Source organism: Sporomusaceae bacterium, from assembly GCA_031460455.1.
Taxonomy (GTDB): domain Bacteria; phylum Bacillota; class Negativicutes; order Sporomusales; family UBA7701; genus Anaeroselena.
In genome coordinates this window covers 1-56,833 of sequence record JAVKTQ010000016.1, presented here as the reverse complement: position 1 = coordinate 56,833, position 56,833 = coordinate 1, and the positions used below count along the sequence as shown (strand labels likewise).

Genomic DNA, 56,833 nt, shown 5'->3' with positions numbered 1-56,833 from the left:
TGTGCGCCCTGCTCCTCGAGCCTTATAACCCTAACGCCCATGGCGGCAAAATCGGTATGGTGCTCGAAAAATTCAACGACTGGTTCGACAGGATGGTCGAGCGCTACGGCGGCTTCCTCGCCAAGCTCTTCCCCAGGGCGCGGCTCGCCATCGTGCTCCTTGTCGTGCTGCTCATTCTCACCGGCGCCCTCTTCCGGGTGCTGCCCTCGTCCTTCGTCCCCGACGAGGACCAGGGATTCGTCATCACCAGCGTCTCCCTGCCGGAAGCGTCCAATATGAACCGCACCCGCGAAATCCTCAACAAAGTCGCCGCCAACATCGACGGCCAGCCCGGCGTCGATACAACCATGGCCGTCACCGGCTTCGACCTCCTCAGCGGCGGTCGCAAGCCCAATGTCGGCGTCATCTTCACCAAGCTCGACAACTGGGACGAGCGGCCCTCCAAGCAGCTATCGGTTAGCAGCCAGATCCAGCAGATCTTCATGAACAACGCCGCCATACCCGAGGCGACCATCCTCGCCTTCGCCCCGCCGGCCCTGCCCGGCATCGGCACCACCGGCGGTTTCACGATGATGATCGAGGACCGCGCCGGCACGACACTCGACGAGATGGATAAAGTCTCGAAGGAATTCGTCGCCGCCGCCCGCAAGCGTCCCGAGATCGGCATGATCTACTCCTCGTTCAGCAGCAACACACCCGGCTTCGAATTCGAGGTCGACCGCGAGAAGGCCCTGAAGCTCGGCGTCCCGGTCAGCGATGTGTTCAGCGCCCTCCAGGCGTACTTTGGCGGCTCGCAGGTCAACGACTTCAACCGCTTCGGCCGCTCCTACAAGGTCGTCATGCAGGCGGAGCCGCAGTTCAGGAGCGACGTCGACGCCTTGCGCTTCTTCTATGTCCGCAGCAGCAATGGCACGATGGTGCCGCTCAACAACCTGCTGAAGCCCAAACCGGTCAACGCCCCGTCGCTCATCAAACGCTTCAACAGCTACCGCGCCATCCAGATCGGCGGCAACCCCGCCCCCGGCTACAGCTCGGGGCAAGCGCTCGTAGCCCTAGAGCAGGTCGCTAAAGAGACCCTGCCGACCGGATTCGCGTTCGAATGGGCCGACCAGAGCCGCGAGGAAAAAATCTCCGGCAGCAAAGCGCCGCTGATGTTCGCACTATCCATCCTGTTCGTCTTCCTATGCCTGGCGGCGTTGTACGAGAGCTGGACCGTGCCCTTCGCCGTCCTGCTGTGCGTGCCCACCGGGGTGTTCGGCGCCTTCTTCTTCCAGTACGGCCGGCACCTGTTCAACGACCACATCAACAATAACATCTACATGCAGATCGCCCTGATCATGCTCATCGGCCTGGCGTCCAAAAACGCCATCCTGATCGTCGAGTTTGCCAAGGTCAGGGTTGATAAGGGGATGGCCTTCATCCCGGCGGCCATCGAAGCGGCCAAGATCAGGCTGCGGCCGATCGTCATGACCTCGCTCGCCTTCATCATCGGCTGCATCCCGCTGGCTATCGCCAGCGGCGCCGGCGCCGGCGCCCGCAACGCCATGGGTACGGCGGTCGTCGGCGGCATGTTCGCCGCCACCGCGTTCGGCATCTTCCTCATCCCGGTGCTGTTCGTCATCGTCGAGCGGGGCGCCCAGAAACTCGCCGAATTCAAGCGCCGCCGGCGGGAAAGCAAAGCCGCGGCCAGAGACCTGTAAAGCAATAACGCAAAAGACGCCAGCCCGAAGCGGGCTGGCGTCTTTTTTTATATATCTATTCGTATCTCAGCGCCTGGATAGGGTCGAGCAGGGCGGCCTTGCGGGCCGGATAGAGGCCGAAGAACAGGCCGATCAGCACCGAAAATCCGAACGACACGACGATCGCCGCCGTCGAGATTACCGGCTTCCAGCCGGCGACGGCCGAGATGCCGAACGACGCGCCGACGCCGAGGATAATGCCGGCAATGCCGCCGACCACGCCGATGCTCACCGCCTCCACCAGGAACTGGAGGAGGATGTTGCGGTACCTGGCCCCCAAGGCCTTGCGGATGCCGATCTCCCGCGTCCGCTCCGTCACCGACACCAGCATGATATTCATGATGCCGATACCGCCGACCAGCAGCGAAATGGCGGCGATGTTGCCGAGGAGCAGGGTGATGGTGCCGGTCGTCTCGCTGGCCGTCTGCATGACGCTCACCAGATTGCGGACGGTGAAGTCGTCGCTTTCGTCCGGCTGCAGCCCGTGGCGGGTCCTGAGCAGTGCGGTGATATCGGCCTGCACCTGGTCGATGACCTCGGGGCTGGCGGCCTGGATGCTGACCGCCTGGATGTAGGTCACGCCCAGCAGCCGCTCTTGGGCGGTCGTCAGCGGGACAAGGACAGTGTCGTCCTGGTCGCCGCCGCCCATCGACTGTCCCTTGCTGGCCAGCACGCCGATGACGGTGAACGGCGACTTATTGATCCTGACAGTCTGGCCGACCGGGTTGGTTTCACCGAAGAGGTTTGTCGCCACCGTCTGACCGATGACCGCCACCCGGCTCCTGGTGTCGAGGTCGCGGCTGGTGAAGAACGCGCCGCTAGCCACCTCCTGGTTGCGGACAGGCAGGTATTCCGGAGTTGTGCCCGTCACCGACGTCGTCCAGTTCTGGTTGCCTGCGACCAGTTGGTAACCCCGGCTGACGCTGGGGGCGACGTAGTTGACGCCGCCGACGTTACGGGCGAGAGCCTGGGCATCCTTGTAGGTGAGGGTGATGCCCGAACCGGCCGCTTGCCGCGAGCCGCCGGCCGACGAGGCGCCGGGGGTGACGATGATCAGGTTGCTGCCCAGGCTGGCGATCGAGTCCTGCACCTTGTCGCGCACGCCGAGACCGATGGAAATCATGGCGATGACGGCGCCGACGCCAATGATGATGCCGAGCATGGTGAGGATGGAGCGCAGCTTGTTGGCCACCAGTGCGCTCCAGGCGATGGCGACGCTTTCTCTCAGCATGACGCTCACTCCTTCCGGTCGTCGCGGACGATCAGGCCGTCGCGGACATGCACGACGCGGCGCGCGTTCTCGGCGATGTCGGGCTCGTGGGTTACGAGGATAACGGTGCGGCCGAGGCTGTTGAGGCTGCGGAAAATCTCCATAACCTCGTTGCCCGACTTGGTGTCGAGGTTGCCGGTCGGCTCGTCGGCCATGATGATCGTCGGATCGTTAACCAGGGCGCGGGCGATGGCCACCCGCTGGCGCTGGCCGCCCGAAAGCTCATTGGGCAGATGATGCATACGCTCCTCCAGCCCGACCATGGCGAGTGCCTTGGCGGCCCGTTCGTTCCGCTCCGCCTTGGCAACCCCGGCGTAGACGAGCGGCAGGGCGACGTTCTGGTGAGCGTCCATGCGGGGCAGCAGGTTAAAGCTCTGGAAGACGAAGCCGATCTTCTTGTTGCGGGTGACGGCCAGATCGTCGTCGCCGAGGGTGGCGACCTCCTGGCCGTCGAGCATATACGAACCGTGGGTCGGCCGGTCGAGACAGCCGAGAATGTTCATCATCGTCGACTTGCCCGAACCGGACGGGCCCATGATGGCGGTGAATTCGCCCGCCCCGATAACCAGGTCGACGCCGGCGAGGGCGTTCACTATCGTATCGCCCATCTGATAAGTTTTTCTCACATCCGACAATGCTATCGTCAATTATATTACCTCCTCGGTCAGCGGACCATCATGCCGCCCCGCTGCTGTTGCTGCTGGGGCTTGGCCTGGGAGACGACGATCTGGTCGCCGTCGGTCAGACCGCCGGTTATCTCCACCCGCTCTTCGCTCGTAAGGCCGGTGGTCACATTGACATTAGTCGCCTGGCCGTTTTTCATAACGACCACATACTGTTGGTTTTTGTTGGTTTTGATAGCCGACAGGGGCACGGTGAGGGCATTTTTGCTCTCGCCGACGCCGACCGACACCCTGGCGGTCATTGTGGGCTTGAGCTCCCGGTCGCCGGCGTCGACGTCGATAATCACCCCGTAATAGACGACATTCTGCTGCACCGTGGCCTTCTGGGAAACGCTCGAAACCACGCCGGTGAACACCTTGCCCGGATAAGCGTCGACCGTGAAGGTCGCCTTTTGGCCGACAGTCACCTTGCCGATGTCGCTCTCGTCCACCTGGGTCTCGATCTGCATCTTCGACAGGTCGGCCACCGTCAGGATAACCATCGGGTTGGAGAGGCCCTGGGCAACCGTCTGGCCGGCGGGGATGGGCTTGCCGATCACCACTCCGTCAATCGGGGCGCGGATAACGGTGTCGTCGAGCTGGGACGAGGCTTCGTCATAAGTGGCCTGGGCCACCTTGTACTCCATGCGGGAGGCGTCGAGCTGCTGGTCGGACACGGCGCCGATCTTGTTGAGGCGGCTGTTGCGTTCAAAATTGGCCTGGGCGTTGGCCAGGCGCTCGCGGGTCTGGGTTACCTGGGCCTGTAGACGGCTGCTGTCGAGGACGACCAGCACCTGGCCGGCCTTGACGACGTCATTTTCCTGCACCTTTGTTTCCTTGATCAGGCCGGTGATCTTCGAGCTTACGTCGACCATGTTCACCGGCTTGATGGTGCCGGTGGCCGACACCACCGAGGTCACGTCGGCCCTGATCACCGCCGCCGTCTGGACGTTGGGAGCGGCCTTGGCCTTGCTGCTGGCCTGCCAGGCCAGTCCGCCCTTGACGGCGACCGCCAGAACGATGGCGAGGAGAATCCATTTATTATGTTTGACGATTCTTTGCCAAATTGCCTTCATTCCGGCACCTCCGCTATATATTGCGCTACTCGACCGCCAGGCCGATGGCCTTGGTCAGTTTCGCCTTGCTGACGTTGAAGTCGTACAGCGCCTGGTAGTAGTTCGTCCGGGCCTGCGCCAGGGCCAGTTGGGCGTCGATAACGTCGATGTTGGTGCCTACGCCGGCGTCGTACTTCTCGCGGGCGATGCCGAGGTCTTCTTCCGCCTTGGCGATCGCTACCTCGGTCGTTTCGAGGCGCTTCTCGGCCTCCTGCATCGACAGGTACTGCTGGCGGACCTCAAGCTCGACGGCGTCGGCCGTCTGGCGGGCCTGCTCTTTAGCCTTGTTCAGGCCGGCGTCGGCCTGCCGGACCTTGGCCTTCGTCACCCCGGCGTCGAACACGTTCCAGTTGGCTGCCAGGCTGACCGTCCAATCGCCGCCGCTTTCCGGCAGGGCGGAATCGCTCCACCCTTTGGACGCGCCGAAGGTCACGGACGGAATGTTGCCGCTCTCGGCCACCTTTACGCCGCTCGACGCCATATTGACGCCGGCTTCGGCCTGGGCAATCTCCGGCCGCTTCGCGCGCGCCATGGCGATGCTGTCCTCAAGCGATTTGTCGTACTTCTCGTACTTCAGCGCGTCGGTAAGGACGATCTCGCTGGCCGGGTCTACGCTCATCACGTTCTTCAGGTTGGCCAGGGCAAGCTCGTAGCTGTTTTTGCTCTTGATGAGGTTTTGCTCGGCGTTGGCCAGTTCGACCTCCGAGCGGAGAATGTCGGCCTTGGCCACCAGTCCGACGTTGTATTTCGCCTGAGCGGTTTTCAGATGCTGCTGCAGGTTCTTGACCGATTCTTCGTTGACGGTCACGAGGTTGCCGTTCTGCAGCACGGCGAAGTACGCGGCCGCCGCGTCGAGCCGCACCTGCTGCTCAGCCTTGGCAACCCCGAGGGAGGCGCTTTTCAGCCCTTCCTTCGCCTGATCGACGAGCCCTTCGGTGCGGCCGCCGTTGTAAAGCTGCCAGTTGAGCCGCAGGCTGTTGTTCACCCCTTCGCTGGACGGAGCGTAGCTCGTGCCCGGCTGGCGGCTGTAAGTGCTGCCCAGCGACAGCGTCGGCCAGCGGCCAGCCGCGGCCTCGTCCACGCCCCAGGCGGCCCGGTCCTTGTCGGCGCCCGCAATCTTGAGGGCGGGGTTATTGCTTACGGCGGCGGCGATGCTGTCCTTCAGGGTCAGCTCCTGAGAAGCCGCCTGCGCCACCGGCGCGTTCAGCAGCAGAACGGCGGCGAGCAGGGCGACGGCGGATCGGTTCGTGTGTCGGGACGGCATATCCATTCCCCCCTGTTTTTAGCTGATGTAAAAGGCGCGAAACGATACAGGGCAATTCTAACCGACCAGTTTTAGTTTTTCTTTAGAGGGGGGGTGGAAAATATAGAAAGGGGCGCCCTCGCGGGCGCCTCTATCCCTCACTTCACCGGCAGCGTCACGCTGATCTTCGTCCCCGCGCCCACCGTGCTCTCGGCTTTTATCTTGCCGCCGTGGCTTTCGACGATCCAGCGGGCGATCGCCAGGCCCAGCCCGGCGCCGCCTTCGCCGCGCGAGCGGGCCCGGTCGCCGCGGAAAAAACGGTCGAAGATTTGCGGCACATCCCCGGGAGCTATCCCGACGCCGGTATCGGCGACCGTCAGGACGGCCTGCCCCGCCTGGCGGCGGCAGGTCACCGACACGCTGCCGCCCGCGGGAGTGTACTTCACGGCATTGTCGAGCAGGATGACTAACAGCTGCTGGATACGCTCCCGGTCGGCGCACAGCGTCATGCCGTCTTCGGCCGCCACCCCGAGCGCCACCCCCTTCTGCTCGGCCAGCGGCCGGAACTGCTCGGCTGCGGTGACCACAAGGTCGCCGAGCCGCACCTCTTCGGCCGCAAGCTCCGGCTGGCCGGCGTCGGCCCTGGCGAGCGTCAGCAGCGCGGCTACCAGCCTGCTCATGCGGCTTGCCTCGCGGACGACGTTGGTGATGCGGACGCTCTCCTCCCGGACGGTGCGATCAGGGTAGCGGAGCAGCAGCTCGGCATTGGTTTTGATAACCGTCAGCGGCGTCCGCAGCTCATGGGAGGCATCGGCCACAAACTGCTGCTGTTTTTCCCACGCCGACCTCACCGGCACCAGGGCCCGCCCGGCCAGGAAATAGCCGGCCACCACCGCCGCCAGCATCCCGGCCGCCGTAGCGGTGAGAATGATCACCAGCAGCCGCCGCAGCATCGCCGTCTCCGTGTCGACGATCGCCACGGCCACCACGTCTGTCACGGCGAACGCCCCCTCCGGCCGCGCGAGCAGCTCCCCGTCGCCCTGGTAAGGTACGGAACGGGAGCGGTAGATATGGTCGCCGGCCCGCTGCATCTGCGGTTTGCCCGGCCTCGCCCCCGCCGCCACCCCCTTTACGGCCTCGATGTTATCCACCGGATAGAAATTGACGACCCGGCCGTTGGCGTCGCGGACAAACAGAAAAATCCGCGGGTCGAAGGCGACTGGGCGGCTGAAAACCATGCTCGGCCGGCCGCCGGCGACGCGGAAGGCTTCAAGCCTGTCGCGCATCGCGTCATCCACTTCGTCGAAGAGCTGGTAGGCCACGAAACCGTACAGCGAGCCGCCGAACCACGCCAGAACGAGGAAAAACACGAGCGAATTGAGGATGGTCAGCTTGCGGAGTGTTTTTTGGAACATGCTACTTGTCCTTCAGCATGAAACCCGCCCCGCGGATTGTCTGGATGACCGCGTCGCGGCCGAAGGGGGCGAGCTTTTTGCGCAGATAATGGATATAGAGGTCGATGATGCCATGGGTGGTATCTGATTCGAAGCCCCACACGCGGTCGAAAATCTGCTCGCGGGTAAGGATCTGTTCGCGGTTGAGGAGCAGGAACTCCAATAGCTCATACTCCTTGACGGTGAGGTGGAGGGGGTTGCCGGCCACGAAAGCGTCCTTCGCCTTCGGGTTGGCGGCGATGCCGCCGTAGCGGAGCTCCCCGTCCGCGCCCACCGGACCGCCGCGGCGCAACAGGGCCTTGACTCTGGCGAGCAGCTCGGGGACAGCGAACGGTTTCACCAGATAATCGTCGGCGCCCGAATCAAGCCCGGCAACCTTGTCGGCGACGCTGTCCCTGGCGGTCAGCAGCATGATCGGCGTGCGGCTGCCGCCAGCCCTCAGCAGCCGCACGATATCCAGCCCGCCCATGCCAGGCAGCATCATATCGAGGATGAGCAGATCGTACACCCCCTGCCGGGCGCGATAGAGGCCCTCGTCGCCGCTGCCCGCCTCGTCGACCGCGTAATCGTCCTCCTTCAGCACCGCCACGACAGCCTCACGCAGGGGGGCGTCGTCTTCCACCACCAGGATTCTCATCGGCACACCTCCGCCGTTTCTAACCTTAAGGTGGCACCCCGCGCCTGCTCTTATACCCTCCGCGGTCCGACGATGCGGAGACAAACAAAAAAAGAGTATCTCGCGATACCCTCTCGATGGCGTAATATGCGGATAGCCGCGTGCGCGGCTACAGGAAGACGACTTTGTAAAGATAATAGGTCAGGGCGCTGGTTATGCCGCTGGCCGGGATGGTGAGCAGCCATGCGAAGAGCATCTGACGGGCTGTAGTCCAGCGCACCGCCGTTACCCGCTTGGCCGAGCCCACGCCCATTATCGAGCCGGAAACGACGTGGGTCGTGCTGACCGGGAGGTGGAAGAAGGTGGCGCCGAAAATAACGAGGGCCGAGTTTAGGTCGGCGGCAAAGCCGTTGATCGGCTCCATGCGGAAAATGCGCGTCCCCATAGTTTTGATGATCTTCCAGCCGCCGGCGGCCGTGCCGAGGCCCATAGATATGGCGCAGGCAAGTTTGACCCAGGTGGGCACCTCCAGGGAGGGGATCTGGCCGGCGGACAGCAGGGCGAGGGTGATGATGCCCATCGCCTTCTGGGCGTCGTTGGAGCCGTGGGAAAATGACATCAGACTCGCCGACACGAACTGCATCCGTTTGAAGCCGGTATTGAGGACGCCGGGGCCCAGACGTCCGAAAATCCACAGCATGATGATCATCACGAAATAACCAGTGATAAGGGCGATAACGGGCGAAAGGACGAGGGAGAGGACGATCTTTTGGATGCCGGCCAGCTTCAGGACTTCTAAACCGCGGCCGGCGATGACCGCGCCCATCACGCCGCCGATCAGCGCGTGGGACGAGCTTGACGGGATGCCCAGCCACCAGGTGAGGATATTCCAGAAAATCGCCCCGACAAGCGCGGCGATGATCACCGGCTGGTCGATCATTTGCGCCGATTTGACGATATCGCCGCCGATCGTTTTGGCGACCCCGGTGCTGAATAGGGCGCCAAGGAAGTTAAGGGAGGCGGCCAGCCACACTGCGTGCTGCGGGGCGAGCGCCCGCGTCGATACCGACGTGGCAATGGCGTTGGCGGTGTCGTGGAAGCCGTTGATGTAATCGAAGGCCAGGGCGAAAATAACTACAGCGTACAGCAGCCACAAATCAGGCATATTTCAGCACTACCCTTTTCAGAAGCTGGGTGATATCTTCGCAGATATCGAGGGTATCCTCCAGGCTGGTGAGGATTTCCTTCCACTTGATTATCTCGACCGGGTCGCAGCCCTCGCGGAAAAGCTTGGCCATCTCCCGGCGGTAAAGAGTATCCCCCTCCGTCTCCAGGGCCAATATCCGGTTGCAGCGGGCCTCGAGCTTAAGATGCTGCTTCTTCAGCTCGCCCAGGTAGTTGATGCATTTGACCACCTGGGTGATGCTGGTGTGGACGAGGGAAACCAGTTCGCGGACCTCGGGCGAGGCGACGCCGACATTGTACATGTGCATCTTATCGACGATCCCCTTCATAGCGTCGACAAGGTCGTCCAGTTTCTGGGCGAGAGCGAAGATGTCCTCGCGGTCGAAGGGGGTGATAAACGTTTTATGGAGCTTTTTGAGGATTTTCTCCACCAGCTCGTCGGCTTCGGTTTCGAGTGTTTCCACTTCGGACAGGATCTCCCCGAGCCGGTCCTGCTCCTCGAAAGCCATCACCATCGTCTCGCTCGCCTTCTTGGCGATCGCGGCGTGGTCGGCCAGAAACTCGAAAAACTTTTCTTCTTTTGGCTTCAGACGAAAGGCCACGATGAGTCCCTCCCCGGAAGATTCTTGAACACTTTGATTATAGCATATACTTGTGTACATTATAAGAGTACAGCCGGAAGGCGGAATAATCGGATAAATTTGGCTTTCCCCTTTGCTTTGTACGGTTATCCGGCAGAAAAAGGATATCCATCCCAAGCGGCGAAGTAAACTTACCACGGGTCAGGCAATGGCGGCGCCCAAGACGATACGATCCTCGCTCCCGGCTTAGTGTACCCGCAGGAATCGATATTAGTGCTTGGCAATTCTCTGGCGCAAAGACACCGCTGCGGCTGTTTTTGCGCTGCTTCGTTTCCGGCCCCGGCTTGCCGCCCGGCGGGGCGGGGATACTATCCTTTGAACTTGAGGACGCCGGTAAATTGCCTTGGGCATCAGGCGAAAACGGCGGCCCGCAGCTCGAGGTGGGGGGATTTATAAAATGGCAAGTGTATCCGACCGGCTAAGCAATCTGCCGCTGGGGAAGTTTCACTGGCGGCTGCTCGTTCTCACCATGCTCGGCTGGGCGTTCGACTCTATGGACACCGGCATCGTCGCCTTCGTTCTGGCGAAAATGATCGAGACCTGGGGTCTCACCTCGGCCCAGATCGGCTACATCGGCAGCATCGGCTTGGTGGGCATGGCCTGCGGGGCTGCGCTGTCGGGCTGGCTGGCCGACATGATGGGGCGCAAGAAGCTCTTCGCGGCGACCCTCGTCGTCTACAGCGCGGCCACCGGCCTGTGCGGCCTGGCCTGGAGCTACGAATCGCTGCTCTTCTTCCGCTTTCTCGTCGGCTTCGGCGTCGGCGGCCAACTGCCGGTGGCCGTCACCCTCATGAGCGAATACTCGCCCGCCCGTTACCGCGGCCGCATGATCGTGCTCCTTGAAAGCGCCTGGGCCATCGGTTGGCTGGCTGCCGCCATAATAGCCTATTATATTATTCCCCAACACGGGTGGCAGATAGCCTTCTATATCGGTTCCCTGCCGGCGATATTGGTCTTCTTTCTGTGGCGGATGGTTCCCGAGTCGGTCCTCTACTTAGTCGACAAAGGCCGTTACCAGGAAGCTCACGAGCAGGTCGCCGCCATCGAGCGCGAACTCGGTGTGCCGGTGGGCGAGCCGCCCAGCGCCGCCGAAATCGCCGCCCCCAAGGCCAAATTCGCCTTCGCCGAACTGTGGAAGGGGCAATATCTGCGCCGTACCGTCTGCCTCTGGATACTGTGGTTCGGCATCGTTTTCTCCTACTACGGCATCTTTACCTGGCTGCCGTCCCTGCTAGTCAAGGGCGGCCACACCCTCGTCCGCTCGTTCGAATTCGTCCTGTGGATGACGCTCGCCCAGATACCCGGCTATTTTACCGCCGCCTACCTCGTCGACCGCATCGGCCGCAAGCTCACCCTGTCCTCCTTCCTGGCCGCCTGCGCCGTGTGCGCCTACTTCTTCGGCATCGCCAAAACGGGCGCCGAGATCATCGTCTACGGCTGCCTGCTGTCCTTCTTCAACCTCGGCGCCTGGGGCGTCGTCTACACATATTCGCCCGAACTCTACCCCACCCACGCCCGCGCCAGCGGCGTCGGCTTCGCGGCCGCCTTCGGCCGCGTCGGCGGCATCTTCGCCCCCAGCGTCGTCGGCTGGATAATGACCGGCCCGGACAAATTCGCCCTCGTATTCACCATCTTCACCGGCGTCTTGCTCGTCACCGCCCTAAACGTCTTCGTCCTTGGCGAAGAAACGATGCGCAAATCGCTCGACGAACTCAACCGCTGAAACTGGCCTCTGCCGCAGGAAGCGAGGTGACCGCTCTGGATAAGGAAAACCGCCTCATCGTCATCAAAGGCGCCGGCGACCTGGCCACCGGCGTCGCCCACCGCCTGTTCCGCAGCGGCTTCGCCGTCGTCATGACCGAACTGCCGCACCCCACCGTCATCCGTCTGCCGGTCGCCTTCGCCGCCGCCGTCTTCACCGGCCGCGCGACCGTCGAAGGAGTGGCCGCCGTCAGGACCGAGCCGGCCGAAGCCGCCGCCGTAGCCGGTCATGGGCTGGTAGCCGTCGTCGTCGACCCGCAGGGCGCGGTCGTGCAGGCGCTCAAGCCGTGGGCGGTGGTCGACGCCATCCTCGCCAAGCGCAACACCGGCACCCGCCTGAGCGACGCGCCGGTTGTCGTCGGCCTCGGGCCGGGATTCGCCGCCGGCCGGGACGTCGGCTATGTCGTCGAGACAGCCCGCGGCCACTACCTCGGCCGCGTGATCGAGCAGGGCGAGGCCCTGCCCGACACCGGCGTGCCGGGGCTCATCGGCGGCTACGGCAGCGAGCGGCTGCTGCGCTCCCCGGCCCACGGCGCCTTCCGCGCGGCGCGGGCTATCGGCGACACCGTCGCCGCCGGCGAGTCGGTCGGCCATGTCGGCGGGCTGCCCGTCACCGCCGTTATCGGCGGCGTCTTGCGCGGCCTCATCCACGACGGCCTGGTCGTCGCCGCCGGCCAGAAGATCGGCGATATCGACCCGCGCGGCCGGCGCGAATACTGCTTTACCATCTCAGACAAAGCGCGGGCGGTCGGCGGCGGCGTCCTAGAGGCGCTGCTTGCCGCCCGCGCCGCCGCCGAACGAGATTTGCATCCGTGTTTTCCATCTCTGACACGCTTCTGACAAAAACCTGACTTTTATTCGGTTGCCCGACGGCCGGCGAATAAGATATAATAATAACAAGAATAATATACCAGTTGCTTTCGGGGGAGTCTGTCAGCGACAGGCTTTTTCTGTTCTGAAGCAAGATAGGAGGGACGATATGAAAACAGGGGTGCCTTATTGGCCCGAGAGCCGGACCTCGAACGCGAACTGCCGGATTGTCGTCCGCAGTTTTGCCGACAGGGGCAGCCTATATGACGACCGCGACGACATCGTCGTCCTCACCGACGGCTGGGTGGAGGGGCCTGCCGCGGCCGTGCTGCGCGGCGGCATCAACGCCGGCGCCGTCCTCGATGTGCTGGCGTGTGCCGGCGTCAGCCAACTCAAGGTGTTGCACCTCGAAGAAAAGCTGCCCCAGCTTGAGGATATATTTCTCTCCTCGGTGGTGGCCCGCGCCCACGACATGTTCGACAACGTCAGCATCAACTGGCGCCGCGAGGCGACGGTGTTCGACCTCATCAAAGCCGTCGGTGCCGAGCAAAGTATGCTGTTCTTCGGCGCGCCGCTGGCCGATTCGGAGATAATGCCCTTCTACAGCGCCATCAAGGAAGTCTACCAGGGCAGTGTGACCATCGTCCGCGGCCCCTTTCACGACCTGGAATTCGCCGAGGGCGACGAAATCTACCGCTGGGTGCGGGAGCGGACCTTCGAGGCCGGCGATTTCTCCCTGCCGGCCGTGATGCGCGGCGGCAAGCGCAAACGCGGCCACAAGGTGGCGATCATCCTCCCCAGCCTCAACGAAGAACGGACAGTCGGCCAGGTCATCGAAACAGCGCTCGAAGTCAAGACCGCCGGCGTGGCCGACGAAGTCATCCTCGTCGACTCCGCCTCGACCGACAACACCGTGGCGATCGCCAAATCCTACGGCATCCCCGTCTTCCTCCATCCCGAGATCGCTCCCGAGCTCGGCAGCCACCGTGGCAAAGGGGAGGCGATGTTCAAAAGCGCCTTCGTCACCGACGCCGACATCCTCGCCTGGGTGGATACCGACATCGAAAACATCACCCCGCGCTTCTTCTACGGCCTGCTCGGCCCCATCCTCACCCACCCCGACATCCGCTTCGTCAAAGGCTACTTCACGCGGCCGGTGCGGGTCGAGGCATCCGGCCTCGAACTCGGCGGCGGCCGGGTGACGGAAATCCTCGCCCGTCCGTGGTTCAACACCTACATGCCGACGCTGTCGGGCTACATCCAGCCGCTCGCCGGCACGGTGGCCATCTGCCGCGAAGACATGCTCAAAATGCGCATCCCCGCCAACTACGGCGTGGAGGTGGCGATGCTCATCCAGGCGGTGGCTAACGCCGGCCTGTGGTCCACCTGCCAGGTCAACCTCGGCGAAGTCATCCACCGGTCCAAGGATGTAGCCGGCCTCAGCGAGATGGCTTTCCAGATTCTCCAGGTGCTGAGCGAATTCGAAGGCGGCGCAAGCCGTGAGAACCTCCTGCGGCGCGTCTACTCCGCCCAGGGGCACTTCGAGATCGGCACCAAGCGATTCGCCACCGTCTGGCGCGACTATCGAAAATAATTTGCATAGATATTGACAATATCTTTTACCGCGTGCTATCATTAAGCCAATTTAATACTCTTGCTCTTATCGAGAGTGGTCGAGGGACTGGCCCGATGACACCACGGCAACCGGCGCTACGGCGCAAGGTGCCAAATCCAGCAGGCATTGCCTGACAGATGAGAGGGAAGGTTACGCTTTTGTCGTTTAACTCCTTTCCTCGGGAAGGAGTTTTTTGTTTTCTCTCATCGCCACTTTATCGCAGCAACGGAGGGTTCAAGATGCAGACCGCTTACCCGCAGACCTTTTTCCCCGGCATAAAATACCGGCCCTACATGAAATTCGCCACCGTGGCCACCCCCGAGCGGCCGCTCGCGCTCGTACTCGGCGGCGCCCTCCCCGAAGTGACGGTGGCCTACGAAACCTACGGCGCCCTTGCCCCCGACAAAGACAACGTCGTCCTTGTCTGTCACGCCCTCACCGGCGACAGCCACTGCGCCGCCCATAACGACAACGACGAGGAAGGCTGGTGGGACCTCCTCGTAGGCCCCGGCCGCCCCATCGACACCGACCGCTTCTTCGTCATCTGCGCCAACGTCCTCGGCGGCTGTCAGGGCACCACCGGCCCCGCCTCGCCCGACCCGGCCACCGGCCGGCCTTACGGCGCCTCCTTCCCCGAAGTGACCATCCGCGACATGGTCCGGGTCCAGAAACGGCTTCTCGAAGCGCTGGGCATCAACCGCCTTTCGCTGGTCATCGGCGGCTCGATGGGCGGCGCCCAGGCGCTGGAGTGGGCGGTCACCTACCCCGGTTTCGCTGAAGCCGTCGCCGCCCTGGCCGCTCCCGGCTACGCCTCGGCCCAGGCCATCGCCTACAACCGCGTCGGCCGCCAGGCCGTGATGCTCGACCCCGAATGGCGGGGCGGCGACTACTACGGCGGACCCGGCCCCGTCCAGGGCCTGGCGCTCGCCCGCGGCGTCGGCATGATAACCTACCAGAGCGAACCCTCCATGGCCGCCAAATTCGCCCGCAAGACGCGCAACGGGCAGTTCGAGATCGAGAACTACCTCGACTACCAGGGACAGTGCCTGGTGCAGCGCTTCGACGCCAACTCCTACCTCTGCCTGCTCAGGGCCCTCGACCTCTACGACCTGGGGATGGGCCACGCCTCCTACCGGGCGGCCCTGGCCCGCATCGAGGCCAGAGTCCTCGTGGCCGGGGTCACCTCGGACATCCTCTACCCCGCCTACCAACAGATAGAACTCGTCGAAATACTGAAAAGCCTCGGCGTGCGGGCGGAATACGCCGAAGTCGACAGCCCCCACGGCCATGACGGCTTCCTGATCGACTTCGACCTCCTCAAACCCATCCTGCGCGAATTCGTCGGCACCGCCCTGCCGGTGCGAATGCCCTGGCTGTCATCCATCTTCCGCGCTCCGCGGCTGGCCTACTTTGGCGCCCGCCTCGTCGCGGAAAACTACCCCTGATACTCGGCAAAACTATAATTATTAATTCTAGGAGGAACCGACAATGACCTTACCCGCCGATCTTCGCTTCGACAGCCTCGCCGTTCACGCCGGCCAGGAACCCGACCCCGCCACCGGCTCGCGGGCGGTGCCCATCTACCAGACCACCGCCTACAACTTCCGCGACAGCGCCCACGCCGCCAACCTCTTCGCCCTCCAGGAAAGCGGCAACATCTATACGCGGATAATGAACCCCACCACCGACGTACTCGAAAAACGCATCGCCGCCCTTGAAGGCGGGGTGGGGGCGCTGGCTTTCGCTTCCGGCCACGCCGCCATCAGCGCCGCCATCTTTAACATCGCCCAGGCCGGCGACGAAATCGTCAGCTCGTCCACCCTCTACGGCGGCACCTATAACATGTTCGCCTACACCCTGCCCCGGCTCGGCGTCAAAGTCACCTTCGTCGACCCGCGGGATCCCGCCAATTTTGCCACAGCCATAACCCCCCGAACCAAGGCAATCTACGCCGAAACCATCGGCAACCCCAAGATCGACGTCCTCGACCTGGCCGCCGTCGCCGACGTCGCCCACGCCAACGGCCTGCCCCTCATCATCGACAGCACCTTCACCAGCCCCTACCTCTGCCGGCCGTTCGACTTCGGCGCCGACATCGTCGTCCATTCGGCCACCAAATTCATCGGCGGCCACGGCACCTCGATGGGCGGGCTGGTCGTCGACGGCGGCAAATTCGACTGGGCGAACGGCAAATTCCCCCTCCTCAGCGAGCCCGACCCCAGCTACCACGGCCTGCGCTACACCGAAGCCCTTGGGCCACAGGCCTTCATCATCCGTCTGCGCACCCAGATCCTCCGCGACCTGGGGGCCTGCCTAAGCCCCTTCAACAGCTTCCTCCTCCTCCAGGGGCTGGAGACGCTCCACCTCCGCATGCGGCGCCACAGCGACAACGCCCTCGCCGTCGCCGAACACCTCGCCGCCCACGACCGGGTGGCCTGGGTGAGCTATCCTGGCCTTAAAAGCCACCCCGACCACCTCAAAGCCGAAGAATATCTGCCTAAAGGGGCGGGGGCCATCCTCACCTTCGGCATCAAGGGCGGCCTCGAAGCGGGGCGGAAATTCATCGACTCCCTGCAGCTCTTCTCACTCCTCGCCAACGTCGGCGACGCCAAATCGCTCGTCATCCACCCGGCCAGCACCACCCACTCCCAGCTCACCAGCGAGCAGCGGGCCGCCGCCGGCGTACCGGACGACATGGTGCGTCTGTCGGTGGGCCTAGAAGACCCGGCCGACCTGATCGCCGACCTCGACCAGGCATTAGCATAGCAGAAGCCCCCGCTCTACGCGGGGGCTTCTTTGTACATTACGGCCGCCCAGCAGCGCCCATCTGCGGCGTTGCTCCTCGGCTGCCATCCTCAGCGTACGTGCGTGTACGCTTCCGGTGTCAGCCTCCGGTGCGCCTTGCATCTGGGCACTTCTGAACGGCCGCGGCAATTCAGAGAATAACGGATGGGGGAGGGGAGAGGAGCTCATAAAGGGAAATATTGTTATTGCGACGAAATCGGGAAACAATAACCGGTAGGGGAGAGTGAGCACATGAGCGATGCGTGGCAAGAATTCCTCCAGGGCGTGCAGACGGCGACCAAAGGGGTGCCGTACCCCTTCTACCGCGGCTGCCCCAGCGCTTGTTTCACCCTGCTGCCCAGCCTCTTCCGGGTCAGGCGGAAAAGGTACACCGAGTGCAACGTCTTCTTCGACTTCTTCTCGTTCGCCAAGCCCATCGTCAACACCCAGTCGCTCAAGCCGATCGAGACCCTCTTCGAGATGCGGCACGCCGGCATCCCCACGCGCCTCCTCGACTGGACGACCACCTTCGCCGTCGCCCTGTACTTCGCCGTGAGCGGCAAGCCCGACGCGCCTTGCATCTGGGTCCTCGAGCCAGACAAACTTAACTACAAGGCCACCGGCCACGGCCTGCTCGTGCAGTCCGACGCCGTCGACTACGACCACGAGCACGAGAAGGTGCTCTACCTGGGCAAAAGGCTTAAGCACCCGCTCGCCATCTTCCCCACCATGCAGAACCCCCGCATCTTCGCCCAGAAGGGCCACTTCACCATCCACGGCGCCATCGAAAAGCCCCTTGAGGAAATCTGCCCCGACTGCGTCACCCAGATACCCCTGCCCGCCGCCGCGATTCCCGAGGCGCGCGCCTTCCTCCATCTCGCCGGGCTCAACGAATACAGCGTCTTCCCCGATATCGACGGCCTTGCCAGGTATCTCACCAAGGAGCACGGCCTCGACCGCCGCAAACGGGTCGCCGCCGTCAAAGCGGCGAAAATCCGTCAGGCCCCGTCGGCCCCGACATAAGCGAAACGCGCTTTCTCCTCGCCGCCCACGGTCACCGTCTCGCAAAACATCGCCCACGGCCTCACCCACAGGCCGCGTTCGCCGTACAGCGCCTGGTAAACGACCAGCCGCTCCATCGTCTCGCTGTGGGTGGCCTCGCCTATCACCCGGTACATATTCCCCTTGTAGTGGCGGTACACTCCCGGAATTACAAGGCAATCTCCTTCACCCATGAGAAAACGCCTCCTGCCGTCGTATTAGTCCTATTATCTTAACCGTAACGGCAACTAAATCCTTTATCGGCTCGCAAAAAGAAAAACCCGCCCAAGGCGGGTTTATTAGCACGGTCGCCGCCCCGATGGTTGGCGAAAACCGCGAAACGGAGGCTGATTAACAGGCGTCCAAGGAGGACAACGGTCTCAGTCCGAGGCCGCGGGCGGCGGCGATGTCGCGCTCGGCGCCCCGGCCGGCGGTCGTGAGGTAGTTGCCGATGAGCATGCCGTTGACGCCGGCCAGCAGGCCGAGGGGCACGAGGTCGCCGAGCGCTTTCTCCCGGCCGCCGGCGTAGCGGATCGTCTTGGCAGGGAGGAGGAGGCGGAAAATGGCCAGTGTCCGGAAAATTTCCAGTGGCGGCAGCGGCGGCTGCTCCTCAAGGGCGGTGCCGGGCACAGGGTTCAGTATATTGACGGGAACCGAATCGACATCAAGCTCCCTGAGGGTGAAAGCCAGTTCGACGCGCTGGCGCCAGCTCTCGTCCATGCCGATGATGCCCCCCGAGCACACCTCCAGCCCGGCCGCCTTGGCCCGCTTCACCGTGTCCACCCGCTCCTGCCAGGAGTGGGTGGTGCAGATCGCCGGATAGTGGCTTTCCGCCGTCTCCAGGTTGTGGTGGTAGCGGGTGACGCCGGCCGCCTTCAGTGCGGCGAAGTGACTGGCGTCGAGCACTCCCAGCGAACAGCAGGGGATTACCCCCGTCTCTTGTTTGATCCGTTTTATCGCCGCCAGCACGCGGGGGAAATCGTCGTCATCCTGCATGCCCGCACCCGCGGTGACGATCGAGAAACGCCGCGCGCCGTCGCTCTCGGCCGTTTTCGCCGCCGCCAGCAGCGCCGCCTCGTCCAGGAGGGGATGGATGGCGATAGCCGCCCGGTGGTGGGCCGACTGGGCGCAAAACCGGCAATCCTCCGAACAATTGCCGGAGCGGGCGTTGACGATCTCGCAGGTATCGACGGCAGCGCCGCAGAACTCGGCGCGCACCTTGCTGGCCATCGCCATCAGCAGCGGGACGTCGGCCGCGCCGACCCGCGTGAGGTCCATCGCCTCGGAAAAGCTCAGCGCCGCGCCGCTCAGCACCTTCTCACCCAGGGCGGTTATCAGTTGGATACTCATCGCAGCCTCCTTGTTAACTATGTGCACTATGACGGTTTACAATATTGGCATTAAAAAACGTTAACCATATACGGTGAAACGGTTAACTAACTGTATTATACTATGCCGGGGCGGGCTTGTAAACGCCGGACGGCAAAATATTCCCGCGCCGGCACAGACGGAAGAGGGAAGGCCGCGACCTCCGTCGCGGCCTTCCGGGTATTATTTCGACTTGTCCTTATTCTTCTTGGACGGAGACGACGGGCATATTTCGGCGGAGAAGTCGGATAACGCCGCGGAACGGCTCTTGTCGGCGCTGCTGTCGCAGCAGCCCGATTTGCTGGACTTGGCCATGCGCTCACCTCCTTGGCGCTATTTTGCCCTCCGTCCATTACGGCGATTAGTGGCAAATTCAGGCTGAATACAAAAAAGGGGCTGTCTGGCAGCCCCTTTTTGCCTACGTCATTATCTTATACCGTGAATCTGCGCAGCGCGGACTGCAGTCCCTGCGCAAGCTGCGCCAGGCCCTGGCTGGAGGCCGCGACCTCCTCCATCGTGGCCGACTGTTCCTCGGTCGACGCCGAGACGGTCTGCGTTTCGGCCGCCGTCGTCTTGCTCACCGTATCGATGGCCTTAATCGATGCCACGATCTGCTGGCTACCGCCGGCCATCTGGCGAATGGCGAGCGACATATCCTTCGACTGGGTGGATGCCTGGTTGACGAGGGTGAAGATGTGTTCGAACGCCTGCCCGGCGCTGTTGACCACCCCGCTGCCGATTTTGACCTCGTGCTTGCCGCTCTCCATCGCAGCGACCGCCTTGTCGGTGTCGGCCTGGATGGCGCTTATCAGTTCGCCGATCTGTTTCGAAGCCTCCTGCGACTGCTCGGCCAGCTTGCGCACCTCCTCGGCCACAACGGCGAACCCGCGACCGGCCTCCCCGGCACGGGCCGACTCGATGGCGGCGTTGAGGGCGAGAAGGTTGGTCTGGCCGGCGATGCTTGAGATGGTGTCCACAATCTGGCCAATCTCCTTGGAGCGGTCGCCCAGCGTCTGGACGATCTGGGCCGAATCGGCGACCGTCTTTTCTATATTGGCGATCTGGCTCACCGCCGTGGCGATCTGCTCGGCGCCATTGCCGGCGGCTTCGGCGGCCTGTGCCGAGGTGCCGGCGACAATCTCGGCGTTGGCCGTCACCTGCTGGATGGTGGCCGACATCTGCTCGACGGCTGCGGAGCTTTCCTCGACGGCCCGCAACTGGGTCGCCGTACCCTGGGCGACATCGGAGATCGACTGGGCTACCTGGGTGGCCGTCACCGCGGCCTGATCGGCGCTGGCGTTAAGCTGCTCGCTCGACGCCGCCAACTGTTCGGCCGACTCGGCCACTTGCCTCATCAGCCCGCGCAGGTTATCGGTCATCGTATTGATGGCGAGCGCCACCTGGCCAGCTTCGTCGCGGGAGTCCACGGCGAGCGCCTTCTTGGCGAGATTGCCGGCGGCGATCTCGCTCACGGCGGCAGCCACCTGCTTGAGTGGCCTTGCAACCATGCGGGCGATTGTCAGGCCGAGGGCAATGACGATCAGCAGCGCCGCCAGCCCGATGGCGGTCAGCGTCATGCTGGCCACCGCCACGCCCCGCGAGCTCTGCTCATGGGCGACGCGGGCCTTCTCGTTGAATTCATCCGAAATATAGCCAAGCTGTTTGTTGATGCCGTCGAGGATAGGGGAGTACTGGTACGTATATATGAGGATGCCCTCGTTCAGTTTGCCATCGCCCGTCAGTTTCAGCACCTGGTCCCGCCCGCTGCGGTAGCTGTTCAGCATTGACGTGAGCAGCTCCAGGTTGCGGCGCTGATCCTCGCTGAGGTTGGTCTTGTCGAGTTCCAGCAGATAGAAGTCGACCTTCTCGCCGCGGGTTTTCATGTCGGCCAGCAGCGCCTTCTTGCGATCGACGTCCCTGGCCAGCAGATATTCGAGCACAATCGCCTGGGCGGTCTTGAGCTCGATCTGCGTCTCGTCGATCAGCTTCACGGCCCGTAGCTCGTTCTTGTTCAGATCCTGCATCACCGCGTCGGTCTTGGCAAGGAAGAAGTAGCCGGTGACGGCGATCGTCGCCACAAAGAAAGCGGCGATAAATACGAGAACGGAAAGTTTGTTGGCGATGCTGAGGTTTTTGAAAAACTGCAAGGAAGATCATCTCCTTCGGCATGGTAAAATACCAGAACCAATAGAAAATAATGTCAATACTTTTAATTTCTTCGACATAATTTGCGCAAATCCTTTACTTTCGACAATGCAGTCTAATCTTGACGTCGGCTACAAAACAAGATAATATAGACACATGAACACTTATTCATATATAGAGGTGAATTGCCGTGCCCGATAACGATACCGATAACGCTGTTTGCGAAGAGCTCTGTTTGCATCCGGAAGTCATCCGCGCCGCCCGGGCCGAGGCGCTGACCGAGACGGACGCCCGCGAGCTTGCCGAGATATTCAAGATCCTCGGCGACCCGACGCGGGTCAAGATGCTGCAGGCCCTGTCCCTGCGCGAACTGTGCGTGTGCGACATCGCGGCCGTCGTCGGCATGGGCCAGTCGGCCGTTTCCCACCAGCTCCGCCTCTTGCGGGGGGCCAGGCTCGTCAAATACCGCCGCGACGGCAGGATGGTCTGGTACTCCCTCGACGACGAACACATCGCCGTCCTGATGGCCCAAGGCATCGAACACATCAAACACAGATAGGATGAGGCAAATGATCGAAAAAGCCTGCGGCTGCGGCGGCTGCGGCGCCGCCGTTGCGCCCGCCGGCGCCGTCCCGGCGGAGGAGGGGATGAGCGTCTACCTCCTCGGCGGCCTGGACTGCGCCGATTGCGCCGCCAAACTCGAAAAAAGGATCGCCGCCCTGGCCGGTGTGCGGCAGGCGACGGTGAATTTTGCGACCGCCAAACTGGCGGTCGCCCACACCCTCAGTGACCAGGCGATAATAAAAGCGGTAGAAAAGGCCGGCTACAGCGCCCGGCGGGCCGACGCCCCGACCGAGCCGGTGCCCGGCTGGCGGCGCGAGCCGCGGACGCTGGCGACGCTCGCGTCCGGGCTGCTGCTGGCAGTGGCCGCCAGCCTCGATCTGCTGGATGCCGCCACCGCCTGGACGGTGCCTGTCTACGCGCTGGCCGCACTTGCCGGAGGCTGGCACGCTGCCCGCAGCGGCCTGTCCGGCCTGAAGTCGCTGACACTCGACATGAACTTCCTCATGACTGTCGCCGTGATCGGCGCGGCGGCCCTCGGCGAGTGGAGCGAGGGGGCCACGGTGGCCTTCCTGTTCTCTCTCGGCAATACGCTCCAGACCTACACGCTCGACAAGACCCGCCTGGCGGTGCGGGCGTTGATGGAGCTGGCCCCGTCCGAGGCGACGGTGCTTGCCGGCGGCGCAGAAGAGCGGCTGGCGGTGACGGCGATCGCTCCCGGCAGCGTTATCGTCGTCAGGCCGGGGGAAAGGGTCGCGCTCGACGGCGTCGTGCGCAGCGGCCATTCGGCCGTCGACGAAGCAGCCCTCACCGGCGAATCGCTGCCGGTGGAAAAGGCGGCCGGCGACACAGTATACGCCGGCACCGTAAACCAGTATGGCGTGCTGGAGGTCGAAGTCGCCAAAGCAGCCGCCGACTCCACCCTCGCCAAAATCATGCATCTGGTCGAGGAGGCCCAGGCCCAGCGCGCGCCCTCCCAGCAGTTCGTCGATAAATTCGCCCGCTACTACACGCCGGCCGTGCTGACAGCCGCCGCCGCCGTCATGGTTCTGCCCTGGCTGGCATTTGGCCAGCCCTTCGCCCCCTGGTTCTACAAGGGACTGGTGCTGCTCGTCATCTCCTGTCCCTGCGCCCTCGTCATCTCCACACCGGTGTCGGTCGTCGCCGCCATCGGCAACGCCTCCAGGCGGGGCGTGCTGATCAAGGGCGGCGCCTACCTGGAGAAGCTGGGCGCCCTCCGTGCGGTGGCCTTCGATAAAACCGGCACACTTACCCACGGCCGGCCCCAGATCACCGACGTCATCCCGTTCGACGGCTTTGCCGCCGACCAGCTGCTCGCCCTGGCCGCGTCGGTCGAGAAATGGTCCGAGCACCCCATGGCCCGGGCAATCGCTGCGGCCGCCGCCGGGCTCGAACTCAAGCCGGCGTCAGCTTTTCGGGCCCTGGTAGGCCAGGGGGCCCAGGCTGAAGTGGAAGGAACTGTCGTCTATGTCGGCAGCGCCCGCCTGTTCACTGGTCTGGGGCATGATCTTGCCCGACACGAGGCAATGCTCTCGGGACTCGAAGCGGCAGGCAAGACAGCGATGCTGGTCGGCGCCGCGGATGCGCTCTATGGCGTAGTCGCTGTCGCCGACACGCTGCGCGGCGACAGCGCCGCCGCCGTCGCCGCGCTGCGCCGGGCCGGCGTCGGTCATGTGGCCATGCTCACCGGCGACAACCGCCGGACGGCCGAAGCCATCGCTGCCCGCCTCAAACTCGACGGCGTCTACAGCGATCTCATGCCCGCCGACAAAGTAAAGGCCGTAAAAGACCTTGCCGGCCGCTACGGCGGCGTGGCGATGGTGGGAGACGGCGTCAACGACGCCCCGGCTCTGGCGGCCGCCGATGTCGGCGTCGCTATGGGGGTTGCCGGCTCGGACGCCGCCCTGGAGACGGCCGACATCGCCCTCATGGCCGACGATCTCGGCAAGCTGGCGTACGTCATCCGGCTCAGCCGCAAAACACTTACGGTCATCAAGGAGAACATCGTCTTCGCCGTCGCCGTCAAAGCGGTCTTCGTCGCCCTGACCTTCGCCGGCTTCGCCAACTTGTGGCTGGCTGTCTTTGCCGACACTGGGGCGTCGCTGCTCGTTACCCTCAACGGCATGCGGCTGATGCGGAAATTAGCCTGAACAAAGCCCCTTCGGGGGCTTTGTTTTGTGTCAGGAAAGCGACCGGGAAAAGATTCTATTTTCAGTTTAATTGCCGCCGACCCGCTATAAACCGCCGTCCGGCTTGCCGCCCCGCTTTACGGGCTGTTCCGGACCGTGGCGGCATGCATTGGGGAATTATGCGTATAATTCGCGGTATTACGACGTATTACGGCATAATGACCATCTTTTCCAGCAGCCGGGAGCGAAGTATAATTAATAATAATTATCAAGGAAGGAATTGGCAGCAATGGAAGACAGCATAATGTCCATGGTCTTACTTCCCGGAGCGGTAGCCGTTTTCGTGGCGATCCTCTCCACCTGGGCCTGGACCCACGACTACGAGGAAATCGCCGGCGAAATGCAGCGGGCCATCAAGGAGGAGGACGGCAAGACGACCGTCGGCATCCTCTGGCGACGCGCCGGCATATATATGCGCTAGGAAAAACAGGCGGCAGCCTGTTTTTTATTTTCGCCGCGGGAGCGGGGCGTCCCGTTCCCCTCGTTGACACTATTTGTCGTCAAAGGTAAAATAAAAGCGCAACTAAATACTCTCGTATAATTTTGGGGATACGGCCCGGAAGTTTCTACAGGCAACCGTAAATTGCCGGCTACGAGTGAAAAAGCCATCGGGGGGCCAGACCCCGGCGGGGATTTTTGCTCATCGGGAAAAGCGAAATCCGGCGCCGGTTTTTCTTTTTATGGGAGGGGGGACACAATGTTTACAATCAGAGAACTCGTTCGGCCGCAGACGTTGGATGAGGCCTACAGGGCGCTCACGGCCCACCCGGACAACACGCTGTTGGGCGGCTGCGCCTTCCTGCGGATGGGCAGCAAGAAAATCGCTACCGCCGTCGACCTGTCGCTGCTCGGCCTCGACTACGTCCGCGAGGCGGACGGCTGCATCGAACTGGGGGCGATGGCGACCTTCCGCGCGCTGGAAACCCACCCTGCCTGCCGGGAAAACTTCCGCGGCATGCTGCCCCGGGCGGTGGGCAACGTCCTCGGCGTCCAGTTCCGCAACCTCGTCACCGTCGGCGCCTCCGTCTACTCGAAATACGGCTTCTCCGACCTCATCGCCGCCCTCCTGGCGCTCGACACGGATGTCGAGCTGCACGGCGGCGGCCGGATGCCGCTCGCGGCTTTTTTGGACAAGCCCTACGCCAGGGATATCCTGACCCGGATATACATACGCAAAGACGGCCGTGCCGCCGCCTACCAGAGCCTGCGTAACTCGGCCAGCGACTTCCCGGTCGTCAACGCCGCCGTAGCCCGCCGCGGCGACCGCTGGACGGTCGCGGTCGGGGCCAGGCCGGCCAGGGCTCAGCTCGCTCCCGCGGCCGCCGCCGCCCTCGCTGCCGGGGCCAGTGCCGACGAGGCCGGCGAACTAGCCGCCGGCGAACTCGCCTTCGGCGGCAACCTCAAGGCGTCGGCCGAATACCGCCGGGCGATGGCCGCCGTCCTCGTAAAACGCGCCGTGCTGGAGGTACTTACATGAAAATAGAAGTAACCATCAACGGCCAAAAAACCGTCCTTGAGGTGGCGGCCGACGAACTGCTCGCCGACACCCTGCGGGCCGCCGGCTTCGCCAGCATCCGCCGCGGCTGCGACACCACCAACTGTGGCCTCTGCACCGTGTGGATCGACGGCAAGCCGACCCTATCCTGCGCCACCCTGTCGGCGCGCATGGACGGCCACGACATCACCACCATCGAAGGCGTCGCCGGCGAAGCGGAGGCGTTCGCCCGCCTGCTCGTCGCCGAGGGCGGCGAGCAATGCGGCTTCTGCAGCCCCGGCTTCATCATGACCGTACTGGCGATGAAACGCGAGCTCGCCGACCCCACCGACGAGGCGATAACCCATTACCTCACCGGCAACCTCTGCCGCTGCACCGGCTATATGGGCCAACTGCGGGCGGTCAAAAAGTTCCTGGAGGTGCGTTCATGAAGCTCGTCGGCAAAGGCGTCCCCAAGATCGACGGGCTGGCCATCGCCACCGGCAAGCCCCTCTACACCGAAGACCTTGCCCCCGCCAACGCCCTGGTGGTCAAAATTCTCCACAGCCCTCACGCCTCCGCCCGCATAAAGGCCATCGACACCGCCGTCGCCGAAGGCGTCGAGGGTGTGGCATGCGTCCTCACCCACAAAGACGTACCCAAGGTGAGGTTCACCCTCGCCGGCCAGACCTACCCCGAGCCGTCCCCCTACGACCGGCTCATCCTCGAGGATCTCGTCCGCTACGTCGGCGACGAAGTCGCCATCGTCGCCGCCGTCGACGAGCGCACGGCCCAAAGGGCGCTGGAGCTCATCAAGGTCGACTACGAAGTGCTGACGCCGGTGCTCGACTTCGAGCAGGCCATCGGCCATCCCTCGGTCGTCCACCCCGAAACCGACCTCCACTGCAACTTCGATATCGGCCACGACCGGCTGCGCAACATCGCCGCCACCCACAAAGTCGAGGTAGGCGACATCGCCGCCGAACTGGCCGCCAGCGACGTTGTCGTCGAGGAAACCTACTACACCCAGGCCCAGGCCCAGGCGATGATGGAAACCTACCGGGCCTTCAGCTATCTCGACCACGCCGGCCGCCTTGTGGTCGTCAGCTCGACCCAGATACCCTTCCACGTGCGGCGGCACCTCGCCCGCGCCCTTGAGCTGCCCGCCAGCCGCATAAGGGTGATAAAGCCCCGCATCGGCGGCGGCTTCGGCGGCAAACAGACCGCGGTTGTCGAGATATTCGCGGCCATCGTCACCCTTCGCACCGGCCGGCCGGCCAAGATCGTCTATGAGCGCAAGGAAACCTTCACCGCCACAAACAGCCGCCACGCCATGCGCCTCAAGGTGCGCCTGGGCGCGGACCGCGGCGGCCTCATCCGCGCCATCGACGTACAGTGCCTGTCCGACACCGGCGCCTACGGCGAGCACGCCCCCACCGTCTTCTCCGTCGCCGGCGAAAAGAGCCTGCCGCTCTACAACAAGGCACGCGCCGTCCGCTACGCCGGCCACGCCGTCTATACCAACAAGCTCCCGGCCGGGGCGATGCGCGGCTACGGCGCCACCCAGGGTTGCTTCGCCGTCGAATCGGCGGTCAACAAACTCGCCGACGCCCTCGGCATCGACCCGTGCGAGCTCAGGCGCAAAAACATCATCAGAGCCGGCGAGATCGACATCTACCACAACCGCATCCTCGGCAGCTCGTCGCTTGACAGGTGCATCGAACGCGGCCGCGAGCTCATCGGCTGGCTGGACAAGTACCCCCGCCGCGACCTCGGCGGCAAGGTGCGCGCCGTCGGCATGGCGGTCACCATGCAGGGCTCGGGCATCGCCGGCATCGACACCGCCTCGGCCGAGGTGCGCCTTAATGACGACGGCAACTACACCCTCCTCCTCGGCTCGACCGACATGGGTACAGGCAGCGACACCATCCTCGCCCAGATGGCGGCCGAAGTGCTTGAAACGTCTATGGACACCATCATCGTCCACGCCGCCGACACCGACGTATCGCCGTTCGACACCGGCTCCTACGCCTCCAGCACCGCCTATGTCACCGGCATGGCCGTCGTCAAGGCCGCCGGTGAGCTAAGGGAAAAGATAATCGTCGCCGCCGCCGCCCTTATGAACGCCGCACCGGCAGAGGTGACCTTCGACGGCTCCATTCTCACCGGTCCCGCCGGCGCCACCATCACCCTAGCCGAGCTCGCCCAGCGCTCGGTCGTCGGCCCCGACCGTCGGCAGCTGTCCGGCTACGCCAGCCACGGCAGCCCGGTATCGCCGCCACCCTTCGTAGCCGGCTTCGCCGAAGTCGAGATCGACAAAGAAACCGGCAAAGTCGAGCTGCTCGACTACATCGCGGTCATCGACTGCGGCACCGTCGTCAATCCCAACCTCGCGCGGATCCAGGCCGAGGGAGGCCTGGTGCAGGGTATCGGCCTCGCCCTCTACGAAGACGTCAAGTACGACGAGCGCGGCGCCCTGCAGACCAATTCCTTCATGACCTACAAAATACCGAGCCGCAAGGATATCGGCACCGTCCGGGTATTCTTCGAGGAAAGCTACGAACCAACCGGGCCGTTCGGCGCCAAATCCATCGGCGAGGTCGTCAACAACACGCCGGCGCCGGCCATCGTCCACGCTGTCCGCAACGCCATCGGGGCATGGCTGACCCGCCTGCCGCTGACCCCGGAAAAAGTATACGCCGCCATGGTGAAATGAGCCGAAGGAGAGAAACAGCACATGCAAACCGAAAAAGTCCATCCCGTCGATGAGATCCTCCCCAAGGGCAAGCTGTTCGCCTACGGCCTCCAGCACGTCATGGCCATGTACGCCGGCTGCGTCGCCGTACCCCTCATCATCGCCAACGCCCTGGGGCTTTCCAAGGATCAGCTCATCTACCTCATCAACGCCGACCTCTTCACCGTCGGTATCGCCACCATTATCCAGTCCTTCGGCTTCCTCAACATGGGGGTCAAGCTGCCGGTAGTGCAGGGCGTCTCCTTCGCGGCCGTCATGCCGATGATCCTTGTCGGCAAAATGCACGGCATCCAGGGCATCTTCGGCTCGATCATCGTCGCCGGCCTTATGACCTATCTCATCAGCCCCTACTTCAGCCGCCTCATCCGCTACTTCCCGCCCGTCGTCACCGGCACCATCATCACCATCATCGGCGTCTCGCTCCTGCCCGTGGCCGTCCGCTGGGCGGGCGGCGGCGTGCCGGGCGCTCCGGGGTTCGCCAGCGTCCAAAACATCGCCATGGCCTTCGCCGTCCTCGCGCTGACGATCGGCTACTACCGCTTCCTCAAAGGCTTCTGGAGCAGCATCGCCGTCCTGCTCGGCCTCGTGTCCGGCACCCTCATCGCCTTCCTCTTGGGCCTGACCGACTTCGCCAAGGTAGGCACCGCCGCCTGGTTCGGCATCACCACCCCCTTTGCCTTCGGCATGCCGACCTTCGACCTCATGGCCATCCTCACCATCTTCCTCGCCATGCTCGTCATAATGACCGAAACCACCGGCGACATGATCGCCGTCGGCGAGATGGTCGGCCGGCCGGTCAAGCAACAAGACGTCGTGCGCGGTCTCAGGGCCGACGGCTTCGCCACCATGCTCGGCGGTGTCATGAACACCTTCCCTTACTCGGCCTTCGCCCAGAACGTCGGCCTCGTCGGCCTCACAGGCGTCAGAAGCCGCTTCGTCATCGTCGCCGCCGGCGTCATTCTCATGGTTCTCGGCCTCTTCCCCAAAGCCGCCGCCGTCGTCGCCGCCATCCCCACCCCGGTACTCGGCGGGGCGGGCATCGCCATGTTCGGCATGGTCGCCGCCAGCGGCATCCGCGTCCTCGGCAACGTCTCCTTCGAAGGCAACCACAACGCCATGATCGTCGCCGTCAGCCTCGGCGTCGGCCTCATCCCCCTGGCTGTCCCCACCTTCTACCACAGCTTCCCCGCCTGGGCGCAGCTCTTCCTCCACAGCGGCATCACCACCGGCAGCATCATCGCCGTCGGCCTCAACTACTGCTTCAACGAGCTCGGCCGCAAAACCGCCGCCCCGGCCGAAAGCACCCTCAGCGAGTAAAAAAACGGCCCGGCTCGACCGGGTCACTTTTTTTGCCTCTTTTTCTCAGCGCCGTCCAAAAAATGCCGGGCATTGCGGCCCCTTTTTTACAGACACTATGAATAACAACCGTTAAAGGGGGCTTTCGTTGTGAAGCATAACGCCGGTAGACACAAAGGTTACCGTCACAGAAGCCTGAAGAATAGATACCGGCGCATCGCCGCCGCCGTCGCCGGAGCCTTCGTCCTGTCCGCGGCCGGCCTGCCGGGTGTTCCGCCCGCCGTCGCCCACGCCGCGCCCCCCGATCCCAAGCCTGCGGCCGCCACCCCCGGCACCGAGCTCAAGGCTTCCGAGCACGCCCAGAAAATTCGCGGCGAAGCGCCGGAAAACTTCAAAAAAGAAATCAAGATGGTCGCCACCGCTTACGCCCCCGGCGCGCACGACAACGCCCAATGGGGCAACAAGACCCACCTCGGCACCCAGGTCCGTCCCGGCGTAATCGCCGTCGACCCCAAAGTCATCCCGCTCGGCTCCCAGGTCTTCATCCAATACCCCGACGGCCACGGCGAATACGCAGTCGCCGAAGACACCGGCGGCGCCATCAAGGGCAACCGCATCGACATCGCCAAATGGTCGGTGCCGGAGGCTGAGAAATTCGGCATGAAGACAGTAAAAGTCTTCGTTGTCAGCACCCCGAAAGACAAAGGCATCTAAAACGGACAGCATAGGAAAAGCAGGCGCGCGCCTGCTTTTTCTTCTCCCGGAGCCTCAAAAGGGCGGGAGGGTCGGACAGCTTCCGCGGAGAATAGTAATGGCAAGAAAATAACGCCGGCGGAGGACAACAATGGCGACACTGACCAAACTGGAAAACCTCGCGGCCTGGTTGGCCGCAAAAGCGTCGACTGTTGCCGGCGGCGCGGTAATCGCCGTCCTCGCCATCATCGTCGCCGACCATTACCTGGGCTTTGCCCAGGGCCTGCCGCCCCGCTGGCTGCGTGGGCTCGGCAAAGGACTCGGCGAGACGGCAGGCTCCCTCACCCTCATCGCCGTCGCCTACTACCTCGGGCGCGAAGCCGCCGCCGCCGCCCTCAAACGCGGCGCTGTCCCGCAGGCAGCCGTTCCGACGCTCCGCTCTGCCCTCCGCTTGCTCCGGCTCACCCATCCTCTTGCCGGGGCGGCCATCGTCGCCGCCGCCGCCCTCCACGGCTATCTGCTGTGGGACGGTCGGTTGCCAACGGACGAAATCTCCGGCCTCGCGGCGCTGCTCCTGCTCGTTATCCTCTTCGCCACCGGCCTGTCGCTTGCCGGCAGCCGGGGCGCCGGCTTCAGGAAAGGTCACCGCCTCGCAGGGGTGGCCTTTCTCCTCCTCTTAGCCCTCCACAAGCTGATCGCCGACTGAGCTACTCCCCGCCGGCGCCGCTCTTCAACTCGGCCTGGCCGTTCCCCAGCAGCTCCTCCAGGTGGCTCACCGGCATCTGACCGTAGCGGCCCTGCTCGTCGATATACTTCACCACCCGGCTGTTGACCGCGTGGATGGTCCACATCAGCCGCGCGCCTCCCGCCGTGACGATGATCCTGTCGCCGCTCGCATACTCCATGCCCAACACCTCGTGCAAATTAGTCGCTACCGTCCCATTTATACGTCCGGCCGCCAAATCCTCCACCGGCAGCGAAAAAGCTCCGTTTTCTGAGAGGCTTGGCTTTTCCAGCGCCGGCCCGTATCGGCCGGAGCAGGATTTGACGAGCCTGGGAGCGAAGGAGCAGAGTAACTAACGCTGCCGCGCGGAGGTACCGACGATGAGCGCCAAAAACATCCTTGACGCAGCCTCGCTTGCAAAATGGTCGATAGATATTTTCGATTCTCTGAACGAAGGCCTGCTGATCGCCGACAAAGACGGAATAGTCCAGTACGTCAACAAACAATACCTGCGCATCATCGGCAAAAAAGCCGAGGAAATCCTTTTCCGCAAGCTCGTCGAAGTGAGGCCCGGAGCCATACTGCCGACGGTCATCAAGACTGGGCAGGGCATGAACGGCGTCTACCGCACCGACGGTAAAGTCGAATACGTTGTCGATATGTCGCCGATCATCGTGGCCGGAGAAATAATCGGCGGGGTTTCGATTATCAGGGATATCACCGAGGTACAGAAACTGTCGGAAGAACTCAACAGGGCGCAAAACAGGCTAAGAGACCTGCAGGGAACGGTAAAGGAAATCCTCAGCGCCATATATACCTTTGACGACCTGATATACGGCAATCCCGAATTTCGCGCCTGCGTAGCGCTGGCCGAACGCGCCGCGGTGTCGGACGCCAGCATCCTTCTGCAGGGCGAAAGCGGCACCGGCAAAGAACTCATAGCTCAGGGGATTCACAACGCAAGCGCCAGGAAGCATCGGCCTTTCGTCGCCATAAACTGTGCCGCTGTTCCGGTCAATTTGCTCGAGAGCGAGCTTTTCGGTTACACGGAAGGGGCGTTTACCGGCACCAAGAAGGGCGGGAAACCCGGCCTCCTGCATCTTGCCGACGGCGGAACACTGTTTTTGGATGAAATAGGCGACATGGGCAACGACCTGCAGGCCAAACTGCTGCGGGTCCTCCAGGAGAAAAGGATAAGGCGGGTCGGGGATCTGGGGGAGAAAGCGATAGATATACGCGTCATTTGCGCGACTCATCAGGACCTGGAACTCATGGTGGAAAAGAAGAACTTCCGCGAAGACCTATATTATCGGATAAACGTATTCCAGATAATCCTGCCGCCCCTGAGAAAGCGCAGGGAGGACATCCCTCTCCTGGCGCGTCACTTCGCGGACAGCCGCGCATCGGCGAAAAAGAAGCACTTCAAAATCAGTGCCGAGGTGGAAAAAATCTTCCTGGCGTACGACTGGCCCGGAAATATCCGCGAATTGAAAAACGCGATCGAATTCGCCTGCAATGTCATCACCGGCGACGAAATACTGCCCGAACACTTGCCACGCCGAATTCTGGCGCAGGCGGGCCTGGACCGGATTAACGCCGGCGGTACTTTGGCCCAGCGCGTCAAAGAGTTCGAACGGCAAAACATCCTGCAACTGCTTGAGGCGCACGGCGAGAACACCGACGGGAAGAAAAAAGTCGCCGCCATTCTGGGCATTTCGATCGCCAGCCTGTACCGCCGACTGCATAATTATCATAAATGAGAATTATGCAGCAACTGCCTTATCAATAATGATAAGAGCCGCTGCCAGGCAATCCGGGGAGGATTGCCTGGCAGCGGCTCTCTTTTATTTATCAAATCTGATAAATAAAGCCCGCTAAGCCGCCCAAATTGGCTGGCATGGAATTTGCATCTATAAATGGCTATGACGAGCAAAGGAGGATCAATCGATGCTATCTTTATGGGGCTTTTGTATCATCGCGGCGTTATTGATTTTAATCATGACAAAGAGGGCCTCGGTCATAGTCGCGCTTGTCGCGGTGCCGGCCGTGTTCGGCGCGCTGGCGGGCTTCGGGCCTAAACTGGGGGCGTTCGCTTTTGACGGGATCAAAAGCGTAGCGCCGGTAGGCGTAATGCTGACGTTCGCAATTCTCTATTTCGGGGTAATGAACGATACAGGCATGTTCGACCCTGCTATCAAAAGAATCGTCAGGTACGGCGGCGGCGACCCGGTCAAAGTCGCCGTGGGCACCGCGGTTATAGCCATGCTGGCGCACCTTGACGGCTCGGGCGCTTCCACCTTCCTGATCGCCGTGCCGGCTTTGCTGCCGATTTACGACAAACTGGGCATGGACAGAAAAGTGCTGGCATGCATCGTCGCACTGGGAGCGGGGACAATGAACATGCTGCCGTGGGGCGGCCCGACACTGCGTGCGGCGACTTCCCTGCACCTTAATATGACGGAATTGTTCAACCCCGTCATCCCCGCCCAGTTGGCCGGCCTGGCCGCCGTAATATTCTTTTCCTACCTGCTGGGGCGCAGGGAGCGGTCGCGTCTGGGAGTTATCAAGCTTGACAGCGAAAGCGGCGCTCCCGCCGAAGAGGAAAAAGTGGACCCGCTCAAACGTCCTAAGCTCGTCTGGTTCAACATCATCCTTACTATCGCAGCCATCGTCGCCCTGGTCGAAGGCAAACTGATACCGCTGCCCGTCGTATTCATGGTGGCGCTGGTAATCGCCCTGGTGGTCAACTACCCGGATGTCAAAATGCAGCAGGAGCGTATCGTCGCCCAAGGAAAATCGGCCGTATTCATGATCGCCATCATCTTTGCGGCCGGCATCTTCACCGGCATCCTTACGAAATCGGGCATGATCAAGGCGATGGCCGGCACGCTTGTGGCAATAGTGCCCAAAACGCTCGGCGGTCATCTGCCCGTCCTGACCGCCGTCACCTCCATGCCGGCGAGCCTCCTCTTCGACCCGGATTCCTATTACTTCGGGATTCTGCCTGTTCTGGCCACGGCTGCCGAGGCGATGGGCGTCGCGAAAATAGAAGTCGCCCGCGCGGCCATCCTCGGACAGATGACCACCGGTTTCCCGATAAGTCCGCTGACGGCTTCGACTTTCCTGCTGGTCGGCCTCGCCGGCGTCGACCTTGGCGACCATCAGAAATTCACCATCCCCTTCGCGTTCGGGGTAACGATCGTGATGACGATTGTTGCGGTTCTGACCGGGGCTTTCGGCTTGTAACGCCTGTTTGCGGCGAATATGCGGGTTCATCCCGGGTCGACCCAGGGTATGTATGCTATCAAAAACATTTGAGGTGATCCTATGAAAAAGATTCGGCTTGGCGCAGGAGCAGGCTACTCCGGCGACAGGATTGAACCTGCCGTTGAACTGGCGGAAAAAGGGGATATCCAGTATCTGTGCTTCGAATGTCTGGCGGAGAGAACGATTGCCATTGCTCAGCAGGCGAAAATGAAAGACCCGGCGGCAGGGTATGACGCTCTGCTGGCCGCGCGGATGGAAGCCGTCCTGCCGGTTTGCCGCCAAAAGGGCATAAAAATAATCACCAACATGGGAGCCGCCAACCCGGAGGCAGGTGCGCAGAAAATCAAGGAAGTTGCGCAAAAGCTCGGCATCAGGGGCCTGAAAATCGCCGCCGTAAGCGGTGACGATGTTCTTGAAACCATCCGTGCGCAAGAATACAAGATAGAAGAGACGGGCGAACAGCTTTCCACCATCAAGGATAAACTGGTCTCGGCCAACGCGTATCTTGGCGCCGAGCCGATCATCGAGGCCCTTAAGGGCGGAGCGGACATCGTAATCACCGGCCGTGTGGCCGACCCAGCCTTGTTCCTGGCGCCTCTGGCGTACGAATTCGGCTGGTCGCCGGATGACTGGGACTTACTGGGCAAAGCCACTGTAATTGGCCACCTGATGGAGTGCGCCGGTCAGATCACCGGGGGATATTTCGCCGACCCTGGCTACAAAGACGTCCCAGGTATCGGCCATCTTGGCTTCCCAATCGCCGAAGTAAATGCAGACGGCACCGCGGTTATCACAAAAGTAGCCGAGGCCGGCGGCATGGTCACCCTGGCAACCTGCAAAGAGCAACTGCTGTACGAAATACACAATCCGGCCGCCTACTTCACGCCCGACGTAGTGGCCGATTTCACCGACGTGCAAATGACGGAAATCGCAAAAGATCATGTAAAAATAGCCGGGGGCAAAGGGATTCCGAAGACCGACTTCTTGAAAGTCTCCATCGGCTATGTCGACAGCTATATCGGCGAGGGGCAGATAAGTTACGCCGGCCCGGGCGCCGCCGCCCGCGGCCAGCTGGCGCTCGACATCGTGAAAGAACGGCTTGGTCTCATGGGAGTAAAGGTTTCGGAAATCCGGTTCGATCTTATCGGCGTCAACTCCCTCCATGCCGCCAGCCTGTCGGCCGGACACGAACCGTACGAAGTTCGCGCGCGGGTCGCCGGCCGGACGCAAAACATGAAAGAAGCCGTTCGCATCGGCAATGAAGTCGAAACCCTGTACACCAACGGTCCGGCCGGGGGTGCCGGAGCATGGAAAACGGCGAGAGAAGTAGTGGCGATGGTTTCGATCCTTATACCCAGGTCGCTGGTCAAATACTCTGTCAAGTACGAGGTGGTATGAGATGAAACTTCGCGAAATCGCCCACTCCAGAACAGGGGACAAAGGAAACACATCGAACATCTCGGTAATCGCCTATGATCCCGCCAATTACCCGTTGCTTGAGAAGCATATCACCGCCGAACGGGTAAAAGCGTTTTTCGCCGATATCGTGCAGGGTGAGGTCGTCCGCTATGAGCTTCCCAACATCGGGGCTCTGAATTTCGTGATGTTTCAGGCGCTCGGCGGCGGAGTAACCCGCACACTCGCCTTGGATATCCATGGCAAGTCGCTGAGCTCAGCCCTCATGAACATGGAAGTCGCTGAATAAATTAGCAATCTTTCGGCCGGAAAGAATCCCGCAGAGGCGGAATTCTTTCCGGCTTTTTTTCAGCAGGCGTTTTTGCTTCTGCGTCCGGCGCTGCCGGGACTGTTGCCGAAATAAACATAACAAAAAGCCTCGCATCTCTGCGAGGCCTTGAACTTGTGGTGACCCACGTAGGAATCGAACCTACAACCTACTGATTAAGAGTCAGTTGCTCTGCCAGTTGAGCTAGTGAGTCATGATGGCTGGGGAGGAAGGATTTGAACCCTCGAATGTCGGAGTCAGAGTCCGATGCCTTAACCAGCTTGGCGACTCCCCAACAGTTATATAGTGTATATTGTCGTGCAGAGAATATTCTAAACGAGCGGAGCCGATTTGTCAACTACCGCGAGCGGGAGACAACGCCAGCGGGCGGTACGATGGAGGACCATGCCCGCTATCCCGGTGGATAGCGGGCTAATTCGGCCCAAAACGGGGCGGCGCTTTTAATTCCGGTCCGGCGGGCTGGTCAGCCCAGCAGCCACAGCATGAGAATCACGCACGCGAGGATGAGAATGGCGGGGTAGAACAGCCAGAGGAACAGCAGCAGGATGATCGGGACCGCATACAGCCATATGCTCCCGCCCGGCAGCCATGACTCAATATCCGGCAGCCTGGCGGCCCCGGTTCCCGCGCAGCCATCCCCGTCAGCCTCCGCGGGCGCGTCGCCGGTCGCCTCCGGACCGGGGCCGGCCGTATCCATGCCCATTTCGACAACAGAGGCTTCTTCCAATTATCTTCCCCCTTTCCATAATATTGCCGCCTGCTTTATGTTATTCGCCGCCTGCCGATAACGCCACCGGTTGCGAGCCTGTCGGCAAGTCCCCGTTAGGAGGGGTGTTTTCCCGCCGTGGCAGGATTTGCCGCTCCGGCATGGAATGTTGGAAGAGGACAAACGCAATAATAAGGGAGCGACCGACAAGCAGGAGGACAAGGCGATGAGAATATGCCCGAGCTGCGGCGCCGAACTGCCGGACGGCGCCAATTTCTGCGCCAATTGCGGCGCCCCCCAGGCAGCCCCGCAGGAGACGGCCCCGGCGCCGGTCGGGGAGCGCTGGGAGACGTGCGAAATCGTTGCGGCGGCGGCGGGGGAGAAGTGGAGCCCCCTCTTTCCCAGCGACTATATCCAGTTCAAGGCTCAGACCGGGGGGCCTGAGGGCGGGGACACCGTCCGCGAATCGGCCCAGGTAAAGGCCGGTTTGAGCGACTACTACCAGGCGAACAAGCAAAACAAGCGCCACGTCAAAGCGGTGGAGGAACTGACGGCCGCGCTTACCGCCGCCGGCTGGGAACGGTCCGGCAAGGGTCAGGCGTGGTTCAGCCTGCGGTTCCGCCGTCGCCTGGGCTGAGTATGGGCACAACGACAATCGTCGCCGTCGGCGATTCACTGACCTATGGCTACCCATACCCGCCCGAATACTCTTGGGTGAGGATCGCCGGCGAACGCCTCGGGGTACGGATAGTCAACAAAGGGATATGCGGCGAGACGACCGGGGATATGCGCCGGCGGTTCGCCGTCGACGTCGCCGCCCTCGGACCGGACTGCGCAATCGTCAGCGGCGGTTCCAACGACGCCTTTCTGGGCCTGGCGGCGGCCGAAGTTGCCGATAACATCGCCGCCATGGCGGCCGCGGCCCGAACGGCCGGCATCAAACCGATCATCGGCCTGCCGCCGCCGGTGGACTACCGGGAAGAAACCCTGCTGGCCGAATACCGTCGCTTCCTGAGAATCTTTGCGGCCGAAAACGCCCTGCCGGTGCTCGACTTCCACGCCGCCCTTGTCGATGCGGTTTCCGGCGGTCTGCGGAACGGCCTGCACACCGACGGCGTCCACCCCAACGAGGACGGTTACGCGCTCATGGCCGCCGCCGCCGTCGTCGCCCTCAAAAAAATCCTGTCACCCTGACGCCAAAACCCGGGCTTGCCCGGGTTCAGTTATTTATAATCGTTATTTTGTAGAAAGTTAGTTCATGCCAGCAGGGAATTTACAAAAATTGGCGAATAGAGGATGTGCGAATTGTAAAATTATGGAGAAAGTGTAGTGTTGGCTGTATGAAAGTTCAGATCCCGTACTGTGAGGACCGCCCCAGTACGCAGGCGGCTGCTCTGCGGGAGAGCGAGGAACGGTTCCGGCTGGTGTTCGAAAACGCCCCCATCGGCATGGTCATCGCCGACCTGAAAGGCCGTTTCATGAGGGTCAATCAGGCAATGGCCGACATCCTGGGCTATTCGGTCGACCAACTGGCGGCGATGGATTTCGCCAGCATCACCCACCCCGAAGATCTCACCAAAGACATGTTCATGGTGGGCGAACTGCTGCACGGCAAAAAACCGCGCTTTGTCATGGAAAAGCGTTACCAGCGCAGGGACGGCGAAATAATCAACGTCACCATCCACGTTTCCCTCGTCCGCGACGCCAGGCGGCGGCCGCGGTACTTCATCGCCCAGATCGTCGACATAACAGAACGCAAACGGTACGAGCAGACGATAAAGCACCTTGCCTACCACGACCCCCTCACCGGCCTGCCCAACAGAGTTATGCTGCGGGACAAGCTCGCCGTCGCCCTCGCCCAGGCACGGGTCAACAAAGACATGCTGGCTGTGATCTTCCTCGACCTCGACCGCTTCAAAATCATCAACGACACCCTCGGCCACTACATCGGCGACCAGGCCCTGCGGCTCATCGCCGAACGGCTGGTGGGCGCGGTGCGCGGCAGCGACATCGTCGCCCGGCTCGGCGGCGACGAATTCACCGTTCTCCTGCCCGGCATCGGCGACGAGCGCGACGTTTTCACCGTTCTGCGCAAACTGATGGAAGCCGTCCAGCAGCCGATGCGGCTCGAAGACCGCGAATTCTCCGTCAGCGCCAGCGTCGGCCTCGCCCTCTTCCCCCGCGACGGACAAGACAGCGAGGAACTGCTGCAGGTGGCGGATAAGGCGATGTATGGGTCCAAAAAACGCAAGGGAATTGAATCCTGATACAATGGGGGCCGTTGATAGCACCCCATTTGCGTTGCACCCGCAAGGGGTAGGCCGCAGTTCTAGGCACTAAAGCACCAAGAACTTGCGCTCTTGGCGTTGCGGGCGCTTGCTAGCGTACGTTCGAGCGCTGCGCGTTGAAAGAACGGCTCTAACAGCCGCAAATAAAAAAAGGGCGCTCATACGAGCGCCCTTTTTGGGCCTTTTACCGTCCTGCCCGGGACAATCTATGGCAGCCTTCCTTACAATGGGTAACCGGACGGAGCAACATCCAGACCATCGACGCAACCCCCTTTTCGTTAACCTATTATATACTATTTTAGAAACCGCTCAGGAATTCCTCCCGGATGGAAGGCAGAATGTTGCGAATTTTATCCGGAGCCTTGCCAGCGCGCGCCTGCCTACCTGCGCCCGGCTACTGTTTGACAAGAATCAGCAGCATCTTGAAATTCTCCGTGGCCTCCAGCCCGTGGGGGATATCGGCTGGCATCACCACCGTCTGTCCGGCGACGGCGGCGAGCTTCTCCCCGCCGATCGTGATCTCTGCCTGGCCGTCGATGATATAAACCATCGCGTCCCCTGGCGCCGAGTGAGTGCTTACCCCTTCATCCTTTGCAAATGCAAACAGCGTCATGCTCAGCGCCTCGTTCTGGACCAGCGTCAGGCTCACCACCCGTCCCGGCTGGTAATCCACCAGTCCCGCGAGATCGAGCGCCTTGCCGAAATCGATATTCTTGATAAACTTTCTGCTCATGATTATGGCCTCCTGGTAAAATATTCTCCTGCCATAATTATAATACCGTCTGCGCCGCCCGCGCTGTGACGAAGATCACAAGCCCCCCGACGCCTGCCGAGGCGGAGGGGGGCTAAATGCCGCCTAGTGCGGTCTGTCCTCCACCGACATAATCCCCTCGGTCCGCATCTCCAGGTCGTCAAGATCGATCTTCTCCTGCTGCTCCCACAGCATCCGGTGAACGAGATAATTCACCGTCCGCATATTGCCGCTTCTGAGCGACGGCGCCGCGCTATTCACGGTATAATTCAGCCCCGCCTCCTTGCCCATCGCCTGCGAATCGCTATGGTGGTTGGGATCTTGTTCCTCAAACATATTTCGGCCTCCTTCGCCTGCTTTTGGCTAGTGTAACCTGCGCCTGCACCGCTCATATCAGGAAAATAGTGGCATAAACGGAAGAGTGACTAATCAGTCAGTCGGTGCTATAATAGACATAACATGTGTCCATAATGGTACATGGGAAAGGATGAGCTTTAGATGAAGAAAAGCATGTTGAAACTTACGGCGGTATTCACCCTGCTGATGGTGGTGCTGCTCGCGGCCGGTTGCGGCGGCGGCGGGGGCGGAGCCCAGCGCATTACAGGCTTATCCGCCGACGGGGTTGTCAAAACCTTCTTCGAGGCCGCCAAAGGCGACCGCCTGAACGACGCCGCGCTCTATGTATCCCCGAGCACAGCCAACGACCCGCGGGTAGTCATCAAGTACCTCACCGGCAAATCCGGGCTGGCGGACCTCAAAAACGCCAACCTCCTGTCGCTGCGCAAAGCGGCCGAACAAGGCGATTACGCCGTCGTCGTAGCAACCCTGCAGACCGAGCAAAACTCCCTCAACATGGTCGTCCGACCGGTCGGCCTGGAAAAAATCAACGGCGAGTGGTACATCGTCGACCTCGACAAGATCTATCAGGACGCCAAATACAAGCTCCTGCAGCAACTGATCAGTAAGATATAACCATCAGACCCGTTCTAAAAGGGACACCCGCCAAAAGCTGCGGGTGTCCCTTTGCTGTCTTAATAATGTACAAGGGTTGGCTTCAGTCGGTGAAGCCCTTTTCCCGCATGGCCTCCGCGCGGACAAACTTGGCCATGCCGGTCAGCATTTTCACATAGCCCATCGACCGGTAAAAATTCTCCACTCCCGGCATGGCGAAAAAGATCATATCCATGCCTGGAACCCCTTCCTGGATTGTCGTCACGATCAGCTTGCCGATCCCTTTGCCCCGGTATTCGGGGCGCACGGCGACATCGTAAAGCGCCGCCTCGTAAGCTCCGTCCGAAATCGCCCGCCCGATGCCGATCATCTGATCGCCTTCGAACACGAACACCACCCGGTAGCTGTTCTCGAACGCCAGCCGTACCTGCTCCAGCGGACGCGAAGCCATCCTGGAGACGGTCATTATCTCATATACGACATCCCAATCGATCCCCTGGCAGTTTTCCTGAATCCGATACGCCATACAACACGCTCCTGACATAATTTTCTTTTCCAAATTATTGTACCACGCCGTTTTCAGAATACCAATAGGCGGACCGACCGTCTTTTCCTTGTCGCCGGCGTAAGGCCTGGCGCATATAATACTACATAACGAGAAGGGAGGTAGGAATATGACCGACAGCGAAGCGCTCCGCCGCCCCCCCGGCGAAGACCGTGAAGACCGTCATATGGTTCATGTCCATGTTTTCAATACATTGACGCTGGTTGCCAACGACCATCAGCACATCGTCCAGGGCGTCACCGGGCCGGCCAGATGCGCAGGTACATCCCACATCCACCGCATGCGGGTCAGAACCTCGTTCTACGACGGCCACTGGCACTGGTTCGACGTCATGACCGGACCGGCCGTCGAAACGATGGACGGCGGACATGTGCACCCCTACGAAGGCGAGACGAGCTACGACGACGGCCACAGCCACGATGTCGCCGACACTACCGCTCAGGCTCCCAGCCTGCTGGAGGAAGAAGAAGATCTCGACGAGATGCCGGTAGTAGCGGCAAACACCAACAAGAAAAACAAGGGCAACAAACGCTGACCCAAACGCCAGGCGGCCGGGGTGGCAAAATAAGCAGCCGCCGCATATCATAACCCGTAACCACGGGGCAAAGACGCCTACCGGGCCGCTCGTCGGCGCTGGTAGGCGCCGTTCGTTTCCCCGGCTGATAAGGAGAGGGTAAAGATGTGCGGTATCACCGGATGGGTCGACTGGGACAGGGATCTCACCCGCGAAGGGGCCGTCATGGCCGCCATGACCGCAACCCTGGCCCGGCGCGGACCGGACGCTCAGGGCTTCTACGCGTCGCGGCACGCCGCCCTGGGGCACCGGCGGCTCAGCGTCGTCGACCCGGCGGGCGGCAAGCAGCCCATGCTCCGCCGCCGCGGCGGGCAAGAATACGTCATAACCTACAACGGCGAGCTATACAACACCGCCGACCTGCGCTGGGACCTCATGGCCCGCGGCCATGCCTTCACCACCACCTCCGACACCGAAGTGCTCCTCAAAGCCTACATCGAATGGGGGGCCGGCTGCGCCTCCAGGCTCAACGGCATCTTCGCCTTCGGCATCTGGGACGTCGCCCGCCAGCGCCTCTTTCTCGCCCGCGACCGCCTGGGCGTAAAGCCGCTCTTCTACGCCCGCAGCGGCAACGGCCTGCTGTTCGCCTCCGAGCTCAAAGCCCTGCTCGCCCACCCTGACATCGCGCCGGAAATCGACCGCGAGGGCCTGGCGGAAATCCTCATGCTCGGCCCGGCGCGTACCCCCGGACACGGCATCTTCCGCGGCATCGCCGAGCTCGAGCCCGGCTGCGCGGCCGTGTTCGAGCGGCGGGGACTGGCGAAAACCCGCTACTGGTCGCTTGCCAGTCAGCCGCACGAGCAGGATTTCCCCACCACCGTCGCCATGGTGAAAGCGCTCTTCCTTGATGCCGTAAAACGCCAGCTTGTCTCCGACGTTCCCCTGTGCACACTGCTATCAGGCGGCCTTGATTCCAGCGCCATCACCGCCGTCGCCGCCGCGGCCTACCGCGAGGAAGGCCGCAGTCTCGACACCTTCTCCGTCGAATACATCGACAACGACCGCTTCTTCGCCGCGCACTCCTTCCAGCCCAACCGCGACGCCCCCTGGGTGCAGCGGGTCGCCGAGCACTTCGCCACCCGTCACCGCGAAATCCTCCTCGACACCCCCGAGCTCGCCGACGCCCTCGCTGAAGCCGCCCGCGCCCGCGATCTCCCCGGAATGGCCGACATCGACACCTCCCTGTACCTCTTCAGCCGCGAGGTCAAAAAAGAAGCGACCGTCGGCCTGTCGGGCGAATGCGCCGACGAAATATTCGGCGGTTACCCCTGGTTCTATCGCCCGGAAATGCTCGCCGCCGACAACTTCCCCTGGTCGCCCCGGCCCGAACAGCGCCTCGAACTGCTGGCCCCCGTGCTCAGAGACGACGCCCTCCTGCGCGACTACCCCCGCCAGCGCTACGGCGAGGCGCTGGCCGCCGTCCCCAGGCTGGCCGGCGAAACGGCGGAGGACGCCCGCATGCGGGAAATATTCCATCTCAGCCTCTTCCGCTGGATGCCCACCCTCCTCGACCGCAAAGACCGCATGAGCATGGCCTTTGGACTCGAACTCCGGGTGCCCTTCTGCGACCACCGGCTGGTCGAATACGCCTGGAACATCCCCTGGGCGATGAAGAACTACCAGAACCGCGAGAAAGGGCTGCTCCGCCACGCCCTCGACGGCGTGTTGCCTGACGACGTTTTGTGGCGCCGCAAGAGCCCCTACCCGAAAACCCACAACCCCTCGTTCGTTGCCGCCGTCAAAGACCGCCTCCTCGCCGTCCTCGCCGACCCCGCCTCGCCCCTGCTGCCGCTTATCGACATCGCCTCGGTCCGCGCCTTCGCACAGTCGGCCGCCGCCGGTTCGCCCCACCCGTGGTTCGGCCAACTCATGGGCGGGCCGCAGCTCATGGCCTACCTCCTCCAGATCGACACCTGGCTGCGCGACAACAACATCCGCATCGTCCTCTGACCGGGCCGCCGTCCGGGTCGCCAGGCGGCGGCCCGGACGTTGACAGGTCCGGTGGCGGCTGGTATCATAAACACATAAATATTACCGCCGCATCCTGACAGCATATGACCCGCCCCGCCATCCCCGGTTTCGACCGGCAGGGCCGGCGGGCCGCAGCCCGGTTCTCCGCGAGCACTCGAGGCAAGGCTGAGGCCAAGCCTTTTTTTGTGGAATAAATGAAGTGCGCGGTGCGCGAAATTTCCCGGGAAATGTCGTTCGTGCGCGAACATGGACGAGCCTTGCCGCAGGAAGGGAAAAGAGGAAAAGAAATGGATCCGAAAATTCAGCAGATCGCCGAAACCTTGGACCGCCTGATCAGCCTGGACGTCCCGGCGCGGGGCATCATCGCCAAACTCTACGGCGCCGCCCGCGAGAAGACCGGCAAGCCCCTCACCATGGCGGCCACCGACCTCCTCCTCCAGCGCGTACAGCCGGGCGACACCGTCGTCATCGCCACCGGCTGGGTCGACCAGCCTGTCGTTGCCCCCGACTGCGGCGAATCGGACGGACCGCCAGGAGCGGTCGCCCTCGCCCGCGCCCTGCGGCTGGCCGTCAAGGCCGCCCCTGTCATCGTCACCGACGCCTGCCTGGTGGAGGGCGTCAAAATCGTCGCCCGCGCCGCCGGCTTCCATTGCGTCGCCCCTGAAGAGATCGGCCACTCAGTCGCCAGGGACAAGCTGCTCACCATCGCCGTACTGCCTTTCCCCGTCGCCGCCGGCGAGGCTGAGTCGGCCGCCGAGCGGCTGCTCGACGACCTCAGACCCGCCGCCTGCATCGCCATCGAGCGCGGCGGCATGAACGCCGCCGGCGTCGTCCACAACATGAACGGCGAAGACACCGGCGCCGGCATGGCCAAACTGGACTACCTCTTCCGCGCCGCCGGCCGGCGGGGCATCGCCACCATCGGCATCGGCGACGGCGGCAACGAGATCGGCATGGCCAACATCGCCGCCGCCGTAAGGGTCCAGGTGCCTTACGGCGCCAAGTGCCAGTGCCCCTGCGGCGGCGGCATAGCGCCCGCAACAGCGGTCGACGTCCTCGTCGCCGCCGCCATCTCCAACTGGGGCGGCTACGCTCTCGCCGCCCTCCTCGGCCTGCGTACCGGTGTGCCCGCCGCCGGCCCTGATGCCGTGCGCGAGAAAAAGGTGCTTGAGGCAACCGCCGCCGCCGGCTTCCACGACCCCATCGGCGGCGGGGTATACCCCGGCGCGGACGGCTGCGGCGTTCACGCCCACCTTGCCTTCGTCACCCTTCTTAGGGAAACCGTCCTCCACGGAGAAGCCCGACTGTGAACAAATCCGCGAATCGAGGTGGATGAAATGGATTTCGCGTCAATGACCCCTGCCGCCCTCCGTCAGCTCATGCGCAAGGGCGAGCTCGCCCGGCCGACCGCCGGCATGGCCAAGGGGCACGTACAGGCCAACCTGGCCATCGTCCCCAAAGACCTCGCCTACGATTTCCTGCTGTTTGCCCAGCGCAACCCCAAACCCTGTCCCGTCCTCGACGTCACCGACCCCGGCTCGCCCGAGCCCAAGCTCATGGCCCCCGGCGCCGACCTGCGCTACGACGCGCCCAAATACCGCATCTACAAAGCCGGCGTCATGGTCGACGAAGTCGTAAATCTAGAGAAGTACTGGCGCGACGACCTCGTCGCCTTCCTGCTCGGCTGCAGCTTCACCTTCGAAACCGCCCTCCTCGCCGCCAATGTCCCCGTCCGCCACATCGAAGCCTGCTGCAACGTCCCCATGTACATCACCGGCATCCCCTGCCGCCCGGCCGGCAAATTCCACGGCAACATGGTCGTAAGCATGCGGCCGGTACCCCACGACAAAGTCGTCAAAGCCGTCCAGGTCACCTCGCGCTTCCCCGCCGTCCACGGCGCCCCCATCCACATCGGCGATCCCGCCGTCATCGGCATCCGCGACCTTGGTCGTCCCGACTTCGGCGACAGCGTCGAAATCCGCGACGGCGAAGTGCCCGTATTCTGGGCCTGCGGCGTCACCCCCCAGGCGGTGGCCATGACCGCCAAGCCTGAAATCATGATCACCCACGCCCCCGGCCACATGTTTCTGTGCGACCCCCGCGACGAAGACCTCGCCGCCTTTTAATCGCTTTATCGCCGCCAAAAACAAAAGCCTTCGCGTCACGCGAAGGCTTTTCCCGTCCTCCGAAGCAGGGGCCCGTTCTGCGGCCGCCGATTGCCAAGAGCGGCCCGAACGGTTATAATAATGGACATATATCTTAAATATTTAGATAAATGTGGGGGGAATGAATACTTGACAAAGGCGCTGGCCGGACTCAAACTGCTCGACGTATCGCGGGTTCTGACCGGACCTTACAGCACAATGGTGCTGGCTGACCTGGGAGCCGACGTCATAAAAGTCGAGGTTCCCGGCAAAGGAGACGACTCCAGGCTATTCGGGCCGTTCGCCAACGGCGAAAGCGGCTACTACATGACCCTGAACCGCAACAAGCGCGGCATCACCCTCGACCTCCGCCGGCCGGAAGGGCAGGCGGTCCTCAAAGACCTCGCCCAGTGGGCCGACGTCCTCCTCGAGAACTTCGCCAAGGGAACCATGGCCGGCTGGGGTCTGGGCTACGAAGACCTCGCCGCCGTCAATCCGCGCCTCATATACGCCTCCATTACCGGCTTCGGCCAATACGGCCCCTACTCCGAACGCTTCGCCTTCGACGCCATCGCCCAGGCCACCGGCGGCCTCATGAGCATCACCGGCCCCAAAGGCGGCGCGCCCACCCGCGTCGGCACCGCCCTCGGCGACATCAACGCCGGCAACTTCGCCACCATCGGCATCCTTGCCGCCCTCTACCAGCGCGAACGCACCGGCCGCGGCCAGCGGATCGACATCTCCATGCAGGACTGCATCGCCGCCATCCTCGAAAACGCCATCGTCCGCAACACCATCGGCGGCGTGGTGCCCACCCGCAACGGCAGCGCCCACGCCACCGTCGCGCCCTACGACGTCTTCCCGGCCAGCGACGGCTACGCCTTCATCGCCTGCGCCAACGAAGCCACCTGGCAGCGGCTCTGCAAAGCCATGGGGCGGGAAGACCTCATCACCGACGAACGGTTCGCCGTCAACGCCAAACGCGTCGAGAACATCGACACCCTAACCGATATCATCAACAAATGGTCGCGCCAATTCACCGTCGAAAAACTGCTCGCCGTCCTCGGGGGCAACAACGTGCCCGGCTCGCCGGTCTTTTCCATCGACCAGGTAGTGAACGACCCGCACATCAGGGCGCGCAACATGATGGTTGCCGTCGACCACCCGGTGGCCGGCACGATCACCATCCCCGGCAACCCCGTCAAAATGTCGGCCTCGGCCGACACCATCGAGCGGCCGGCGCCCGTCCTCGGCCAGCACACCGACGAAGTCCTTGCCGAGCTCGGCTACTCCGCCGACAAAATCGCCGCCCTCAAAGCGGCCAAAATCGTCTAACACTACAAACCGGCCGCGCCGGAAAGGAAGACCACAAGTGAACCTGCTCGCAGGCTCCGGCAAATCGGAGCACTTTCGCGCCCTCATCCTGCTCGTCATCACCGCCGTCCTCTGGAGCAGCGGCGGCCTCCTCATCAAATCGGTCGACTGGCACCCGCTGGCCATCTCCGGCGCGCGCAGCCTCATCGCCGCCATCGTCATCCGCCTGGCCTTCCGCGGCCAGCCGCTCAACATCAGCAAAGTGCAGGTCCTGGGCGCTTTAGGCTACGTAGCCACCGTCATGATGTTCGTCAGCGCCACCAAGCTCACCACCGCCGCCAACGCCATTGTCCTCCAGTACACCGCCCCCATCTGGGTGGCCCTCTTCGGCGCCTGGTTCCTCAAGGAGAAAACCACCGCCCTCGACTGGCTCACCATCGGCCTCGTCTTCGGCGGCATGATCCTCTTCTTCCAGGACCAGATGGAGGCCGGCCACCTGCTCGGCAACCTGCTGGCCGTCGCCAGCGGCATGAGCATGACCGTCATGGCCCTGGCGATGCGCAAACAAAAAGACGGCTCCCCCTTCGGCTCCGTCCTGCTCGGCAACATCCTCGCCTTCGTCGGCGGCATCCCCTTCATGCTCGATGGCGGTCCCAGCCTTGCCGGCTGGGGGGCCATCGTCCTCCTCGGCTGCTTCCAGCTCGGCCTCTCCTACGTCCTCTACTCCGTCGCCATCAAGCACGTCACCGCGTTAGAGGCCACCATCATCACCATGATCGAGCCCATCTTAAACCCCATCTGGGTCTTCCTCCTCCTCGGCGAAATGCCAGGCCCGTGGTCGCTCGCCGGCGGCGCGATTATATTGGCGGCCATAGTCGCCCGCTACGCCATCCCCGCCCTTAAGTCTTCTGCCAGCGTACAGGGGGACCGTTGATAAGGCCCCATCTGCGGCGTTGCTCCTCGGCTGCCATCCTCAGCGTACGTTCGTGTACGCGCGATGCTGTTATACCAATCCTGTGCAAACAACGTATCTAAACAATGTCGCGGAGGAAACGGTGGTGTCAGCCTGCGGTGCGTCTTGCATCTGGGACCTTCTGAACGGTCCCGGCGATTCGAAGATACGGCACACAAAAAACCTCCCGGACAAAAGTCCGGGAGGTTTTTTCATTTCTCCGTCAGCTTGGCGGGGAATTCGACAGCGGAAAGTGACAAATAATTCCAATATATGGTATAATATGCCGTAAGAGGACTTACCGCATACGAATTGGGAGGGGATAGCCGATGAAAAGGTTACTATGCGGCCTGATGGCGGTACTGCTGATGGGGGCGACATGCCCGTCCGCGCGCGGAGAAAGCTCCCGCTACAATTACAACGACGCCCGCACGTTCACTGTCCGGCTGCCGCAGGGGGAACGGACAGGCCTGATCGAGATCGCCACCGGCAGATGGCTTATTCCGCCGCGGTTCGAAGCGATTAAGATGGAGCCCAACGATGCTGCGGAGCTGGAGAAAAACGATTCATACCTGGCCGTTAAGCTCGACGGTAAATGGGGATTTGCGGATCGGGCGGGGCAGGTTGTTATTCAGCCCCGCTACGAAAATGCCTACAACTTCAGCGATAATCTTTACCGGGTAGTGTTAAACGGCAAGATTGGCATAATCGACCAGACGGGAACGATGGTGACCGAGCCTCGTTTTGTTGAGATCGACCGCATGGTCGAAGGTATGGCCGTCGTCGAAGAGAACGGCAAGTTCGGCTTCGTGAGCGCCGGCGGGCGGGTGGCCGTCGAGCCGCAGTTCGACGGGGAGCGGTCCTTCAGCGAAGGCCTGGCGCTGGTGAGAGTGGGTGATAAAAAAGGCTTTATCGACACGCTCGGCAATTTTGTTATTCCGCCGCAGTTCGATCTGGAGTCGAACCGTTCTTTCTCCGAGGGACTGGCGGCGGTGATGGTGGACGGCAAGTGGGGCTTCGTCGACCGTACCGGCCGAATGGTCATTGAGCCGCAATATAAGAACGCTCTGCGCTTTTGGGGAGGGCTGGCGGCGGTCTGGACCGCGGATGGGTTGGTAGGGTTCATTGATAATACGGGGCGGATGGTTGTGGAGCCGCAGTTCGTTTCGGCCGGGTACCCTGATATCAAGGGCGAGCCGTTTCTAGTCATCTGGCGCTTTTTTAAGGACGGCAAGGGCGAGTATGGGTACCTTGACAGCACCGGCCGCCTGCTTGACACGCCCAGGTTTGATAATGGCGTTAATTTCGCCGAAGGGATGGCCTGGGTATCGACAGCCGGAAAGCAAGGATTTATCAATACCAAGGGTGAGCTGGCGATCACGCCGCGGTTCTCTTACGCTGCCCATTGGTTTGAAAACGGCATAGTGCGGGCGGAAGACGGCGACAGGAAAGGGTTCATCGATAAGAGCGGGCGGTGGGTGGCGTCCGGGGTGGGCGTTTATTATCCGCGGCTAAATATCGTCAGGTCGTTCGGCTATTACTGCGACGCCGAGGGGAAGCTGCTCGACCACTACGCCAACCATATGAAGGACGGCTACCACAACCTCAAGGTCGACCTCCCGGCCGAAGCCGCGCAAGCCTTCCGGGCGGCGATAAGGATAAACCCCGACGACGAGGCCGCCCTGTACGGCCTGAAGCTGGCCGGCGAATAAATCCTCAGGCAGTGTACAGGGGGACCGTTGATAAGGCCCCATCTGCGGCGTTGCTCCTCAAAGCGCTTGCTTGCGTACGTCCGAGTACGCGGCGCGGCGCGCTTTTCCGGTGCGCCTTGCATCTGGGACCTTCTAAACGGTCCCGGCAATTCGGAGATACGGCACACACAAAACCTCCCGGACTTTTGTCCGGGAGGTTTTTTCATTTCTCCGCCAGTTTCGCCGCGAAATCGGCCGGGGCGGGCAGCTGTTCCACCGCCCACCAGGGCGAGTGGGCCGCCAGCTCGGCCGCCGTGTACGTGCCGGTGGCCACCGCCACCGTACGGGCGCCAATCGCCTTGCCGCAGCTGATATCGTTCGGCGTGTCGCCGATCACGAATATATCCTCAGGCGGCACCGCCGGGTAGCGCTGCCGCGCGCTCGCCAGCGCCCGGGCGGCGATGTCCGAGCGGCTCAGGCAGTCGTCGCCGAACGCGCTCGCCGCAAAATCGAAATAATGGGCGATGGCGTAGCTTGTCAGTTTGGCGCGGGCGCCGGCCGACGTGTTGCCGGTCAGCAGCAGCGACACATAGCCCGGTTCGCCGGCGAGATACTCCAGTATGTCGGCCACCGGCGGGATGACGAACCCCCGGCGGGCCTCAAGATGCTCGGGCAGCAACGCTATATACCGCTCCACCAGCGCCTCGGTCTCCCCCGGCCGGGGCTCCCGCCCGCTCGCCAGGGCGATGATCTGGGCGGCGATATGGCAGTCGGTCATGCCGGCCGTTTTAACTGTGTTGAAATCGGGGCTGGCGGCGTAAAGGTCCTCGGTCGCCTGCCGGAAAGCGAACAGGCCGGCCTTGGCCGTGCGGAGGAGGGTGCCGTCGATATCCCAGAACAGTACTTTCAGCGTCTTCAGCTCCTTAAAAGTGATAAGCACCTCTATTATACCAGGCCGCCCGCCCGCGGGCAAAGTCAAGCCATGAGAAAACCGGCCCATTCCATGGGGCCGGCCGAGGCTGTAGAGCTTGCGAGCAGCCTTGCTAAAACTTCGACGGTATTGTTAGCTTTGCCGTCAGCACCCCTTCGCGCGGGGAAGCCTCCCACCAATCGGGGAGCAACTGTTCTTCAACCGGGTCGAAAATGCCGTTTTGACCGATCGCGAACCGCGCCTCCAATTGCCGGAATGCCTCAACGCCGCTGGCCGCCTCGACGATATCGAACGCCGCCTGGCGGGTAAGCCGCAGGCAGTAATAGCACGCAGGGTTCTCGCCGCGGTCGAACATCCCCCGTACGTACACGACATCGAGCGGCGGCAGGTAAGTATACAGCAATAGCGCCAGGGTAACCGCCGTGCCGGCCAGCGCCTCGCTGTACTGCAGGTTGATCGCCGTAGCGGTTTTTTCCTCGTAGTCGATGACGCCGGCCTGCGACAGGCTCACGATATTGGGCGGGATGACATTGTGCCCGGGAAGGTAGAGGGTGAGAAGCGGCTCCATATCGTAGAAGTCGACGGTGCAGCGCAGATAAAAGGGCAGCTTGTAGCTCTGCAGCACCTCCTCGATCCGTTCGAAGACCGCGGCCGGGTCGGCGTTCAGCAGGCGTTCGACCCGTTCTATCCGTTGATTCTCCGCCGCCTCGAATGTCTGGCGCTCCTCCTCGATTTTTTCCCTCAGCTCCTTCAGGCGGAGCTCGATATCGGCGCGGGCCGTCGTCAGGGCGCGGTCGACTTCCCGTCGCCGGTTCTGCAGCTCCCGGTTAAGAGCAAGGGTGCAGGCCGCCAGGCCGATGACGCCGATGATCGGCACGAAAGAATCCATAAATGCCAGGCTGAGGATGACGAAGAACAAGCCACCGAGCAATAGGCTGGCGATCGCCGCCAGATACTTGTTCGTCACCTTCAGACGCGTCTCGATAAGGATATAGCTGAAATCGGGGATGGCCGGCTCGACCCACTCCTTGCGGGTCAAAGCCGGGACATAATCGACCGGCCGCAGCGTGAAGCGGCTCAGGTTGGCCAGCGCCTCCTCGACCTCTTTGCTCTGTCTGTATTCCCGCGCATAGCGCTTCATTCTTTCCTGTTCCACGCCGTCGCGGATATCGGCCTGCACGCGGACGACGCTGTCGTTGCCCCGCTGCCCGCGGCCGGATTGTCGCGTACTCATCTTCTTCTTGCCTCCAAGGCCAGGATAATTTGGCAAGACATACTTCTATGAGATAGTTCGTCGGATTATGTCGTTTACCTTTTTTGCTGCGGATAGGAAATTAGTCCCGGTCAGGCCGCAAGGAAAAGGCCTCAGGGCGGGGAATATATATAGGTGCTCGCAATCGTCACAGAAAGAGGTGGGCAATGGACAAAGCCAAAGCCGTCCTTATCGGCGCGGTTGGCGGGGCGGTGGGCGGCCTGCTCGGCATCGGCGGCGCCATCATCCTCGTCCCGTGCATGATCTACTTCCTCGGCGTATCCCAGCACTCCGCCCACGCCACGTCGCTGGCGATCGTCATCCCCGGCGCTGTCATGAGCGCCTTTGTCTACAACTCCTTCGGCCAGCTCGACGTCGCCCTCGCCGCCCTGTTCGCCGCTGGCGGCATGGCCGGCGCCTACCTCGGCTCGGCGCTGCTGCCCAGAGTGCGGCCGGCGGTGCTCAAGCGCATCTTCGCCGTGCTGGCCCTCGCCATGTCGGTCAGGATGGGGTGGGGACTATGATAATCCTCGCCATCCTCACCGGCGTCGTAACCGGCATTCTGAGCGGGCTCCTCGGCATCGGCGGCGGGGCCATCTTCGTCGCCTCGGCGGTATTCTTCCTCGGCGTACCCCAGCACGCCGCCCAGGCGGCCGCCATCGCCGCCATGATCCCCACCGCCGTCGTCGGCGTCGTCAAGCACCACCGCAACCGCCTCATCGACTACCGCTACGTCCCGTATCTGGCTGTAGGCATCATCCTCGGCGGCATGGCCGGGGCCTATGCGGCCAACATCACCGCCGACATCGTGCTGCGCAGACTGTTCAGCGCCTTCTTCGCCTTTATGAGCATCCAGATGTTCTGGTCATCCTTCAGGCAGGCAAAGAAAGAGCCAGATAAACAGCAGGACAACAAAAAAACTAAGGGGGATAATTCATGATTCCGGTACTTTCTTTCGTCGGCAAAGCCGATTCCGGCAAAACCACCTATCTCGAGAAACTCATCGCCGAAATGAAACGGCGCGGTCACAAACTGGCCATCATCAAGCATGACGTCCACGGCTTCGAGATGGACCATCCCGGCAAGGACACCTGGCGGCACGCCCAGGCGGGCGCCGATGTCGTCTGCATCTCCTCGCCGGCCAAAATGGCCATCATCGCCAAAGTGGCGGAAGAACTGCCGCTCAGAGAAGTGGTGAAGCGCGTCCACGACGTCGACATCATCTTCACCGAAGGCTACAAGCGCGAAGGCCGCACCCGCATAGAGATATTCCGTCCCCCGGTCAACGACGCGCCGCTCTGCCCTCAGGACGAGCTAGTCGCGATCGTCACCGACGCCGTCGTCTACCCCGGCCTGCCCAGATTCGGACTCAACGACCCTGTCGCCATGGCCGATTTTATCGAAGAGCGCTTCCTCCGGAAAGGGTAGCGGCATGAAAAGACACGAATGGATACCCAGCCGGGGCAAGAGGCTGTCGGCAATGATCCATGAACCGGAGGCGGCGGCCGGCGCCCCGGTGGTCATCTGCTGCCACGGATTCACCGGCGACAAGGTCGGCGCCAACCAGCTCATGCGCGACCTCGCCCAGATTCTCGAAGCCGCCGGCCTCTGCGCCGTCCGCTTCGACTTTGCCGGCTCCGGCGACAGCGAAGGCGCCTTCGCCGCCGACACCACCGTCGCCGGCTGGCAGGACGACCTGCGCAGCGTCGCCGCCTGGGTCGCAAGCCGTCTCCCCAATCGGCCGGTATACCTCCTCGGGCACAGCCTCGGCGGCCTCGTGGCCCTCACCGCCGACGAGCGGGGACTGACCGGGCGGATAGCCGTCGCCCCCGTCGTCCACCCCGTGGAAAACTTCCGCGACACCATCCTCGGCCCCGAGCTATGGGCCAAAGCCGCCCGCGGCGAAAGGATCGCCAACTTCTACGGCAAAGGCTTCGCTCTCGACAGCGACTTCGTCGCCGACCTCACCGCCGGCGGCTACGACCCGCTCGCCGCCGCAGCGGCCTTCACCGTCCCCCTCCTCATCGTCCACGGCGCCGCCGACGCCGCCGTCCCGCTTGCCGGCTCCGAGGAACTGTACGCCGCCTGCGCGGCCCCGAAAGAATTCGCCCTCCTCGCCGCCGCCGATCACGTCTTCGCCGGCCGCCACGAAGAGCTGGGCGCGGCCATCGTCAAATGGCTCCAGCAGCAAACAAAGAAATGAAAAAGCGCCGGCATATGCCGGCGCTTTTTTCATTTACCGCCCTTAGCAGGGAACGGCGTATCGCTGTACAGATTCACCACCTGGCCGTTTACCGTCACCGGCAGATAAGCCCGCTGCCGCTGGCTGTCGATCCGGTAGCCGTCCGCCACCCCCGGCAGCATAGCCGGCGGCGCCGGCAAGGGAGAGGGTGGTGCGCCGAACAGGATGGCGCCGTCGATCGCCCGCAGATCCGACCTCGCCTTGTAAAGGGCGGCGTTTTCGGCGGCGGTCTCGACGGCGGGAACATACAGGCTTGCCAGCGTGGCGAGGATGGCGAGCACCACGACCAGCTCCACAATAGTGAAGCCCTGTTCGCGGTCGCTGACGCGATAATTTGCCACAGAACCACCTCCTACGGTGTCTGGGCCTATTATGTCCCCAGCCGCAGCTTTTAAGCCATTTTCTTCCACGTTTTCGCAGCAGGATACCCCCACCCGGTCATGATCACCATAAAGAAAAGGAAAAACGGCGGCCGCGGTAAATACTACCTAAATAACAACTTGCAGGAGGTCTGTCATGTACAGCGGCATCGCCGCGTCGGAAGGCGTGGCCATCGGCAAGGCCCTGGTGCTCAAAAAACTGGACGCCCCGCCGCCGGAGCACCTGCCGGCGGAGTTGATCGAGGCCGAAATAGTCCGCTTCGCCGCCGCCGTCGCTGCGGCCCGCGACGAGCTCACCGCCCTCGCCGCCGACGTAACCGCAAAGGTGGGGGCTGACGAAGGCGCCATCTTCGAAGCCCATGCCCTCCTGTTGGCAGACGACGAACTCAGGCTTGGCGTCGAGGAAAAAATTCGCGCCGGCAAAACGGCGGTCTGGTCGCTGCAAGCCACCCTCGCCGCCTACCGGGAGCTGTTCGCCGGCCTCGACGACCCGTATCTGCGCGAACGGGCCGGCGACCTCGACGACCTCGCCCGCCGCCTTACCGCCTGCCTTGCCGGCGGCGCACCGGCCGCGGCCGAAGCCGGGGAACCGGTCGTCGTCGTCGCCCATGAGCTCACCCCCTCCGAGACGGCCCGGCTTGATCCCGCCGCCACCCTGGGATTCGTCACCGCCACTGGCGGCAAGACCTCCCACACCGCCATCATGGCCCGGTCCATGGGCATCCCCGCCGTTCTGGGCGTCGCCGGCATCGCAGAGACCGTCCGCGACGGCGACCTCATAATCCTCGACGGCGGCCGCGGCCTCGTGGCCGTCAACCCCGATCCCGCCACCCTGGACGCCTACACCGCACGCGCCGCCGCCCGGACAAGCCCCGCCGACGACGGACCGGCCGTCACCCGCGACGGCTGCCGGCTCGCGCTGTGGGCCAACATCGGCCGCCCGGCCGACGTCGCCCAGGCGCTGCGCTTTGGCGCCGAAGGCATCGGCCTCTTCCGCAGCGAATTCCTCTTCATGGACCGGGCCGCCCTGCCCGACGAACAAGAACAATACGCCGCCTACCGCCAGGTCGCCGAAGCCGTGGGCGGCCGACCGGTAATCATCCGCACCCTCGACATCGGCGGCGACAAACCCCTGCCCGCCCTTGGGCAGCCCGGCGAAGCCAACCCCTTCCTCGGCCTGCGCGCCATCCGCCTGTGCTTCGCCCATCCAGCCCTCTTCCGCACCCAGCTCAGAGCCATCCTCCGCGCCTCCGCCCACGGCGACGTGCGGCTCATGTACCCCATGATCGCCGCCGTCGGCGAAATCACCCGCGCCAACGCCCTGCTCGCCGAATGCAAGGCCGAACTAGCCGCGGGCGGCCTTGCCCACAACTCCGCCCTGCCTGTCGGCATCATGGTCGAAGTACCCGCCGTCGCCGCCGCCGCCGACATCTTCGCCCGCCACAGCGACTTCTTCAGCCTCGGCACCAACGACCTCACCCAATACGCACTGGCAGTTGATCGCATGAACGAAACCCTCGGCCACCTCTACCAGCCCCTCGATCCCGGAGTGCTGCGGCTTATCAGCACGGTCGCTGCCGCCGCCCGGGCCGCCGGCAAGCCTGCCGGCATCTGCGGCGAGCTGGCCGCCGACCCTGTCGCCGCCGTCCTCCTCCTCGGCCTCGGCCTCGACGAGCTCAGCGCCTCTCCTGCATCGCTGCCCGCCGTCCGGCGGCTCGTCCGCGCCGTCACCCTGGCCGACGCTCGCCGCCTGGCCAACGAAGCCCTCGCCCTCGACAGCGCCGCCGCCGTACGCGAACGTGTCGAAGCCTATCTAAGGGAAATAAAATTTGCAATATAAAAAGAACCGGCCTAATGGACTGAACCCTATCCAATAGACACGAATAAAGAGGCCTATCGCAGGATTTCATGAAATTACGCAGACTGACGTCGTTGTTCAAGCGGCGTC

The 56,833-nt window shown here is 62.7% G+C and carries 56 protein-coding genes, 2 tRNA genes and 2 riboswitches (1 of these 60 cut by a window edge); of the genes, 36 read left to right on the top strand and 22 right to left on the bottom strand.

Features of this window, described 5'->3' with window-relative positions; genetic code table 11:
* On the top strand, positions 1-1,700 hold the 3' portion of the coding sequence (locus RIN56_17660; protein MDR7868627.1) for a multidrug efflux RND transporter permease subunit. It extends 1,477 nt beyond the left edge of the window; 1,700 of the gene's 3,177 nt are visible here — the last part of the coding sequence; the start codon falls outside the window, past its left edge; the stop codon is at positions 1,698-1,700.
* A 55-nt stretch (positions 1,701-1,755) separates the two neighbouring features.
* On the opposite strand, the gene RIN56_17655 is transcribed toward RIN56_17660, so the two are convergent.
* The 8 genes from RIN56_17655 to RIN56_17620 all read right to left on the bottom strand — a co-directional run bounded on the left by RIN56_17655 (position 1,756) and on the right by RIN56_17620 (position 9,886).
* Positions 1,756-2,970, bottom strand: coding sequence for an ABC transporter permease (locus RIN56_17655; GenBank protein MDR7868626.1), 1,215 nt, complete (start codon positions 2,968-2,970; stop codon positions 1,756-1,758).
* A 5-nt stretch (positions 2,971-2,975) separates the two neighbouring features.
* Positions 2,976-3,656 carry an ABC transporter ATP-binding protein gene (locus tag RIN56_17650; GenBank protein ID MDR7868625.1) on the bottom strand — a complete coding sequence of 227 codons (681 nt, stop codon included), beginning with the start codon at positions 3,654-3,656 and terminating at the stop codon, positions 2,976-2,978.
* A 17-nt stretch (positions 3,657-3,673) separates the two neighbouring features.
* A complete protein-coding gene (locus RIN56_17645; GenBank protein ID MDR7868624.1) occupies positions 3,674-4,747 on the bottom strand; it encodes an efflux RND transporter periplasmic adaptor subunit in 1,074 nt (357 codons plus the stop codon).
* A 25-nt stretch (positions 4,748-4,772) separates the two neighbouring features.
* A complete protein-coding gene (locus RIN56_17640; protein ID MDR7868623.1) occupies positions 4,773-6,050 on the bottom strand; it encodes a TolC family protein in 1,278 nt (425 codons plus the stop codon).
* 137 nt (positions 6,051-6,187) lie between these two features.
* Positions 6,188-7,444, bottom strand: a complete 1,257-nt coding sequence (locus tag RIN56_17635) for a HAMP domain-containing sensor histidine kinase (GenBank protein ID MDR7868622.1) — start codon at positions 7,442-7,444, stop codon at positions 6,188-6,190.
* 1 nt (position 7,445) lies between these two features.
* Positions 7,446-8,120: a response regulator transcription factor gene (locus RIN56_17630; GenBank protein ID MDR7868621.1), complete on the bottom strand. Its 675-nt coding sequence runs from the start codon at positions 8,118-8,120 to the stop codon at positions 7,446-7,448.
* A 148-nt stretch (positions 8,121-8,268) separates the two neighbouring features.
* Entirely contained in the window at positions 8,269-9,264 is a 996-nt protein-coding gene (locus RIN56_17625; GenBank protein MDR7868620.1) for an anion permease, read from the bottom strand.
* Complete coding sequence (locus RIN56_17620; GenBank protein ID MDR7868619.1) at positions 9,257-9,886, bottom strand: DUF47 family protein; 630 nt, start codon at positions 9,884-9,886, stop codon at positions 9,257-9,259. Before RIN56_17620 ends, RIN56_17625 begins: the two co-directional genes overlap by 8 nt.
* Before the next feature lie 436 nt (positions 9,887-10,322).
* Here RIN56_17620 and RIN56_17615 point away from each other — a divergent pair, with 436 nt between their 5' ends.
* From RIN56_17615 to RIN56_17590, 6 genes are all read left to right on the top strand, one after another.
* Positions 10,323-11,648: an MFS transporter gene (locus tag RIN56_17615; protein MDR7868618.1), complete on the top strand. Its 1,326-nt coding sequence runs from the start codon at positions 10,323-10,325 to the stop codon at positions 11,646-11,648.
* A 26-nt stretch (positions 11,649-11,674) separates the two neighbouring features.
* Positions 11,675-12,526 (top strand): selenium-dependent molybdenum cofactor biosynthesis protein YqeB, encoded by an 852-nt coding sequence (yqeB, locus tag RIN56_17610; protein MDR7868617.1) that lies wholly within the window; start codon positions 11,675-11,677, stop codon positions 12,524-12,526.
* A 139-nt stretch (positions 12,527-12,665) separates the two neighbouring features.
* Positions 12,666-14,090 (top strand): glucosyl-3-phosphoglycerate synthase, encoded by a 1,425-nt coding sequence (locus tag RIN56_17605; protein ID MDR7868616.1) that lies wholly within the window; start codon positions 12,666-12,668, stop codon positions 14,088-14,090.
* A 63-nt stretch (positions 14,091-14,153) separates the two neighbouring features.
* Positions 14,154-14,255: riboswitch (SAM riboswitch) on the top strand.
* A 95-nt stretch (positions 14,256-14,350) separates the two neighbouring features.
* A complete protein-coding gene (locus RIN56_17600; protein ID MDR7868615.1) occupies positions 14,351-15,556 on the top strand; it encodes a homoserine O-acetyltransferase in 1,206 nt (401 codons plus the stop codon).
* A 43-nt stretch (positions 15,557-15,599) separates the two neighbouring features.
* Positions 15,600-16,877 carry a homocysteine synthase gene (locus RIN56_17595; protein MDR7868614.1) on the top strand — a complete coding sequence of 426 codons (1,278 nt, stop codon included), beginning with the start codon at positions 15,600-15,602 and terminating at the stop codon, positions 16,875-16,877.
* 270 nt (positions 16,878-17,147) lie between these two features.
* Positions 17,148-17,918 carry an FRG domain-containing protein gene (locus RIN56_17590; GenBank protein MDR7868613.1) on the top strand — a complete coding sequence of 257 codons (771 nt, stop codon included), beginning with the start codon at positions 17,148-17,150 and terminating at the stop codon, positions 17,916-17,918.
* Here RIN56_17590 and RIN56_17585 read toward each other — a convergent pair.
* The 4 genes from RIN56_17585 to RIN56_17570 all read right to left on the bottom strand — a co-directional run bounded on the left by RIN56_17585 (position 17,894) and on the right by RIN56_17570 (position 21,451).
* Entirely contained in the window at positions 17,894-18,130 is a 237-nt protein-coding gene (locus RIN56_17585; GenBank protein ID MDR7868612.1) for a DUF1653 domain-containing protein, read from the bottom strand. The two genes, RIN56_17590 and RIN56_17585, sit on opposite strands and share 25 nt — an antisense overlap.
* A gap of 157 nt (positions 18,131-18,287) precedes the next feature.
* Positions 18,288-19,286: a biotin synthase BioB gene (bioB, locus tag RIN56_17580; GenBank protein MDR7868611.1), complete on the bottom strand. Its 999-nt coding sequence runs from the start codon at positions 19,284-19,286 to the stop codon at positions 18,288-18,290.
* A 201-nt stretch (positions 19,287-19,487) separates the two neighbouring features.
* On the bottom strand, positions 19,488-19,619 hold the full coding sequence (locus tag RIN56_17575; GenBank protein MDR7868610.1) for a hypothetical protein: 132 nt from the start codon (positions 19,617-19,619) through the stop codon (positions 19,488-19,490).
* 116 nt (positions 19,620-19,735) lie between these two features.
* Positions 19,736-21,451 carry a HAMP domain-containing methyl-accepting chemotaxis protein gene (locus RIN56_17570; GenBank protein MDR7868609.1) on the bottom strand — a complete coding sequence of 572 codons (1,716 nt, stop codon included), beginning with the start codon at positions 21,449-21,451 and terminating at the stop codon, positions 19,736-19,738.
* A gap of 188 nt (positions 21,452-21,639) precedes the next feature.
* Between RIN56_17570 and RIN56_17565 the strand changes: the two genes are divergently transcribed.
* From RIN56_17565 to RIN56_17525, 9 genes are all read left to right on the top strand, one after another.
* Positions 21,640-22,008: a metalloregulator ArsR/SmtB family transcription factor gene (locus RIN56_17565; GenBank protein MDR7868608.1), complete on the top strand. Its 369-nt coding sequence runs from the start codon at positions 21,640-21,642 to the stop codon at positions 22,006-22,008.
* A gap of 88 nt (positions 22,009-22,096) precedes the next feature.
* Positions 22,097-24,181: a heavy metal translocating P-type ATPase gene (locus RIN56_17560; GenBank protein MDR7868607.1), complete on the top strand. Its 2,085-nt coding sequence runs from the start codon at positions 22,097-22,099 to the stop codon at positions 24,179-24,181.
* A gap of 268 nt (positions 24,182-24,449) precedes the next feature.
* A complete protein-coding gene (locus RIN56_17555; GenBank protein MDR7868606.1) occupies positions 24,450-24,641 on the top strand; it encodes a hypothetical protein in 192 nt (63 codons plus the stop codon).
* Positions 24,642-24,733: 92 nt separating this feature from the next.
* Positions 24,734-24,833, top strand: a riboswitch (purine riboswitch).
* An 84-nt stretch (positions 24,834-24,917) separates the two neighbouring features.
* Positions 24,918-25,697: an FAD binding domain-containing protein gene (locus RIN56_17550; GenBank protein MDR7868605.1), complete on the top strand. Its 780-nt coding sequence runs from the start codon at positions 24,918-24,920 to the stop codon at positions 25,695-25,697.
* Positions 25,694-26,146: a 2Fe-2S iron-sulfur cluster-binding protein gene (locus tag RIN56_17545; GenBank protein ID MDR7868604.1), complete on the top strand. Its 453-nt coding sequence runs from the start codon at positions 25,694-25,696 to the stop codon at positions 26,144-26,146. The genes RIN56_17550 and RIN56_17545 overlap by 4 nt, the downstream gene beginning before the upstream one ends.
* The gene (locus tag RIN56_17540; protein ID MDR7868603.1) at positions 26,143-28,410 is read left to right on the top strand and encodes a molybdopterin-dependent oxidoreductase; all 2,268 of its coding nucleotides are present in this window, start codon (positions 26,143-26,145) and stop codon (positions 28,408-28,410) included. Before RIN56_17545 ends, RIN56_17540 begins: the two co-directional genes overlap by 4 nt.
* 21 nt (positions 28,411-28,431) lie before the next feature.
* On the top strand, positions 28,432-29,766 hold the full coding sequence (locus RIN56_17535; protein MDR7868602.1) for a nucleobase:cation symporter-2 family protein: 1,335 nt from the start codon (positions 28,432-28,434) through the stop codon (positions 29,764-29,766).
* A gap of 129 nt (positions 29,767-29,895) precedes the next feature.
* Positions 29,896-30,459, top strand: coding sequence for a 3D domain-containing protein (locus RIN56_17530; protein MDR7868601.1), 564 nt, complete (start codon positions 29,896-29,898; stop codon positions 30,457-30,459).
* 130 nt (positions 30,460-30,589) lie between these two features.
* Positions 30,590-31,144, top strand: coding sequence for a hypothetical protein (locus RIN56_17525; protein MDR7868600.1), 555 nt, complete (start codon positions 30,590-30,592; stop codon positions 31,142-31,144).
* A 1-nt stretch (position 31,145) separates the two neighbouring features.
* Here the strand turns inward: RIN56_17525 and RIN56_17520 are convergent, their stop codons facing one another.
* Complete coding sequence (locus RIN56_17520; protein ID MDR7868599.1) at positions 31,146-31,343, bottom strand: hypothetical protein; 198 nt, start codon at positions 31,341-31,343, stop codon at positions 31,146-31,148.
* Positions 31,344-31,542: 199 nt separating this feature from the next.
* Between RIN56_17520 and RIN56_17515 the strand changes: the two genes are divergently transcribed.
* The 4 genes from RIN56_17515 to RIN56_17500 all read left to right on the top strand — a co-directional run bounded on the left by RIN56_17515 (position 31,543) and on the right by RIN56_17500 (position 36,134).
* Positions 31,543-32,922 (top strand): sigma 54-interacting transcriptional regulator, encoded by a 1,380-nt coding sequence (locus tag RIN56_17515; GenBank protein MDR7868598.1) that lies wholly within the window; start codon positions 31,543-31,545, stop codon positions 32,920-32,922.
* Positions 32,923-33,109: 187 nt separating this feature from the next.
* A complete protein-coding gene (locus RIN56_17510; GenBank protein MDR7868597.1) occupies positions 33,110-34,408 on the top strand; it encodes a citrate:proton symporter in 1,299 nt (432 codons plus the stop codon).
* An 81-nt stretch (positions 34,409-34,489) separates the two neighbouring features.
* Positions 34,490-35,827, top strand: coding sequence for an acyclic terpene utilization AtuA family protein (locus RIN56_17505; protein MDR7868596.1), 1,338 nt, complete (start codon positions 34,490-34,492; stop codon positions 35,825-35,827).
* Position 35,828: 1 nt separating this feature from the next.
* Positions 35,829-36,134 (top strand): hypothetical protein, encoded by a 306-nt coding sequence (locus tag RIN56_17500; GenBank protein MDR7868595.1) that lies wholly within the window; start codon positions 35,829-35,831, stop codon positions 36,132-36,134.
* A gap of 156 nt (positions 36,135-36,290) precedes the next feature.
* On the opposite strand, the gene RIN56_17495 is transcribed toward RIN56_17500, so the two are convergent.
* The 3 genes from RIN56_17495 to RIN56_17485 form a co-directional block, all read right to left on the bottom strand.
* Positions 36,291-36,366 (bottom strand) — tRNA-Lys (locus tag RIN56_17495).
* A 4-nt stretch (positions 36,367-36,370) separates the two neighbouring features.
* Positions 36,371-36,447: transfer RNA gene (locus tag RIN56_17490), tRNA-Gln, on the bottom strand.
* 189 nt (positions 36,448-36,636) lie between these two features.
* Entirely contained in the window at positions 36,637-36,900 is a 264-nt protein-coding gene (locus tag RIN56_17485; GenBank protein MDR7868594.1) for a hypothetical protein, read from the bottom strand.
* A gap of 145 nt (positions 36,901-37,045) precedes the next feature.
* Between RIN56_17485 and RIN56_17480 the strand changes: the two genes are divergently transcribed.
* The 3 genes from RIN56_17480 (at position 37,046) to RIN56_17470 (ending at position 39,146) form a co-directional block, all read left to right on the top strand.
* Complete coding sequence (locus RIN56_17480) at positions 37,046-37,516, top strand: zinc-ribbon domain-containing protein (protein ID MDR7868593.1); 471 nt, start codon at positions 37,046-37,048, stop codon at positions 37,514-37,516.
* Positions 37,517-37,518: 2 nt separating this feature from the next.
* The gene (locus RIN56_17475; protein MDR7868592.1) at positions 37,519-38,073 is read left to right on the top strand and encodes a GDSL-type esterase/lipase family protein; all 555 of its coding nucleotides are present in this window, start codon (positions 37,519-37,521) and stop codon (positions 38,071-38,073) included.
* Between the two features lie 146 nt (positions 38,074-38,219).
* Positions 38,220-39,146, top strand: a complete 927-nt coding sequence (locus RIN56_17470; protein MDR7868591.1) for a diguanylate cyclase — start codon at positions 38,220-38,222, stop codon at positions 39,144-39,146.
* Between the two features lie 415 nt (positions 39,147-39,561).
* Here RIN56_17470 and RIN56_17465 read toward each other — a convergent pair whose 3' ends face one another.
* Positions 39,562-39,900, bottom strand: a complete 339-nt coding sequence (locus RIN56_17465) for a cupin domain-containing protein (protein ID MDR7868590.1) — start codon at positions 39,898-39,900, stop codon at positions 39,562-39,564.
* Positions 39,901-40,023: 123 nt separating this feature from the next.
* A complete protein-coding gene (locus RIN56_17460; GenBank protein ID MDR7868589.1) occupies positions 40,024-40,254 on the bottom strand; it encodes a hypothetical protein in 231 nt (76 codons plus the stop codon).
* Positions 40,255-40,416: 162 nt separating this feature from the next.
* On the opposite strand from RIN56_17460, the gene RIN56_17455 reads away from it, so the two are divergent.
* Entirely contained in the window at positions 40,417-40,890 is a 474-nt protein-coding gene (locus RIN56_17455) for a hypothetical protein (GenBank protein MDR7868588.1), read from the top strand.
* An 82-nt stretch (positions 40,891-40,972) separates the two neighbouring features.
* Here RIN56_17455 and RIN56_17450 read toward each other — a convergent pair whose 3' ends face one another.
* Complete coding sequence (locus RIN56_17450) at positions 40,973-41,395, bottom strand: GNAT family N-acetyltransferase (protein MDR7868587.1); 423 nt, start codon at positions 41,393-41,395, stop codon at positions 40,973-40,975.
* Positions 41,396-41,543: 148 nt separating this feature from the next.
* Between RIN56_17450 and RIN56_17445 the strand changes: the two genes are divergently transcribed.
* The 7 genes from RIN56_17445 to RIN56_17415 all read left to right on the top strand — a co-directional run bounded on the left by RIN56_17445 (position 41,544) and on the right by RIN56_17415 (position 50,101).
* On the top strand, positions 41,544-41,969 hold the full coding sequence (locus RIN56_17445; protein ID MDR7868586.1) for a YmaF family protein: 426 nt from the start codon (positions 41,544-41,546) through the stop codon (positions 41,967-41,969).
* A gap of 144 nt (positions 41,970-42,113) precedes the next feature.
* Positions 42,114-43,958 carry an asparagine synthase (glutamine-hydrolyzing) gene (gene asnB / locus RIN56_17440; GenBank protein MDR7868585.1) on the top strand — a complete coding sequence of 615 codons (1,845 nt, stop codon included), beginning with the start codon at positions 42,114-42,116 and terminating at the stop codon, positions 43,956-43,958.
* A gap of 308 nt (positions 43,959-44,266) precedes the next feature.
* On the top strand, positions 44,267-45,289 hold the full coding sequence (locus RIN56_17435; GenBank protein ID MDR7868584.1) for a DUF4392 domain-containing protein: 1,023 nt from the start codon (positions 44,267-44,269) through the stop codon (positions 45,287-45,289).
* A 27-nt stretch (positions 45,290-45,316) separates the two neighbouring features.
* Complete coding sequence (locus RIN56_17430; protein MDR7868583.1) at positions 45,317-46,105, top strand: putative hydro-lyase; 789 nt, start codon at positions 45,317-45,319, stop codon at positions 46,103-46,105.
* Between the two features lie 168 nt (positions 46,106-46,273).
* Entirely contained in the window at positions 46,274-47,458 is a 1,185-nt protein-coding gene (locus RIN56_17425) for a CaiB/BaiF CoA-transferase family protein (protein MDR7868582.1), read from the top strand.
* 37 nt (positions 47,459-47,495) lie between these two features.
* Complete coding sequence (locus RIN56_17420; GenBank protein MDR7868581.1) at positions 47,496-48,371, top strand: EamA family transporter; 876 nt, start codon at positions 47,496-47,498, stop codon at positions 48,369-48,371.
* A 347-nt stretch (positions 48,372-48,718) separates the two neighbouring features.
* Entirely contained in the window at positions 48,719-50,101 is a 1,383-nt protein-coding gene (locus RIN56_17415; GenBank protein MDR7868580.1) for a WG repeat-containing protein, read from the top strand.
* Between the two features lie 202 nt (positions 50,102-50,303).
* On the opposite strand, the gene RIN56_17410 is transcribed toward RIN56_17415, so the two are convergent.
* Positions 50,304-51,020: a haloacid dehalogenase-like hydrolase gene (locus RIN56_17410; protein ID MDR7868579.1), complete on the bottom strand. Its 717-nt coding sequence runs from the start codon at positions 51,018-51,020 to the stop codon at positions 50,304-50,306.
* 103 nt (positions 51,021-51,123) lie between these two features.
* Entirely contained in the window at positions 51,124-52,245 is a 1,122-nt protein-coding gene (locus RIN56_17405; protein ID MDR7868578.1) for a hypothetical protein, read from the bottom strand.
* Positions 52,246-52,388: 143 nt separating this feature from the next.
* Between RIN56_17405 and RIN56_17400 the strand changes: the two genes are divergently transcribed.
* The 4 genes from RIN56_17400 to RIN56_17385 are packed head-to-tail and all read left to right on the top strand — an operon-like array spanning position 52,389 to position 54,466.
* On the top strand, positions 52,389-52,787 hold the full coding sequence (locus RIN56_17400; GenBank protein ID MDR7868577.1) for a sulfite exporter TauE/SafE family protein: 399 nt from the start codon (positions 52,389-52,391) through the stop codon (positions 52,785-52,787).
* On the top strand, positions 52,784-53,203 hold the full coding sequence (locus RIN56_17395; GenBank protein MDR7868576.1) for a sulfite exporter TauE/SafE family protein: 420 nt from the start codon (positions 52,784-52,786) through the stop codon (positions 53,201-53,203). The genes RIN56_17400 and RIN56_17395 overlap by 4 nt, the downstream gene beginning before the upstream one ends.
* Complete coding sequence (gene mobB / locus RIN56_17390; protein MDR7868575.1) at positions 53,200-53,691, top strand: molybdopterin-guanine dinucleotide biosynthesis protein B; 492 nt, start codon at positions 53,200-53,202, stop codon at positions 53,689-53,691. Before RIN56_17395 ends, mobB begins: the two co-directional genes overlap by 4 nt.
* Before the next feature lie 4 nt (positions 53,692-53,695).
* Positions 53,696-54,466, top strand: coding sequence for an alpha/beta fold hydrolase (locus RIN56_17385; protein MDR7868574.1), 771 nt, complete (start codon positions 53,696-53,698; stop codon positions 54,464-54,466).
* 29 nt (positions 54,467-54,495) lie between these two features.
* Here the strand turns inward: RIN56_17385 and RIN56_17380 are convergent, their stop codons facing one another.
* Positions 54,496-54,846 carry a prepilin-type N-terminal cleavage/methylation domain-containing protein gene (locus tag RIN56_17380; GenBank protein ID MDR7868573.1) on the bottom strand — a complete coding sequence of 117 codons (351 nt, stop codon included), beginning with the start codon at positions 54,844-54,846 and terminating at the stop codon, positions 54,496-54,498.
* 175 nt (positions 54,847-55,021) lie between these two features.
* Between RIN56_17380 and ptsP the strand changes: the two genes are divergently transcribed.
* Positions 55,022-56,725 carry a phosphoenolpyruvate--protein phosphotransferase gene (gene ptsP / locus RIN56_17375; protein MDR7868572.1) on the top strand — a complete coding sequence of 568 codons (1,704 nt, stop codon included), beginning with the start codon at positions 55,022-55,024 and terminating at the stop codon, positions 56,723-56,725.
* Positions 56,726-56,833: the final 108 nt, after the last annotated feature.

Coding starts and splice junctions, on each gene's coding strand:
- RIN56_17655 (MDR7868626.1), bottom strand. CDS start 2,970: ATGCTGAGAGAAAGCGTCGCCATCGCCTGGAGCGCACTGGTGGCCAAC.
- RIN56_17645 (MDR7868624.1), bottom strand. CDS start 4,747: ATGAAGGCAATTTGGCAAAGAATCGTCAAACATAATAAATGGATTCTC.
- RIN56_17640 (MDR7868623.1), bottom strand. CDS start 6,050: ATGCCGTCCCGACACACGAACCGATCCGCCGTCGCCCTGCTCGCCGCC.
- RIN56_17635 (MDR7868622.1), bottom strand. CDS start 7,444: ATGTTCCAAAAAACACTCCGCAAGCTGACCATCCTCAATTCGCTCGTG.
- RIN56_17630 (MDR7868621.1), bottom strand. CDS start 8,120: ATGAGAATCCTGGTGGTGGAAGACGACGCCCCCCTGCGTGAGGCTGTC.
- RIN56_17625 (MDR7868620.1), bottom strand. CDS start 9,264: ATGCCTGATTTGTGGCTGCTGTACGCTGTAGTTATTTTCGCCCTGGCC.
- RIN56_17615 (MDR7868618.1), top strand. CDS start 10,323: ATGGCAAGTGTATCCGACCGGCTAAGCAATCTGCCGCTGGGGAAGTTT.
- RIN56_17605 (MDR7868616.1), top strand. CDS start 12,666: ATGAAAACAGGGGTGCCTTATTGGCCCGAGAGCCGGACCTCGAACGCG.
- RIN56_17600 (MDR7868615.1), top strand. CDS start 14,351: ATGCAGACCGCTTACCCGCAGACCTTTTTCCCCGGCATAAAATACCGG.
- RIN56_17595 (MDR7868614.1), top strand. CDS start 15,600: ATGACCTTACCCGCCGATCTTCGCTTCGACAGCCTCGCCGTTCACGCC.
- RIN56_17590 (MDR7868613.1), top strand. CDS start 17,148: ATGAGCGATGCGTGGCAAGAATTCCTCCAGGGCGTGCAGACGGCGACC.
- RIN56_17585 (MDR7868612.1), bottom strand. CDS start 18,130: ATGGGTGAAGGAGATTGCCTTGTAATTCCGGGAGTGTACCGCCACTAC.
- bioB (MDR7868611.1), bottom strand. CDS start 19,286: ATGAGTATCCAACTGATAACCGCCCTGGGTGAGAAGGTGCTGAGCGGC.
- RIN56_17575 (MDR7868610.1), bottom strand. CDS start 19,619: ATGGCCAAGTCCAGCAAATCGGGCTGCTGCGACAGCAGCGCCGACAAG.
- RIN56_17560 (MDR7868607.1), top strand. CDS start 22,097: ATGAGCGTCTACCTCCTCGGCGGCCTGGACTGCGCCGATTGCGCCGCC.
- RIN56_17555 (MDR7868606.1), top strand. CDS start 24,450: ATGGAAGACAGCATAATGTCCATGGTCTTACTTCCCGGAGCGGTAGCC.
- RIN56_17550 (MDR7868605.1), top strand. CDS start 24,918: ATGTTTACAATCAGAGAACTCGTTCGGCCGCAGACGTTGGATGAGGCC.
- RIN56_17545 (MDR7868604.1), top strand. CDS start 25,694: ATGAAAATAGAAGTAACCATCAACGGCCAAAAAACCGTCCTTGAGGTG.
- RIN56_17540 (MDR7868603.1), top strand. CDS start 26,143: ATGAAGCTCGTCGGCAAAGGCGTCCCCAAGATCGACGGGCTGGCCATC.
- RIN56_17535 (MDR7868602.1), top strand. CDS start 28,432: ATGCAAACCGAAAAAGTCCATCCCGTCGATGAGATCCTCCCCAAGGGC.
- RIN56_17525 (MDR7868600.1), top strand. CDS start 30,590: ATGGCGACACTGACCAAACTGGAAAACCTCGCGGCCTGGTTGGCCGCA.
- RIN56_17520 (MDR7868599.1), bottom strand. CDS start 31,343: ATGGAGTATGCGAGCGGCGACAGGATCATCGTCACGGCGGGAGGCGCG.
- RIN56_17515 (MDR7868598.1), top strand. CDS start 31,543: ATGAGCGCCAAAAACATCCTTGACGCAGCCTCGCTTGCAAAATGGTCG.
- RIN56_17510 (MDR7868597.1), top strand. CDS start 33,110: ATGCTATCTTTATGGGGCTTTTGTATCATCGCGGCGTTATTGATTTTA.
- RIN56_17505 (MDR7868596.1), top strand. CDS start 34,490: ATGAAAAAGATTCGGCTTGGCGCAGGAGCAGGCTACTCCGGCGACAGG.
- RIN56_17500 (MDR7868595.1), top strand. CDS start 35,829: ATGAAACTTCGCGAAATCGCCCACTCCAGAACAGGGGACAAAGGAAAC.
- RIN56_17480 (MDR7868593.1), top strand. CDS start 37,046: ATGTTGGAAGAGGACAAACGCAATAATAAGGGAGCGACCGACAAGCAG.
- RIN56_17475 (MDR7868592.1), top strand. CDS start 37,519: ATGGGCACAACGACAATCGTCGCCGTCGGCGATTCACTGACCTATGGC.
- RIN56_17470 (MDR7868591.1), top strand. CDS start 38,220: ATGAAAGTTCAGATCCCGTACTGTGAGGACCGCCCCAGTACGCAGGCG.
- RIN56_17465 (MDR7868590.1), bottom strand. CDS start 39,900: ATGAGCAGAAAGTTTATCAAGAATATCGATTTCGGCAAGGCGCTCGAT.
- RIN56_17460 (MDR7868589.1), bottom strand. CDS start 40,254: ATGTTTGAGGAACAAGATCCCAACCACCATAGCGATTCGCAGGCGATG.
- RIN56_17455 (MDR7868588.1), top strand. CDS start 40,417: ATGAAGAAAAGCATGTTGAAACTTACGGCGGTATTCACCCTGCTGATG.
- RIN56_17450 (MDR7868587.1), bottom strand. CDS start 41,395: ATGGCGTATCGGATTCAGGAAAACTGCCAGGGGATCGATTGGGATGTC.
- RIN56_17445 (MDR7868586.1), top strand. CDS start 41,544: ATGACCGACAGCGAAGCGCTCCGCCGCCCCCCCGGCGAAGACCGTGAA.
- asnB (MDR7868585.1), top strand. CDS start 42,114: ATGTGCGGTATCACCGGATGGGTCGACTGGGACAGGGATCTCACCCGC.
- RIN56_17435 (MDR7868584.1), top strand. CDS start 44,267: ATGGATCCGAAAATTCAGCAGATCGCCGAAACCTTGGACCGCCTGATC.
- RIN56_17430 (MDR7868583.1), top strand. CDS start 45,317: ATGGATTTCGCGTCAATGACCCCTGCCGCCCTCCGTCAGCTCATGCGC.
- RIN56_17415 (MDR7868580.1), top strand. CDS start 48,719: ATGAAAAGGTTACTATGCGGCCTGATGGCGGTACTGCTGATGGGGGCG.
- RIN56_17405 (MDR7868578.1), bottom strand. CDS start 52,245: ATGAGTACGCGACAATCCGGCCGCGGGCAGCGGGGCAACGACAGCGTC.
- RIN56_17395 (MDR7868576.1), top strand. CDS start 52,784: ATGATAATCCTCGCCATCCTCACCGGCGTCGTAACCGGCATTCTGAGC.
- mobB (MDR7868575.1), top strand. CDS start 53,200: ATGATTCCGGTACTTTCTTTCGTCGGCAAAGCCGATTCCGGCAAAACC.
- RIN56_17385 (MDR7868574.1), top strand. CDS start 53,696: ATGAAAAGACACGAATGGATACCCAGCCGGGGCAAGAGGCTGTCGGCA.
- ptsP (MDR7868572.1), top strand. CDS start 55,022: ATGTACAGCGGCATCGCCGCGTCGGAAGGCGTGGCCATCGGCAAGGCC.